This window comes from Sinomonas sp. ASV486 (assembly GCF_030908215.1).
GTDB classification, from domain to species: Bacteria; Actinomycetota; Actinomycetes; order Actinomycetales; family Micrococcaceae; genus Sinomonas; species Sinomonas puerhi.
In genome coordinates, this window is the sequence record NZ_JAVFJK010000014.1 from 55,373 (window position 1) to 112,873 (window position 57,501).

Below are 57,501 nucleotides of genomic sequence, written 5' to 3' on the forward strand. Positions count from 1 at the left end.
CCGTCAACCACGAGCCGCCTCAGCCCGGCCGGGAACGCCTCCGCGATGCGCGGGGTGAGCATCACGCCACCGCGATGGGACGAGGCCTCGATGGCCAGCGCTGTCCCGAACCCTGCCTCCGCGGGCACCAGGACGAGCCCGGGCTTGGTGCAGAACTGCCCGACGCCGAGTGTGAAAGACGCCGCGAGCCCGGCAGCGATCTCTGCCGTCCGGGCCTTGGCCGCCGCCGGCGTCACGACCACGGGGTTGATCGAGCCGAGCTCGCCGTAGAAGGGGATCGGATCGGGCCGCGCGCACGCGAGGTCGAACAGGGCGCGTCCTCCGGACAGCGAACCGGTGAACCCGACGGCCCTAATGCCCGGAGCCTGGACAAGTGCGTTCCCGGCTGGCCGGCCGAGCACGAGCCCGAACACGCCTTCGGGCGCACCGGCCGAGGCGAGCGCATCGGCGACGACCTGCGCCGTCCGCACCGACAGCTCGGGGTGACCCGAGTGCCCCTTGACGACGACGGGGCACCCCACTGCGAGGGCGCTCGCCGTGTCGCCGCCGGCCACGGAGAACGCGAACGGGAAGTTGCTCGCGGAGAACACGGCGACGGGCCCGAGCGGACGCAGGATGCGGCGCTGGTCGGGCTGCGGCGGCGTCGCACCGGGACGCGCGCGGTCGATGACGGCCTCGAGGTATGCGCCGTCCCGGACGACGGCGGCGAAGAGCCGCAGCTGGCCGGTGGTCCGTGCCACTTCCCCGGTGAGCCGCAGGGTGGGCAGGTGCGACTCCCGCTCCGCGATCGCGACGAGCTCGTCGCGGGCCGCATCGAGCGCGTCGGCGACGGCCTCGAGCCACGCGGCCCGTGCGTCGTCCGACGCCGCTGCGGACGGCCCGGCGGCCCTGACCGCGGCGGCCACGACGGCATCGAGCTCCTCTGGCGTAGTGTCGGCGGTCGTCTCGGGGATGAGCAGGGCGGCGGCGGTCATGCGGGAACTCCTGAGGTGTGGGCGGCATGGGGCAAGTGCGGTTCGTCAGCTGCGAGCCGCTCGACGAACTCGAGGCCGAGGCCAGGAGCCGGCTCGAGGTGGATGGTTGCGCCCTTCCGAACGACGGGCGACGGCGCAGCGAGCAGGCCGAGTGTCTCGAACGAGGTGTCCTCGACCTCCTCAATGTGCACCGCGCCGGGCAGGGTCGCGGCGAGCTGTGCCGAGAGGTCGGTGAGCAGGTGGGGCGCAAGTTCCACGGAGCCCGACTGGGCGAGGGCCGCGATACGCAGGAACGGCGTGATGCCGCCGACGCGGATGATGTTGGGCTGGATGACGTCGCACGCGCCGGCCGCGACATACTCGCGGAAGCGCTGGAGCGTGTGGAGGTTCTCCCCCACCGCGATGGGCACCGACACGGATCGGCGGAGCTGCACGTGCCCGTCCAGATCCTCGGCACGCAGCGGTTCCTCGAGCCAGTGCAGCCCGTACGGCTCGAGCGCGGCGACGGCACGCCGGGCGGTGGGCAGGTCCCAGCGCTGGTTCGCGTCCACCATGAGGCGCCGGCCCGGGCCGAGGGCCTTCCGCACGGCGGCGACCCGCTCGACGTCCTCCTCGATCTCCGGCTTCCCGACCTTGATCTTGACGGCGCCGTACCCGGCCACGATCCATCGCTGCACCTGCTCGAGGAGCTCCTCGAGGCTGTAGTGCAGGTTGACGCCGCTCCCGTACGCGGGCATCGACGCACGACGCCGCCCCAACAGCCCCGCGATCGGCTCGCCGAGGCGCCGGGCCGTCAGATCCCAGAGAGCCAGGTCGAGGCCCGCGAGCGCGATGGTGGTCAGGCCTCCCCCGCCGGCCTCGTGGAGGTGGCGCCAGAGCACCTCCCACACGGCCTCGGGGTGCGTGGGGCCCCCGAGGGCTGCCCGCGAGATGTCCGCGTCGAGGAGGCTCTGCACCGCCCCCGCGCCAATCGTCGGGGTCCAGGAGAAGCCGGTTCCGCGGTTCCCGTGGGAGTCCTCGACCTCCACGACGATCACATGCACCTCGGGGACGTCCGGTCCCCAGGGCCGCGGGAGCCTCGGAACGAGCAGCCTGGTCCGGAGCGAGGCGAGCACCGGCTCACGCGCGGCGCTCATGAGGCCGCGAACGCGTCGGCCGCCAGCTCAGCACCGGCGAGGTCACCACCGGCCAACTCAGCACCGGCCAACTCAGCACTGGCGGGGTCGCCACCCGTGCGCCGCGCGCCGTCGTGCGCGAGGTCGGCGAAGGCGACGGGCTCGCCGGCCGCCAGCTCAGCACCGATGGCGAGAATGCGCTCGAGCTCGGCGAGATGCTCGGCGGACGGGTCGAGGAGCGGTGCCCGCACGCCGCCGACGGGCAGGCCGCCGAGCCGGACGCCGGCCTTGACGAGCGAGACCCCATAGCCGGGGACCGTGTCCCGCAGCGCGACGAGCGGCCGGTAGAAACGCGTGAGGATCTCGTGCCGCCGTTCCTCGTCGCCGGCAGCGTACGCGCGGTAGTACGCGTTCGCGACCTCCGGCGCCATCGCGAACGCCGCCGAGGAGTACAGCGGCATGCCGATCCCCCGGTACGCGCCCTGGGTGAGCTCGGCGGTGAGCAGGCCGTTGAAGAACTGGAAGTCGGTCCGACCGGTGGCCTCAACCGCAAGGACCACCTCCTGCGTCACGCCGATGTCCCCCACTCCGTCCTTGAACCCCACGACCTGGGGGTTCCCGGCGAGCCGGGCCGCCGCCTCGGGCGTGAACCTCGCGTTGCCGCGGTGGTAGACGACGAGCTCGAGCGAGGTCGACGCCGCGATGGCTTCGACGTACCGCTCAAGCCCCGCGACGGGTGCGTTGACGAGGTACGGCGGCAGGACGAGAAGACCGTCCGCGCCTGCATCCTCGGCGGCCTTCGCCGCCTCGATCGCATGGCCGAGCGGTCCACCCGTCCCTCCGATCACGGGGACGCGATGCCCAGCCTCGGGACCGCCGTCCGCGGTGTGCTCGCCCACCGCCTGGACGGCGGCACGCACGACGGCGCCCGCCTCCTTCGCGGTGAGGGCGTGGTATTCGCCGGTGCCGCACGCGGCGAACACGCCGCCGGGTCCGTGGGAGAGGCGCGACGCGATGTGGTCGCGCGTGAGCCCGGGATCCACGGCGCCGGACGAGCCGAAGGCCGTGATGGGGAAGAAGAGGATGCCGTCGAAGTGCATGGGTGCTCCTTGGGTCGGTGGAGGGGCCGGGCGGGGTGGGCGGGATGGGGGCCTGATGGGATGGGTGGAAAGCCCTGCGGCCCAGGTCAGGAGAGGTGCGCGGCGGTGGCCGCGAGGGGCTCGCCGGCGAGCTCGGTGCGCCACGACCGCTGGGGCCGCCAGCCGAGCAGGCGCCGGGCCTTGGCCGAGCTGAAGGCCGCCTGCGTTCCGGTGAGGTGCTTCGCGATGCGCTCGGTGCCCGGGAAGTACCGGGGCACGAGCTCGGCGAGCGAGTCGCGGGCCATGGCGTCGTCGGCGCTGACGAAGAACACGTCCCCGTTGCGCACCTCGTCCGCGGCCTCGAGCCAGCGCTCGGCGAAGCCCGCGGCGTCGCGGGCGTCGACGTAGTTGAAGAGGGACACGGCGGCGAGCTCGGGCCGGGCGAGCCGCTCGGCCACGGTGTGGCCTTGCTGCGTCGGGGTGCCGTTCCATTCCTGCGGGCTGATGACGAAGCACGGCCGGAACGCGCCGACCCGGAAGGAGTCGCCCCGCGCCGCGACGAACATGCGGACCGTGGCCTCCATGGTGGCCTTCGAGAGCGCGTAGGCGTTCCACGGCGCGATGGGGTGCTCCTCGTCGATCGGGAGGTACTGCGGGGCCCAGCCCTGCGGCGTCCCATAGCCGAGCACCGTGGGACTCGACGCAACAAGCGCGCGGCCGGCCCCGGCGTCGGCCGCCGCGGACAGCACCGAGAGGCACAGCTGGGCGTTGGTCCTCAGGATCACATCCTCGGGCGCGCTGAACGGGACGGCGATCGCCGCGAGGTGCACGACGCCGTCCGGCCGCAGCCGCTCGAACTCCCCACGGGTGGCGGACGCGTCGGCGAGGTCGACGGTGAGCTGCCGCACGCCGTCGTGCACGAGGTCCGACGGCGCGCGGTCGAGCGAGATGACCTCGTGGCCGCGGGAGGCGAGGTGGTTGACGACGCTCACGCCGAGCCGGCCCGAGCCACCCGTCACCACGACGCGCGAAGCGCTGCGCCAGGTCATCGCGCACCTGCCTTCTCGGCGGTGTGCGCCTCGCCCTCGACGAGCGGGAGGCCGAAGTCCGCGAGGCGGACGGCCTGGCCGGTGCGGAGGGACTCGTTCCCCGCGATCCCGACGAGGACGCTGCGCACGCCGTCGCCCCAGCCAGCCTGGCGGTGGAGCGGATCGACGCCCGGGCCGCGGAAGACGTCGTCGAGCAGGATGGCGTCGCCGCCGCCGTGGCCGCCCTCTCCCTCGTGGATCTCGACGATCCGCGCCGGCTCCCAGAGTCGCTGGACGCGCACGAGGGTTCCTTCGGGCCGTGCGGCCGCGCCGGCGAGGTGCGGGTCCACGGCTGCGGATGGGTCGAGCGTGTGCCGGTCCGGGGCCACAGAGCCGCGCTCCACGACCTCGATCTCGAGGCGCCCTTCGGTGCCGTTGATGGCCACGCGATAGCCCTCCCACGGGGAGTGTGCCACCAGCGTGTACGCCATCGACGCGCCACCGCGGTAGCCGACCACGAGGCTCAGGTTGTCCTCGATGTCGATGCCCTCTGTGAACACGTCGCGGTCGCGGAGGTAGCCGTCGTCGGACTCGCCTTCGAGGTAGAGCGCACGGAGCTTCGGATCCGCCGCGAGGTCGAGGTTGAACGGGTCGGCGCGGTCCGGGTTGTCGCGGCTCAGCTGCGGGCGTGGGCCCCCGCCGCGTTCTGCGGCGTTGACCGCGCCGTAGAAGCGCAGGCCGCCCTGGGCGTAGACGGTCTCGGGGACATCCCCGAGCCACCAGTTCACGAGGTCGAAATGGTGCGTCGACTTGTGGACGAGCAGTCCGCCCGAGTTGGCCTTGTTGCGGTGCCAGCGGCGGAAGTAGTCGGCGCCGTGGACCGTGTCGAGGCACCACTCGAAGTGGACCGACGTGACCTTGCCGATCTGGCCCGAGGCGATGATCTCCCTGATCGCGGCATTGCGCGGCGAGTAGCGGTAGTTGAACGTGACGACGAGCTTCGCGCCGGAGGTCCGCGCCGCGGCGTCGGCCGCGTCCACGATGCTCCGGAGGCCCTCGACGCTCGTGGTGAGCGGCTTCTCGCACACGACGTCGACGCCGCGGGCCAGTGCCTCGGTCACGTAGTGCGCGTGGGTGAAGTCCGGGGACGTGACGACCAGAGCGTCAGGCCGCTCGACGTCGAACATCTCGCCGAGCCGGTCCGGAGTGTAGTGGAGCGGCGCGGTGCCCGAGGCGAGCGCCGCATGGGAGTCGTAGTGGGCCATGCGGTGCTCGTTCGTGTCGACGAACGCGACCACGCGGCCAGCATCCCTGTGGCTGCCTGACAGGGCATCGATGTACATCTGCGCGCGCGAGCCGGTGCCGGCGAGGGCGTACTTCTTGGGGGCTTGCATGTGGCGAGGTCTCCTTGCAAAGGCTTCGGCCGGCGCCTCCTTCGACGCCCAGTAACCGGTTTCTCACCACGGTACTCCGGCGGAGGGCTTCTGCCAAGGGATATGGGAAAACGCTTGCCCAGCGAGAAGGGGATCGGCAACCCCGTGCGGGGCTGCCGATCCTCTTCTTCGTTGGCCCGCAGTCAGACCGCGGCGGGAACGTACTCCCGCAACTCCACGCTGGCCCGGACGGCCGCGCGGAGGGCGGCGAGGCCGCCGTCGAGAGCCCCGGCCGCGCGGGCCTGGACCAGCACGTTGCCGAGTGCGGTGGCCTCGACGGGCCCGGCGATCACCGGCAGCCCGGTCGCGTCGGCGGTCAGGCGGCAGAGGAGCTCGTTCTGGGACCCGCCGCCGACCACGTGGACCACCTGCGGGCGCCGCCCGGACAGGAGCGCGGCCTGGGCGATGGTGCGGGCGTAAGCTGCGGCGAGGCTGTCGAGGATGCAGCGCACGACGGCGCCGGGCTCGTCCGCGAGCACGTCGCCGCCGCTGGGATGGGAACCGCCCGAGGCGCCGGCACGCGCGGCGGCCGCATGGATCCGCTCGGGCATGCCGCCCGGAGCGATGAACTCCTCGGAGTCCACGTCGATCTGCGGACCGCCAGCCGGCAGTGCCGCGGCGGCGGCGAGCAGGACCTCGAGGGAGGACTCCCGCCCCTCGGCGGCCCACTGCCGCTGCGACTCGGACAGGAGCCACAGACCTCCCACGTTGCGCAGGTACCGGATGGTGCCGTCGACGCCGCGCTCGTTGGTGAAGTTCGCGGCACGGCTGGCATCCGTGAGCACGGGGGCGTCCAGCTCGACGCCCACGAGCGACCACGTGCCCGAGGAGATGTACGCGACCTCCTCCCCTTCGCTGTCCCCTCGCGGTGCCGCGGGGACCGCGGCCACAGCGGAGGCGGTGTCGTGGGAGCCGACCGCGACGACAGGCGTGCCCGCGGGCAGCCCGGTGCGCTCGGCCACGGCCGGCAGGAGGGTCCCGTAGGTCTCCCCCGGGGCGATGAGCTCAGGGAAGAGCGCCTCGGGGAACCCAAGGGCCTCGAACAGCTCCTGTGACCAGTTGCCCGTGCGCGCGTCGAGGAGCCCGGTGGTTGACGCGTTGGTCTCCTCGGTCCGGCGGGCGCCGGTGAGCCAGAACGCGAGCAGGTCCGGGATGAGGAGCGCCTCGTACCCGTCCAGGCGCGGCTCGGCGGCGAGCTGGTAGAGCGTGGTGAACGGCAGGAACTGCAGCCCGTTCACCCCGTAGAGCCTCTCCGGCGCGGCCTTCGCGTGGACCACCGGGATCGCGGCCTCGGTGCGCCCGTCGCGGTACGAGAACACGGGCTCCTTGAGCCGGCCCGCGCCGTCGACGAGGCCGTAGTCAACGGCCCACGTGTCGATCCCGATGCTCTCGATCCGCAGTCCGCGCGCCGCAGCCGCCTCGCGGGCCTTCGTCAGGCCGGTCTGGACCTCGGCGAAGATGCCGGGCAGGTCCCAGCGGAGCACGCGGGCTCCATCGCCGGTCACGCCGTCGTCGATCACGCCGTTCGGGAAGCGGTGGACGACGTCGAGCGCGACCTTCGCGGCGCCGTCGTGCGGTGCGCCGTCGTGCATCCCGCCCGGCCCCCCGCCGTCGTGCATCCCGCCCGGCCCCCCGCCGGCTGGCTGAGGAGCGCCCACCGTGGCGAGGATGACGCGCCCGGAGGAGGCCCCGACATCGACCGCTGCGAAGCAATGGCGGCCAGGGCCGGGCGCGCCGGGCTCGTTCACCGGAGGAAGGCGGCGGCGACGCCGGCGTCGACGGGGATGTGGAGGCCTGTGGTGTGGGAGAGCTCGTTGCTGGTCAGGACGGCAGCGGCGTTCGCGACGTGCTCGGGGAGGACCTCGCGCTTGAGAAGGGTGCGCTGGGCGTAGTACTCGCCGAGCTTCTCCTCCTCGACTCCGTAGACGGCGGCGCGTTTGGCGCCCCAGCCGCCGGCGAAGATCCCGGAGCCGCGGACCACGCCGTCGGGGTTGATGCCGTTGACGCGGATGCCGTGCTCGCCGAGCTCTGCCGCGAGAAGGCGCACCTGATGGGCCTGGTCGGCCTTGACTGCGGAGTAGGCGATGTTGTTGGGGCCCGCGAAGACGGAGTTCTTCGAGGAGATGTACACGATGTCCCCGCCCATGCCCTGGGCGACCATGGCGCGCGCGGCGGCCTGCGAGACGAGGAACGAGCCCTTGGCCATGACGTCGTGCTGGAGGTCCCAGTCCTTCTCGCTCGTCTCGAGCAACGGCTTGGAGATGGACAGGCCTGCGTTGTTCACCACGAGGTCGATGCCGCCGAACGCCAGGACCGTCGCATCAACGGCCGCTGCGACCTGGGTGGCGTCGGTGACGTCCGCGCGGACGCCCACCGCGACGTCGGCGTTGCCGAGCTCCGCGGCGGCCGCCCGGGCCTTGTCCACGTCGAGGTCCGCGATGACGACGCACGCGCCCTCCGCGGCCAGGCGGGTCGCGATGGCCTTGCCGATGCCCGACGCGGCGCCGGTCACGAGGGCGATGCGGGTCGCGTGGGACTTGGGCTGGGGCAGGCGCGCGAGCTTGGCCTCCTCGAGCGCCCAGTACTCGATGCGGAACTTCTCGCCCTCCTCGATCGGGGCATAGGTGGAGATCGCCTCCGCGCCGCGCATGACGTTGATCGCGTTGAGGAAGAACTCCCCGGCGACCCTGGCAGTCTGCTTGTCCTTGCCGTAGGAGAACATGCCCACGCCCGGGATCAGGACGATCGCAGGGTCGGCCCCGCGCATGGCCGGCGAGTCGGGCTCGGCGTGGCGCTCGTAATAGGCCGCGTACTCCTCGCGGTAGGCCGTGTGGAGCTCCTTGAGCCGCGCGATGCTCTCCTCGATCGAGGCATCCGCGGGCAGGTCCAGGACGAGCGGGGCGACCTTGGTGCGCAGGAAGTGGTCCGGGCAGGACGTGCCCAGGGCTGCCAGGCGCGGGTGCTCGGCGGAGGCCAGGAACTCCAGGACCCGGGGGTCGTCGTCGAAGTGGCCCACCTGCGGCCGGTCGGTCGAGGCGAGGCCGCGGATCACTGGGGCCAGGGTAGCGGCCTTCGCACGGCCCTCTTCCCTGGGTAGGGCACCGTAGCCCGGGAGTGCGGGGCCGAAGGGTTCGGGGCGGCCGTTCTCTGCGATGTACTTCTCGGCCTGGGCGATGATCCACAGCGAGTTGGCCTCGGCCTCTTCGCTCGTCGCCCCCCACGCGGTGATGCCGTGCCCGCCCAGGATCGTGCCGATGGCCTCGGGGTTGGCGGCCTTGATCGCCGCGATGTCGAGGCCGAGTTGGAAGCCCGGACGCCGCCACGGGACCCACACGACTCTGGCGCCGAAGACCTTCTCGGTGAGCGCCTCGCCGTCGGCCGCGGTGGCAATCGCGATGCCCGCGTCCGGGTGGAGGTGGTCCACATGCGCGGCGTCGACGAGCGCGTGCATCGCGGTGTCGATCGAGGGAGCCGCCCCGCCCTTGCCGTGGAGGCAGTAGTCGAACGCGGCGACCATCTCGTCCTCCCGCTCCACCCCCGGGTATACGCCGGCCAACGCGCGGAGTCGATCCAGGCGCAGGACGGCGAGGTTCTTCTCGGTCAGGGTGCCCAGGTCACCGCCGGAGCCCTTGACCCACAGGAGCTCGACCGGCTCGCCCGTCACGGGGTCCGTCTCGGTGCCCTTGGCCGAGGTGTTGCCGCCGGCATAGTTGGTGGTGCGCTTGTCCGCGCCGAGGCGGTTCGACCGGGCGATCAGCTCGGTCACAGTCTGGTTCTGTGTCATGTCTTGAGGGTCCTCTCAGGCGCCCCAGCCGGCCTGGGTGCCGCCGACTCGGGTGTCATTGATGAGCTTCTGGTAGCCGGAGGCGGCGTAGGCGGCCATCGGGTCCGCCGGGAGGCCGCGTTCCTCGCGCCACGCGGCCAGGGCCGGTCGGACGTCGGTGTAGAAGGCGTCCATGAAGACGGCGTTCGCGGCCAGGACGTCGCGGCAGGCCTGGGCCTCCTGGAGCGCTGCCCGGTCCAGGAGCATCGCGCGCGCCGTCATCTCCTGGACGTTGAGCACCGAGCGGATCTGGCCCGGGATCTTCTCCTCGAGGTTGTGGCACTGGTCGAGCATGAGGGCCACACCCGAGTCCGGCTCGAGGCCGCCGCCGCGGACCACTTCGACCATGATGCGGAACAGCTGGAACGGGTCCGCGGCGCCCACGATCAGGTCGTCGTCCGCGTAGAAACGCGAGTTGAAGTCGAACGAGCCGAGCTTCCCCAGGCGCAGCAGCTGGGCGACGATGAACTCGATGTTCGTCCCCGGGGCGTGGTGGCCCGTGTCCAGACATACGAGGGCCTTCTCGCCCAGCGCCAGCGTCTGCGCGTAGGAGGTGCCCCAGTCCGGGACGTCTGTGTGGTAGAAGGCCGGCTCGAAGAACTTGTACTCGAGCACGAGCCGCTGGTCCGCCCCGAGGCGCGCGTAGACCTCCTGGAGCGAGTCCGCGAGACGGTCCTGACGGGCCCGGATGTCGTCCTGGCCCGGGTAGTTCGTGCCGTCGGCGAGCCAGACCTTCAGGTCTCGCGAGCCCGTCTCGTCCATGATGGCGATGCACTCGAGGTGGTGCTCAATCGCACGGCGGCGCACGGCGTCGTCGGACGAGGTCAGGGAGCCGAACTTGTAGATGTCGTCCTGGAACGTGTTCGAGTTGATCGTCCCGAGCTTCACCCCGAGGCCCTCGGCGTGGGAGCGCAGCGCCGCGTAGTCCTCGACCTTGTCCCACGGGATGTGGAGCGCGACGCTCGAGGCGAGGCCCGTGAGCTCGTTGACCTTGGCAGCGTCCTGGATCTTCTCCTCGACGGTCCGAGGCGTGCCCGGCGTGCCGAAGACCTTGAAGCGCGTGCCGGAGTTGCCGTACGCCCACGAAGGAACCTCGATCGCAAGGCCCTCAAGGAGCGAGAGTGCGGTGAGGGGGATGGTCATGGTCGTTCTCCTGCCGTGTGTGGTTCGGTGCCGGACGATGGCGCGTGGCGGGGTTCCGCGGCGGCACGGGCCGCGGCGAGCTGCGATTCGAGGTTGAAAACCTCCTCGAGGGGGACGAAGGCCGCGTCCGGGGGCGCGTCGACGCCGTCGAAGAGGCCCGCCATCTCGGCCTGCCAGCGAGCATTGACCTCGTAGGCGCCCATACGGGCGGTCGCGGCGTCGATGCTGTCCGTCTCGACGTATCCGATGAGCAGCCCATCCGGACGGAGGAAGAGCGAGTAGTTGTGCCAGCCGGCGGTTTCGAGGGCCTCGAGCATCTCGGGCCAGACGGCGGCGTGGCGCCGCCTGTACTCCTCGATACGCTCGGGCTGGATCCACTGCTGGAAGCAGATCCGCTGCGCTGCGGTGGGGGCCACGTTGCTCCTTTTCTGAATCGATTCAAGAAGTGTTTCCACCAGCATAGAGATCCACTCGGGACTGGGTCAATAGGCCGGGCGGGCATTTTGAAACGCTTCACTTACGCCCCTTTGGGTAGAGGGGCGGGTGGGCGGGGTCAATACCACGTGGGGTATCTTCGCGCGCGAGGATGGGTGTCCGCAGGTGCTGGGCCTGTACGGCCGGCCCGGCTCTTCAGACTCTGGCGAGGCCCTCTTCGGCCTTGGGACTCATGGTGGAGCCCAGCGTGCTCTCGCGTGGGACCAGCCTGGGCTCGAGGGTCAGTACCCGGTGCTCGTGGCGCTCGGGATTCCTGATCTCATCCAGCAGCAGCCTCATGGCGGCGGCTCCCATCTCGTGGCCGTGCTGGGTGACCGTCGACATCGGGATCGCTGCCTCTGTCGCGAACTGGTTGTCATCGTAGCCGATCACGGCCACGTCCTCGGGAACGCGCAGGCCGCGGGCCATGAGCTCGTGGATGATCCCGGCCGCGATCCGGTCGGATGGCGCGAAGATGCCGTCCGGGCGTTCGCCGCGGGCCCGGGCGGCGACGAGGGCCGCGATCCTGCGGCCCTCGTCGCTCTTGAGCCGGTGGCTGCCGATGACTTCGAGCGTGACATTCCCTGCTTCTGTCACGGCACGCCGTGCCCCGTTCAGGCGGGCTCTGATCGCGTGGAACTCCTCGGGGCCGCCGGCGAAGAGCAGCCTCCGCCGGCCGAGCCCGATCAGATGCCCGGTCGCGATGTAGCCGCCGAGCTCCTCGTCGGAGATGACCGCGCAGCAGTCCTCGCGGCCGCCGGCGTAGTTGACCAGGACGATCCTCCGTCCGTGGCGGCGGACTCGATCGATGCCCTCGAGGGTCGCGTTCATCGGCGCGAAGAGGATGCCGGCGACCCGGGCCTCGTCGAAGATGTCCAGGTACGACTCCTGGCGCTCCAGGTCCACGTCGCTGTTGGCCAGGAGGAGGTTGTGCTTCGACCTGCGTGCCTCGTCCTCGGCACCGCGGGCGATGTCGACGAACAGCGAGTTGTCGATGTCTGTCAGGACGAGGCCGACGGTGCTGCTTACGCCTGCCGCGAGCGAGCGCGCTGCGCTGTTGCGCACGAAGCCCAGCTGCTCGATCGCCGTGTGCACCTTCTGCAGCGATTCCGGGGAGACCCGCTCGGGCTTGTTGAGCGCGTGCGAGACGGTGCCGAGCGAGACTCCGGCGAGACGGGCGACCTCCTTCATGCTCGGCGGTCGGTCCGCGGCCTTGGTCGTCCTCGTCATCTTCGTTCCCTCGCTTGGCTGCCTCATCGGAGTCCACACCGTCCCGGCCCTGCAGCGACAGCCGCCCGACGGCAGCGCGCCAGTGAAACGCTTCAGGTGATGTTCGGAACAGGATAGGGCGCCGCTCGACAGCAGGTCAATGGGGAGGAGACGCGAAATTTATCGTTTCAAATTCTGTTGACGTAGGTCACACCGCCTCCTAACCTTGAACCCAGTGAAGCGTTTCAATCACTGTTTCCCCGACTCAATGGAGAGGTTCCGATGACTCGATCGAACAGCGCCCGCAGACGGGTGCACTGCTGGTTCGGGAGGGCACGATGAGCTCGGCAGAGGGCCAGTCGCTGGCTGTGGCCGAGGCTGCGGCGCCGCTGTCGCCGTTGCGGCACAGGGCAGGCAGATCGCCGGCAGTCCGACGGATCGGCGCGGTGCCGTGGTGGTTCGTGGTTCCCGCGCTCGTGTTCTACCTGTTCGTGGTCCTGTGGCCCAGCGTGCAGGGCGGGGCGTACGCGTTCACGAACTGGGACGGGCTCTCGGCGACGAAGGACTTCGTAGGGCTGGCCCAGTTCGAGCGGATCCTCAAGGACCCCTCGGGGGTCGGTGCGGTCGTGCACACGCTTCTGATCGCGGTGGCCATCACGCTCGTGCAGAACCTCGTCGGCCTGCTCCTGGCCCTGGGCGTGAACACGAAGATCAAGAGCCGCAACATCCTGCGGGTGGCCCTGTTCACCCCCGCGGTCATCACTCCCGTGGCGACCGGCTACCTGTGGAAGTACCTCATGACCCCGGACGGGGCGATCAACCAGCTCCTGGGCTTCTTCGGCCTCACGGCGCTCCAGCACGACTGGCTGGGCGATGCCGACATCGCTCTGTGGTCCATCGTGGCGACGGTGGTCTGGCAGTTCGCCGGGTACTCCATGGTCATCTTCCTTGCGGGCCTCCAGGGGGTCCCCGAGGACGTCCTCGAGGCTTCCAGGATCGACGGCGCGGGACCCTTCCGGCGCTTCTGGTACGTCGTCCGGCCGGAGCTCGCGCCGGCGATCACGATCAACCTGATGCTCTCGATCATCGGCGGCCTCAAGCTCTTCGACCAGGTCTGGGTGATGACCTCGGGCGGCCCAGGCACCTCGACGGACACCATGTCGACCCTGATCTACAAGAACGCCTTCCAGTTCGGCGACTTCAGCTACGGCATCGCCATGGCACTCGTCCTGACATTCTTCGTGGCCATCCTCTCAACGGCCCAGTACAAGCTCCTCGGCAAGCAGGGAGGCACCAAGTGAACCGCTACACGTGGCGGACGTTCATCCTCGAGGCCGTCATGGTCCTCGTCGGCGTCCTCTTCTTCCTCCCGGTCTACATCCTTGTCAACCTGGCCCTGAAGAGCCCGGACGACCAGTCCTCCCCGCTCGCGCCCGTGACCAGCGCGACGTTCCAGAACTTCGCCGACGCGTGGAGCCAGGCCAACCTCGGCCAGGCGCTCCTGACCAGCGCCTTCGTCACGGTCTTCAGCGTGGCGGTCATCGTGGCCGTCTCGGCCGTTGCCGCCTACCCGCTGGCCCGGGTCACGAAGCGCTGGTCGCGGTGGATGTTCTTCGTGTTCATGGTCGGCCTGCTCCTGCCCTTCCAGCTGGCGCTCATCCCGCTCTACACGACCATCCGCGACCTCGGACTGCTCGGGAACCCCCTCTCGCTCGTCCTGTACTACGCGGGCCTCCAGGTGCCGTTCTCGGTCTTCCTCTACACGGGCTTCATCCGCGCGGTGCCACTTGACTACGAGGAGGCCGCCTCGATTGACGGCGCCGGGCCGATCCGCAGCTTCTTCTCGGTGATCTTCCCGCTCGTGCGTCCGATCACCGGCACGGTGATCATCCTGAACGTCCTGCACGTGTGGAACGACTTCCTCACCCCCCTGCTGTACCTCAGCGGCAGCAGCCAGCAGACCGTGCCGGTGGCGCTGTTCTCCTTCGTGAGCCAGTACGTCTCCCAGTGGAACCTCGTCTTCGCTGGCCTCGTGATCACGGTCGCCCCGATCCTATTGGCCTACTTCGCAATGCAGAAGACCATCATCAAGGGCTTTGCCAGCGGCCTCAAAGGCTAGCCCGCCGCAACACCCGGCAGGGCCCCGTCCCGGGCCCTGCGCCAACACCCATGCAGCCCAAAGGGCGGCACTTCAAAGGAGAGCAAGACACATGCACAAGAAGAGCCTTCTGGCCCTCTCGGTAGCGGTCGCCGTGGCCGTCGGCCTGAGCGCCTGCAGCGGCGGCAGCTCCAGCAGCGCCTCGGGGGACGGCAAGACCCTCACCATCGCCGCCACCACGAACGAGAAGCCCGCCCTGGATGCGGTCGTTGCGAAGTTCAAGGAGCAGAACCCCGGCGTGGACGTCAAGTACACGACCTCTGCGCTCGACCAGTATCAGACCACCACCAGGACCCAGCTCTCCTCCGGCACCGCCCCCGACGTCGTGTTCGTCTGGCCCGGCGACGGCAACCCGATGGCGACCCGGGTCGTGGCCAAGGCCGGCTACCTCGAGGACCTCTCCGGCCAGTCCTGGGCCAACAGCTTCCCCGCAGGCATCAAGCCCGTCACCCAGTACAATGGCAAGACCTACAGCGCCTCCGTCACGTTCTCCGGCATCGGCGCCGTCTACAACATGACCGCCATGAACCAGGCCGGTCTGACCCCGCCGACCACCTGGAGCGGGCTGCTGCAGTTCTGCACCCAGGCCAAGGACAAGGGCAAGACAGCGTTCGAGCTCGGCGCCCAGACCAACTGGGTCACCCAGCTCGTCCCCTACTCGCTCACCCCCACCCTGGTCTACGGGCCCAACCCGAACTTCCCCCAGGACATGGCAGACAAGAAGGCCACCTTCGCGGACTCGAAGTGGACCGACGCGATGAACAAGTACCTCGAGATGCAGAAGGCCGGCTGCTTCCAGGCCAACCCCCTCGGCACCGACTACAACGCAAGCCTCGCCGCCGTCGCCAAGGGGGACGCCCTCAGCGTCGTCCAGGTCAACTCCGCCGTCGCGGCCATCAGCCAGCAGGCCCCCCAGGGCACCCAGCTGAACATGCTCCCCGTCCCGGCCACGGACAGCGCCTCCGACACCCGCATGGCAGGTGCCGCCGGCTCCACCTACGGCGTGAACGCCAAGGCCAAGAACAAGGACCTCGCGATCAAGTTCGTCAACTTCCTCGAGAGCCCCGACGGGATGAACCTCTACGCCCAGACCAACAAGGCACTGCCGGCAGTGCCGAATGACAGCTTCAAGGTCGACCCGGCCCTGAGCACCCTGCAGCAGCACCAGAAGGACGGCAAGACGGACGCGTTCATGGACCAGAACTGGCCCAACGCCCGCGTCCAGCAGACCCTGTTCCAGGTCGTACAGGACCTGCTCGCCGGCAAGACCGACGTCGCCACGGGCCTGAAGCAGATGGACTCGGCCTACAGCCAGGGCTCCTAGCCCCACCCGGGCGAGGCGCCCGGCCAACAATAGGCGGTGGCGGCCCCCCGGGGCCGCCCCCGCCCGCCGTCACCCCACAGAGTGCCAGGGGGCCCCCCCCCGGGGGGGGGGCCCCCGCCCCCCCGGGGGGGGGGGCGCCCGGGGGCCCCCCCCCACCGCCCGCATTCACCCCTCAGAGAGCACGTGGGAAGAAGGACATGACAGTCCCGGCAGCAGCCACACCGACAGAGAAGACCCCAGCTCCAACCACCGCCCGGGTGGCCCGGGTGCAGGCCGAACACCGCCGGGACGCCCTCGGCATCGGCGAATCCCGCCCCCGGCTCACCTGGCACACGGACGCCCCAGCCGGCTGGAGGCAGGAGAAGTACGAGATCGAGGTGGTCCGACGCGGTAACCGGTGCCAAGCGCAGGAGGTCACATCCTCCGACTCCGTCCTCGTGGAATGGCCGTTCGAGCCGCTGCAATCCCGTGAGCGCGCCCAGGTCCGGGTGCGTCTCTGGGGGGCGGACGGCGAGCCGAGCGGGTGGAGCGAGCCGCTGGGCGTGGAGGCTGGGCTCCTGGACGCGGACGACTGGACGGCCTCTGCCATCTCACCCGACTGGGACGAGGACCGCGAGGCGGACAACCCACCCGCCCTGCTGCGCCGCTCCTTTACGGCTGGGGCCGCCGTCTCCTCGGCCAGGCTCTACGTCACCGCCCACGGCGTGTACGAAGTCGAGATCAACGGCACCCGGGTCGGAGATGAAGTCCTCGCCCCCGGATGGACCAGCTACGACCACCGTCTGCTGTACTCGACCTTCGATGTCACCGACCTCCTCGCCAAGGGCGAGAACGTTATCGGAGCCTGGCTGGCCGACGGCTGGTTCCGCGGCCGCATCGGCTTCAAGGGCGGCACCCGCAACGTCTACGGCGAGCGGACCTCCCTGCTCGCCCAGCTCGAGGTCACCTACACGGACGGCCGACGTGCCGTTATCACTACCGACGACAGGTGGAAGGCCTCCCGCGGCCCCGTCACCGCGGCCAGCTTCTACGACGGCGAAACCCACGACGCCCGCCTCGAGCAGCCGGGCTGGTCGCAGCCGGGCTTCGACGGCACGGGATGGTCCAGCGTGCGCATCGCGCAGGTCGACAAGGCCACTCTCGAAGCCCCGGTGGGCCCCCCGGTCCGGTGCACCGAGGAGATCGCCACCCAGCGGATCTGGACCTCCCCCTCGGGCAAGACCCTGGTCGACTTCGGCCAGAACCTCGTCGGCCGGCTCCGCCTCTCTCTCCAAGGCAAAGGCGGCCAGGCGGTCACGCTCCGCCACGCCGAGGTCCTCCAGGACGGCGAGCTCTACACCCGCCCACTCCGGCTGGCCGCCTCCACAGACCAGTACACGCTCGCCGACGACTCCCGTCACACCTGGGAGCCCAGGTTCGCCATGCACGGCTTCCGCTACGCCGAGATCACCGGCGACATCGACGCCGTCGACCTCGAAGCCCTCACTGCCCGCGTGCACCACACCGATATGGAACGCACCGGCTGGTTCGAATGCTCAGACCCCCTCGTAAACCGCCTCCACGAGAACGTGCGGTGGAGCATGCGGGGCAACTTCGTCAGCATCCCCACCGACTGCCCCCAGCGCGACGAGCGCCTCGGCTGGACCGGCGACATCCAGGTCTTCGCCCCCACTGCCTCCTTCCTATACGACTGCTCGGGAATGCTCGCCGGCTGGCTCAAGGACGTCGCCGACGAACAGCTCCCCGACGGCACCGTCCCCTGGTACGTCCCCTGGGTCCAGGCCGGCTCATGGGACAAGACCATCCCCGGTGCCGTGTGGGGAGACGTGGCCGTGCTAACCCCGTGGACCCTCTTCGAGCGCTTCGAGGACAGGGGCGTGCTCGCAGACCAGTACGCCAGCGCCAAGGCCTGGGTCGACCTCATGGCCGAACGCGCCGGCGAGTCCCGCCTCTGGGACGAGGGCTTCCAGCTCGGCGACTGGCTCGACCCCGCCGCGCCCCCGCACGACCCCGCCGATGCCCGCACGGACCGCTACCTCGTCGCCACCGCCTACTTCGCCTGGTCCGCCCGTCACCTCTCCCGCATCGCCGAGGTCCTCGGCATGGCCGAGGACGAAGCCCGGTACGCGGAACTAGCCGAGGAGGTCAGAGAGGCGTTTGCCCGGCGGTACGTCCATGAGGACGGCACCATGGCCAGCGACGCGCAGACGGCCTACGCCCTCGCTCTCGTCTTCGACCTCCTCCCTGAGGAATGGCAGAGGTGCCGGGCGGCCGACCGGCTGGCCGAGCTCGTCGCGGAGGCGGGGAACCGCATCGCCACCGGCTTCGCCGGCACCCCGGTCATCAGTGACGCCCTCACCCTCGGTGGCCACGTCGAGGCCGCCTACGACCTCCTCCGGGAAAAGGAATGCCCCTCCTGGCTGTACGCGGTTAAGCAGGGCGGAACGACCATCTGGGAGCGCTGGGACTCCATGCTCCCCGATGGGACCGTCAATCCCGGGGAGATGACCTCCTTCAACCACTACGCCCTGGGGGCCGTGGCCGACTGGATGCACCGGGTCATCGGCGGCCTCGCGCCGCTCGAACCGGGCTACCGGAAGATCGGCATCAAACCCCGCCCCGGCGGAGGGATCACCCACGCGACCACGCGCCACCTCACCCCCTACGGGGTGGCTGAGGTAGCATGGCGAATCGTCGATGGGACCCTGCACGTTTACGCCACCGTCCCAGCCGGCACGACCGCCACGGCAGACCTGCCCGGGCAGCCACCGAGGGAACTCGGCCCGGGCACGCACGCCCTGAGCGCCTCTATCGGCTGAAACCACCCCTGTGCCGGAAGGCAGCCATCCGCCCTTGGTCTCGGCCGCCTCTCCTTGCGTGGGCAGACAAGGAGAAGCGGCGGGCGCGGCAATGCGCTCTCTGCCGAAGGCAGCGCCCCAAGGCTCTGGACGTCCGCCCGCGGCTCGTGCCAAACTGGATCCGGAAAACGCTTTCCCAAGGCCTGAACCGGTCGCAAAGGAGCCAGATGATCACGCACGTCTCCCACCCCACCGCCTCGGCCTCAGGAACCGAAGATACGGGAGGGCAGGAGCACGCCCCGGCCCGCGTCGCCCTCGTGGGCGCCCACGGCTTCGGCCTTGTGCACCTGCGGAACCTCGCGCGCCTGGCCGGGAGCGGCGCCGTGGTCCTCGACGCCGTGGCCGACCCCCGCGAGCCGGAACCCGGAAGCGTGCCGGACGGCACGCCGTCGTACGCGTCCCTCGAGGATCTCCTCGCCGGCCGCCCCGCCCCGGACATCGCGATCGTGGCGACGCCCATCCAGACGCACGGTCCGCTCGCCGCGGCGGCACTCGCCGCCGGCGCCCGGCTCTACCTCGAGAAGCCGCCCGTGCCCTCGATCGCCGCCTACCGCGAGCTGCTCGCAGACGCCGAGAGCCGCGGCGCCGCAGTCCAGGTGGGGTTCCAGAGCCTCGGATCCCACGCGCTGCCCGCAATCGAGCAACTCCTTGCCTCGGGAGAGATCGGCGCCCTGCGGGCGGTCGGGGCGATCGGGGTCTGGACCCGCGACCTCGCATACTATGCGCGTTCGCGCTGGGCCGGGAAGCGCCTCATGGACGGCGTCGAGGTCGTGGACGGCGTCGTGACCAACCCGCTGGCCCATGCGGTCGCGACGGCGCTGCGTATCGCCGGGGCGCGGCGGGAGGAGGATGTCGCGAGCGTCGACGTCGACCTCTACCACGCCCACGGTATCGACGCCGACGACACGTCGGTCGTGCGCCTCGTCACCGCCGGGGGAATCCCTGTCACGTGCGCACTGACGCTCTGCGCGACCGAAACCGCGGAGCCGTGGGTCACGGTCTACGGCACCGAGGGCGAGGCCCAGCTCTTCTACACGCAGGACAGGCTGATCGTCCGCACCGAGGCCGGCGAGCGCGAGGAGCGCTACGGCCGCACGGACCTGACCGAGAACCTCCTCGACCACCTCTCCCACGGGACCGGGCTCCTGAGCTCGCTCGCGAACACGGGTGCGTTCATGCGGGTCCTCGAGGCTGTGCGCACCGCGCCGGAGGTCCGGGCCATCGCACCCGGGTACGTCGACTGGGTCGGCGAGGGGCAGGCCGCCCGGCCGATCGTGCGAGGCATCGAGGCCACGCTCGAGCGGGCCGTCAAGGCGCAGGCAACGTTCGCCGAACTCGGCGTCCCCTGGGCCGCCGCCGTAGGGCCGGCAGGGTTGCTCACCCTCCCTGACGGGCAGCCGGTGGCCGAGCTGTGCGACGGCGCCCACCTCGCTCCGGCACTCTCGCCCCGGCCGTACCTGCACCCGGTCCGCACCCTGGCGGGGACCACGGTCACTGACCACCTGCCCCTCGACCATGTGTGGCACCTCGGCCTCGGGCTGGCGCTCCAGGACGTGTCCGGGACCAACCTGTGGGGCGGCCGCACGTACACACGCGAGGCGGGGCGGTACGTGTGGCGTGCCGACCACGGCCGTGTCGCGACGGAGTCCATGGACGGTCCACGGGGCCGAATCCTGCAGCGGCTGCGCTGGGAAGCGCACGACGGCGCCGCCCTCCTCGCGGAGGCGCGAACCCTCACCGCCGAGCGGGCCTTGGGACCGGCGGACGACGGCGCATGGCGCCTCACGCTGCACTCGCGCCTCACCGCTGCGCGGGATGTGATCCTCGGGGGCCCCGGCTCGAACGGCAACGCCGGCGGTGGCTACGGCGGCTTCTTCCTGCGCCTCGCCTCGTGCACGGGGGCCCGTGTGTTCACCGCCGACGCCGAGGGCGAGACCGCCGTGCATGGGCATGCCGCCCCCTGGATCGCCTGGAGCGCGCGCTTCGACGGCGGGCCCGCCGGTCGGGACGGCCAGGGCGCCGAGGCCGGCGTCGTCATCGCGGCGGCGCCCGAGGCACCCGACGATCCGTGGTTCGTCCGTCTCGCGGGGTACCCCGGCATTGGCTCGGCCCTCGCATGGGAGCGGGCTGTGGAGCTCCCCGCCGGCGAGGCGCTCGAGCGGACGTTCCGAGTGTGGTTCGTGGACGGTCCCGTCGACCCTGAGCGCGCAGCGGCCCTGGTCGCTGCCCCGGACGCGACGGCCCCGGACTCAGCAGCCCCGGAAGCGGGCGCCTGAGGGCATGGCGACCACCGGTACCGAAACGTCCAACGACTCCCAGGCGACCGCCCGCGAGGCCCTGGGCCCGCTCGTCCCCGTCCGGCTTCGCGTCGAGGGCGCCGAGCGATGCCTCACCGCGGGTCCGACTCCGCGGTTGTCGTGGCAGGCCGAGGCCCGCGCGGGCGCCGGGGATCCCTCGAGCGCCGGGACCCGCACTGGGGCCGAGGTGCCGGACGGACGGCTCACGCCCGTCGCCGCCGAGGCGAGGATCCTCGCCGTGGACGGGCGTGTCCTCTGGGCCCCGGGTCCTCTCGCGCTGCCGGCTCACGCCACGACGCGCGTGGTCGTTCCGGCCGCGTCCGCCCTCCCCCCGGACACGGAATGCTCCTGGACCGTGCGGCTCCGCTCGGCCGACGGCGCGTGGGGACCGTGGAGCGCAGAGCATGCCTTCGGCACGGGGCTCGGGGACGCTGACTGGACCGCCCAGTGGATCACGCGCGCGCCTGGAGGCCGCGCACCGATCCGAATTGTGCACGGGCTCGGAGGCAGGCCCGAGCTGCGTTGGCACGGGATCCCGTTCGTGCCCGCGCCGGCCGAGGCCGAGTTCGACTTCACCCTCGAGGCCGAGCTGCGACCCGTGCTCGGCGCGTGTGGGATCGTATTCCACAGCGGCGGCCCGGGCACCGGTCTCCTCCTCGAGCTCGGACCGGGGGACCGCATCACGCTCCGGCCGCTCGCGGCGTGGGGGCAACCGTGCGGACCCGAGGACTGGGCCAGCGCGCCACTGGCCGAGGCCGCGCTCCCCGCGCCCTCCCCCGCCTCGACCGACCGGCACCCGGACGGTCGCGTGCGGCCGGGCGAGACCCCCTGGCGACACCTCCGGGCGGAGGCCCGCGGCGGGAGGCTCGCGGTCGCCGTCGACGGCACGCCGGTTCTCGATACCGCGCTGCCCGCGCCCGCGGGGACGCTGCTCGGGCTGCACGCCACGCCCCGGGCCGAGGGCGCCCTGCGCGGTCTGACCTTGAGCAACGGCACAGAACCCTTCCGGTACAGCACCGCGGCCGACGGCCTCGCAGGCTGGCCCGCTGACACGCCCTTCCGCCAGCCCGACGAGTGGTCGCTCCTGCGCACCGAGGTACGGCTCGCAGGCCCCGTGCGCCGCGCCGTCCTCTACGCCGCGGCCCGGCATCAGGCCTGGGCATCCGTGGGCGGGCGTGAGGTCCTGGCCCTCTCCTCGTTCGGGTATCCGGGCGAGGACTACTACGATGCCGCGGACGTCACCGGCGCCGTCCGCGCGGCCGCCGCCGACAGCGGCCGCATGGCCCTCGCCGCCCTCGCGCACTGGTACGGCCCGGGTCAGGGACGCGCGTCGGGCCATCCCGGCCTCATCGCGCAGCTGCACCTCGAGTACGCCGACGGGCGCCGCGAGGTGTTCGACACCGGTCCGGGCTGGCGTGCAGCCGAGGCGCCCTACGCGCAGGCCGGCTATCGCAACGACGAGGGCGACCCGATCGAGCACGCCCTCGCTCCCCTCCCGGCGGGCTGGGACTCGCCCGGGTTCGCGGAGGGGTCGGGGTGGGGGCCCGGCGTCGTCCTCGGGACCCACCCACGGGAGGAGTTCCCGTCACTGCACCCCCGCCGCGCGCACACGGCCGAGGAGCAGGTCGACCCGGTGCGCTGGCTCACCGCCGCGGACGGGACACGCGTCGCGGACTTCGGCGCGGTCCGGGCGCTGCGGCCACACGCGGCGTTCGACGGCGCGTCGGGGCCAGGCGGGACCGTGCGGCTCCGCGCGGGGTACAGCCTGAGGGCCGACGGGCGCGTGGATGAGGCAAAGACCCCGAGCCAGAACACGGACATGGGCTTCCTCGCCGGGCCAGGGTTCGCGGACACTAACACGGACACGGACACGGGCGCGGCCGACGGCGCGGCTCCGGGCGCTCCGTTCGAAGCCCGCGTCCACCTCGGCTTCCGCTACCTCGAGATCGAGGCCCGCGGAGCGCAGGAGGGCGTGCCCGCGGGGGTGAGCGCCGCCGTCGTGCGTGCCACGCACCCTGACGCACCGGCCGCCGTCGAGACATCGGATCCCCGCCTCAACCGCGTGCTGGCACTGCTGCAGGATTCGGCACTGCACGGAGTGCAGGAGCGTTTCATGGATACGCCGACCCGGGAGAAGGGACAGTTCCTCGCGGACGCCGTGAACATCTCACTCGCGACCATGGCCGCGTTCGGCGAGCGCGAGTTCACGCGACAGGCACTGCGGGAGTTCGTGTGGTCCGGCACACGGTACTGGAACGCACCCGAGGAGCGCGGCCGCCTCAACGCTGTCTACCCGAACGGGGACGGCAAGCGGGACATCCCCGACTTCTCGCTCATGCTGCCCGAGTGGGCCGAGGCCTACTGGCTGAACTCGGGCGACGACACGTTCGCCGCCGAGCTGTTGCCCGCGCTCGAGGCGACGTGCGGCTACGTGCGCCGCGCCATCCCTGACGCCGGCCCGTGCACGGGACTCGTCACGGACCTGCCGGGCGGCGGGGGGCCGTACCTGCACGGGATCGTGGACTGGCCCGCTCCGAACCGGCACGGCTACGACATGGCGGCTGCCGCCCGGACCGCAGTGAACGCGCAGGCGTACGCCGCGCTCACGTCGACGTCACGGCTCGCTGGCGCGCTCGGGCGCGAGGCACTCGCGGCCTCCCTGCGCGACTCCGCCGCCGCCCTGGCCGCGGCGATGGAGGCCAAGCTGCGGGTCGACGGGGTTCTCGTAGACGGCCTGCACGCGGACGGGGTGCCGAGCCGGCATGCATCCCAGCACGCGTCGGCGATGCCGCTCGCCGTCCGCGCGACGGACCCCCAGCACCGCAGTGCGGATGCGCGGCGTGCCGCGTCCCTCGGCCTGCGGATGGGGCCTATGACGTGGCACCGGCTGCTCGCCGCGCTCGTCGGCGAGGGGCTCGTGGAGGAGGCGCTCGGCGTCGTGCTCGACGACCCGTCACGCGGACCCCTCGCCTGGCTCGACGCCGGCGCGACGTTCGCGTGGGAATCGTGGGAGATCGTCGAGGGGACCGACTACAGCCAGTCCCACGCGTGGGCGGCCGCCGCGTGGCCCGTGCTCGTGGACGGGATCCTCGGGCTGCGGCGCGTGGCGCCCGGCCGGTTCGAGGTCAGACCGCCCGCGTGCCGCCTCGAGTGGGCTCGTGCGGAGCTCCCCGTCGAGCAGGGCAGGCTGGGGATCTCGTGGCGCCGTTCCGACGCCGGGGTGGAGCTCGAGTGCGAACTGCCTCCGGGGACCGAGGCGCTGGTCACCGTTCCGGACACGACGCACGACGCCGCGCCCCGCCTCCTCGGGCCGGGTCGCCACACGCTGGGGCCGGCTCGCGGGGCCGCCCAGTGACCGTTACGTCCGCGGCTCGGGGGCGTGCCGCCGTCGTGCGCGAGGAACCGAGGCTCGCCCGGAAGCCCCGGAGCGCCTGCGGGGAAGGCGGTAGTCTCCCAGCATGAGCCGTTCCCGAACCGCGTCCGCCCCCGCGTCCGGCACCGCGAGCATCCGGGACGTCGCGGAGCTCGCGGGCGTGTCCGTGGGCACGGTGTCCAACGTGCTCAACCGGCCTGACATCGTCCGCCCCGCGACCGTCGAGCGCGTGCACACGGCTATCAAGGAGCTCGGGTTCGTGCGCAACGACGCCGCGCGGCAGCTGCGCGCGGGCCGCTCGACGACGATCGGGCTCGTGGTGCTCGACGTCCGGAACCCGTTCTTCACCGACGTGGCCCGCGGCGCCGAGGACGAGGCCGCGCACGACGGGCTCTCCGTGGTCATGGCGAACAGCGACGAATCGGCGGAGCGCGAGGCCTCGCATCTGGACTACTTCGAGACGCAGCGCGTGCTCGGAATGCTCATCTCGCCGATCGGTGACCTCGGAGACCGGCTCGAGCGCCTCCGGGCCGCGGGCACCCCGGTGGTGCTCGTGGACCGGACGGCGGGCAACCGCAGCCTGAGCTCGGTGGCCGTCGACGACGTCGAGGGCGGCCGCCTCGCCGCCCAGCACGTGCTCGGGCTCGGTCGGCGACGCCTCGCGTTCGTGGGCGGCCCGCACGATCTCGACCAGATGCGCGACCGCCTCGCCGGGGCCCGGGCCGCAGCCGACGGCGTCAAGGGAGCGAGCGTCGAGGGGATCGCGACGGCGGGACTCGGCTTCGAGGATGGTCGACGCGCCGCCAAGGCCCTCCTCGGGCGGCCAGCTTCCGAACGCCCGGATGCCCTCCTGGCGGGCAACGACCTCGTGGCGATCGGCGCGCTCCAGGTGCTGATGGGGGAGGGCGGACTCCGCGTCCCCGAGGATGTCGCGATCGTGGGCTACGACGACATCGACTTCGCGAGCGCCGCAGTGGTGCCCCTCTCGTCCGTGCGCCAGCCCCGTGAGCTGATCGGCGAGACCGCGGTGCAGATCCTGCGAGAGGAGGCCGAGGATCCGTCCCTTGAACCCCGGCAGGTGGTGTTCAAGCCCGAGCTCGTGGTGCGGGACTCGACCGTGGGGCGCGGCGCGCAGGGATGACCCCGGTGAGGACATAGGCCGTTGGTCCGTATCCTGCTCACGGGCCGGGGTTGTAGGTTCGCCGGTGGAGGCGCCATGCCCTCCTGAGCTGTGGCTGCAGCACACCCCGTGTCGAGGAGGTTCCACCATGAAAGCACTCGTCTACCACGGCCCCGGCCAGAAGGCCTGGGAGGACGTCCCAGACCCGGTCATCCAGGACGCCACGGACGCGATCGTCAAGATCGAGACCACAACGATCTGCGGCACCGACCTGCACATCCTCAAGGGCGACGTCCCCGCCGTGACCGATGGCCGCATCCTCGGGCACGAGGGCGTGGGAGTAGTCACCGAGGTGGGCCCGGACTGCACGAAGGTCAAAGTGGGCGACCGCGTGATCGTCTCGTGCATCACCAAGTGCATGGACTGCGACTTCTGCCGCGCCGGGCTCACGTCACACTGCCAGACCGTGGGCGGCATCGGCTGGATCTTCGGCCACCTCATCGACGGGACCCAGGCCGAGTACGTGCGCGTTCCGTTCGCGGACAACGGGCTCATCCCGCTCCCCGAGGGCGTCACGGCCGAGCAGGGTGCCATGCTCAGCGACATCCTGCCCACGGGCTACGAGATGGGCGTCCTGTATGGCGCGGTCAAGGAGGGCGACGTCGTCGCCGTCGTGGGATCGGGACCGGTGGGCCTCGCGGCGATCATGACGGCGGGGCCCGCCGGCGCGTCGAAGGTCATCGCCGTGGATGGCAACGAGTACCGACTCGAGGAAGCGCGGAAGTTCGGCGCAACGGATACCGTGCTGGTGGCCGACGGCGTGGACGTCGCCGCCGAGCTGAAGAAGCTCAGCCGCGATGGGCTCGGCGTCGACGTCGCGATCGAGGCCGTGGGCATACCCGCGACGTTCACCACGGCGCTCGACTCGATCCGTCCCGGCGGCCGCGTGGCCAACGTGGGCGTGCACGGCAAGCCCGTCGAGTTCCCGATCGACCGCGACTGGATCAACAACATCACGATCACCACGGGCCTCGTGAATGCGACGACGGCGCCGGAGCTCCTCGACAAGATCAGCTCCGGCGCGATCGACCCCGCCAAGTTCGTGACCCACCGGTTCACGTTCGGGCAGATCACCGAGGCCTATGACACCTTCGCCAACGCCGCGACGGAGAAGGCGCTCAAGGTCATCATCACCGCGGAGTAGGGTCAGACGGCCTCGAGCACGCTCACGTAGTTCGCGATCGCGAGGCCGCCCATGTTGTGCACGGCCGCCCGGCGCGCGCCGGGGAGCTGCATCTCCCCGGCGCTCCCGGTGAGATGCATGGCCGCGACCACGTGCTGCGACACGCCCGTGGCTCCCACAGGATGGCCCTTGGCCTTGAGCCCGCCGGACAGGTTGACCGGCAGCCGACCGCCCCGGTACACGGACCCGTCCTCGATCGCCACGCTCCCCTTGCCCCGCTCCGCGAGCCCCATCACCTCGTACATGAGGAGCTCGGCGATCGTGAAGCAGTCGTGGACCTCGGCGAGGTCGAGGTCCACGAGGTCCGCGCCGGCCATGGACAGGGCCCGGGCCCACGCGGCCCGGCTGCCGGCGAACTCGAGCGGGTCGCGCTTCGCTGCGGGCAGGAAGTCGTTCGCGTGCCCGAACCCCGCGAGGCGCACGGGATCCGCGGCGGCGCCCGACGGCGCGTGGTCGGCCGAGAGCACGAGGGCGGCGGCGCCGTCGGACACCGGGGAGCAGTCGGTGCGCCGCAGCGGCGCGTCCACGATGGGGTTCTTCTCCGAGACGGTGCGGCAGAACTCCTCGCCGAAGTCGCGGTGCATGTGCGCGTACGGGTTGGCCATGCCGTTGCGGTGGTTCTTCGCGGCGATCGATCCGAGCACGTCCGAGACCTGGCCGTAGCGGTCCTCATACGCCCGGGCCACCTCCGCGAAGAGCCCGGTGAAGCCCGTGGTCGAGGGCCTCCCGGCCGACTCGTACCCCGCGCCCAGGAGTGCCGCGCCCACGGTGTCGGGCCCGGCTGCGGTCATCTTCTCGGCCCCTATCACGAGCACATTCCGAGCCGTCCCGGCCAGGAGCGCCCTGACGCCCTGCTGGAACGCTCCCGAGCCGGAAGCGCACGCATTCTCGACGCGGGTCGCGGGCACATTGGCGAGGTCGTCGGAGACCTGCAGCGCGAGCGAGGACGCGAACGCGAGCGGCACCATGCCCGCGTTGTAGTTGCCGAGGTAGATCTCGTCGATCTGACCCGGCTCGAGGCCCGAGTTCTCGATGGCCTCGCGAGCGGCGGTCACGACGAGCGACTCGAGCGTCTCCCCCTCGAGCTTCCCGAACCGGGTGTGGCCCCATCCCGTGAGCAGGACGTCGGTCCCGAACTGGTCCTTGAGCGACATCAGCGCGCCACCTCCGCGAGGGCGTCGGCCCGCGCGGCCTGGGGGGCTACGTCGAATTCCGCGCCCGTCTTGTCCCGCAACTCGTCGAGCCCCACGCCGGGGGCGAGCTTTACGAGCGTGAGCCGCCGCGCGCCGTCGTGCGCATCGCCTTGCCTGAGCACGTCGAACACCGCCAGGTCGGTGATGATCCGGTCCACGACCCCGACTCCGGTGAGCGGCAGGGTGCACTCTGCGACGATCTTGGGCGTGCCGTCCTTGGCGACGTGCTCGGTGAGCACGACGACGCGCGGCGTCCCCGCCACGAGGTCCATGGCCCCGCCCATCCCCTTGACCATCTTGCCGGGAATCTGCCAGTTGGCGAGGTCACCGCTGCCGGAAACCTGCATGGCCCCGAGGATCGCCACCTTGACGTGGCCGCCGCGGATCATGCCGAAGCTCGTGGCGGAGTCGAAGATCGAGCCGCCGGGCACGACCGTCACGGTCTGCTTGCCGGCGTTGATGAGGTCGGCGTCTTCGTCGCCCTCGTAGGGGAACGGGCCCATGCCGAGCAGCCCGTTCTCGCTCTGCAGGTGCACGGTCACGCCGTCGGGAAGGTTGTTGGCAACGAGGGTCGGGATGCCGATCCCGAGGTTCACGTAGTCGCCGTCGCTCAGCTCGGTGGCGGCGATCGCCGCCATCTCATCGCGGGTCCAAGCCATGGAAAGGGTCTCCTTTGGAAGTCAGGTTCTGGGAGTCAGGTTCTGAGAGTCAGGTTCTTGGGGGTCAGCCGGCGACGGCGGAGGGCTGGGTCTGCAGCTGCTGGTCCTGCCGGTGCTGGTCCTGCCGATGCTCGGCCTGAGGGCGCGGGCGCGTCGTGGTCTGCTCGATGTGCTTCACGCGGTCTGTGGCCTGCACGAGCCGCTGGACATAGACGCCGGGTGTGACGATGTGGTTGGGATCGAGCTCGCCCGCTGGCACGACGTGCTCGGCCTCGGCGACCGTGATCCGCCCGGCGGTCGCAACGATCGGGTTGAAGTTCCGGGCGGTGTAGCGGTAGACGAGGTTGCCCGCGGTGTCCGCCGTGTGGGCATGGACGAGTGCGACGTCGGCCACGATCCCGCGCTCCCGGACGTAGAGCTCGCCGTCGAACGTCTCGTGCGGCTTCCCCTCGGCGACGAGCGTGCCCACGCCTGTCTTGGTGTAGAACGCGGGGATCCCGGCACCTCCGGCCCGGAGCCGCTCGGCGAGCGTACCCTGGGGCGTGAACTCGACCTCGAGTCTCCCGGCGAGGTACTGCTCCGCGAACAGCCTGTTCTCGCCCACGTAGCTCGCAATGACCTTCGCTACCTGGCCGGCCTCGATGAGGACGCCGAGGCCCTTGCCGTCGATACCCATGTTGTTGGAGGCGACGGTGAGGCCCGTGACCCCGGAGTCCCGCACGGCGTCGATGAGGTCGGCCGGGATTCCGCTCAGGCCGAACCCGCCCACCGCCAGCGTCATCCCGTCCGTGAGCGTGCCGGCCAGCGCCTCGGCGGCATCTGTGTACATCGTGAGCATGGGCTCCTCCTCGAGCTCGGTGGCGTCCCTGATTCAGCCACGTTGTGGACTGTTCTGGTGAGGAGCCTAGGGCCGCTGTTCCTTGGGTCACAAGGGAGAAGGACTCCGACTGTTCACGTGATGGTCGGTGCGACCTAGAATGTCCACATTGTGGCGTGTTTGTTGTGAGGAGGCCGATGGCAGACGTCCAGGGTACGCAGGTCGTGGGGCGGGTTGCACTCCTGCTGCGGATCGTCGCGAAGGCGGGCGGGACGGGGCTATCCCTCCCGGGGATCGTGCGCGCCTCGGCCCTGACCCGACCCACGGTCCACCGGCTCCTCAAAGCCCTCGCAGCCGAGGGCCTCCTCGACCTCGACGAGCCGACCGGCCGATGGCACCTCGGCCCCGAGCTGTACGTCTTGGGCACGGTTGCGGGAGGCCGGTTCGCCGTCGAGCACGTGGCGCGGCCGGCCCTTCGTCGCCTCGCCGAGGCGACGGGCGAGTCGGCGTTCCTCTCGATCCGGCGCGGCAACGAGACCGTGTGCCTCGCGCGCGAAGAGGGGAGCTTCCCTGTACGCTCGTTCGTGCTCTACGAGGGCAAACGGTTCCCGCTGGGCGTGGCCTCGGCGGGCATCGCAATCCTCGCCTTCCTGCCGGAGGAGGAGTCTGAGGCCATCATCGCCGACGACGGCGAGCGCTCCGCCGAGTACGGCCCCGCCCACGCGTCCGGGCCGCTCCGCGACAAGGTCGCCGAGACGCGCGAACTCGGGTACTCAGTCAACCCGGGCCTCATCGTAGAGGGCTCCTACGGGCTCGGCGCGGCGGTCTTCGACCCCGCGGGCCGGCCAGCATGGGCTCTCTCGCTCACGGGCATCGAGCCGCGATTCCGGCCCGGGCGCCGCGAGGAGCTAGGCGAGCTGCTGATGGCCGAGGCACACAGGCTCTCGACGGCGATCGCCTGACGAATCAGCCGCCCCAGACGTCCCCTGCTGCAAGACGCGCCAGATGGGCTCTGGCCTCCTGCTCGCTGACGCCGATCCGGACCAGGCTCTCGATGCTGGCCCGCTCATCGACATACGGAGCCGAGGTTCTGGGAGTCGCGGGTGTGTGTTCTGCGGGGTGAGGGGCGAGCGGACGGCGTCCACCGACCCGTCCAAGTGCGGTCGAGGTGGTGCGGTCGGTGGTGCTGGTGTGCATGAGCGGTCAACCTTGTCTCGAAGGTGCCCATCGCCGTGACGCCATCGTCGCGGCCTGTGGGCTGCTGCGGATACCAAGAAAGCTGTGGAGCCGGAAAGGTCTGCCACACTGTGGTGCCGAGGTGCTGGCCTCATTCGTCACAAGAGGCGCGTCCTCCCTAGGATGCAGCGAAAACCACAGACAACAACAGAGGACAAAGTCCCTGCCCTGCCGCAGTTCCGGGGCGCAGGGCTAGGGTAGGACCATGCCGGACACGGTGACCGGGTGGCTTTTGGACTCCGACCCAGCGCTCCGCTGGCAGGTCGAGCGCGATCTGGCCCACGCGCCGTCGGACGCGTGGGAGGCCTCACGAGCCCGGGTCGCGACCGAGGGGTTCGGCGCGGGGCTCCTCGCGTGTCAGGATCCCGACGGGCAGTGGGCCGGGGGCGCATACTTCCCCGCGGACTTCGACTTCCACGGTCCCGACGCCGCCGAGGGCGCCGGCCAACCTTGGACGGCCACCACATGGAGCCTGAGCACGCTTCGGGAATGGGGCTTCGAGGCGTCCGCCCTCGAGGGAACAGTCAGGAAGCTCGCCGCCAACAGCCACTGGGAGTACGACCCCACGCTCCCCTACTGGGGCGGCGAGGTCGATGCGTGCATCAACGCCGCCACGCTCGCCAATGGCGCCTGGCTCGGCGCCGATGTCACCAGGCTCGCCCAGTGGTTCGTCGACCACCAGACGGCTGAGGGCGGCTGGAACTGCGAATGGGTCAACGGCTCCGTCCGCTCATCGTTCCACTCCACGATCAACGCGCTGCGCGGGATCCTCTCCTACGAGAAGGCCGCCGACCGGCCCGAAGGGCCCGAGGAACCCGGCGATCAACTCCGGACCGCCCGCAAGGCAGGCGAGGAGTACCTTCTCGACCGCCGCCTGATGCATCGAAGGACCACCGGCGAGTTCGTCCCGCAGGGCGCCACGGTCTTTGCGTACCCGTTCCGGTGGCAGCACACTGTGCTCCGCGCCGTGGACTACTTCCGCGAGGCCTCGATCCACGACGGCGCCAGCCCGGACCCGCGCCTCGGTGAGGCGATCGAGGTGATCCGCTCGAAGCGGCGGGACGACGGGACCTGGCTCCAGGAGCACCGCTACCCGGGCCGCGTGTGGTTCGACGTCGACGTACTGCCCGGCGAGCCGTCGAAGTGGCTCACGTTCTACGCGACGCGCGCCCTCAGTTGGTGGGACGAGGCGCGCACCTGAAGGCGCCGGCCCGGGCTACTTCCGGCGGCCGAACTTCGGCAGGTTGGCCATGAGCTCCGTCGCTCGGGCGGCGGCCCGCTCGACCGTGCGCTCCACGGACCGCTGGATCTGCGCGGGACGGCTCGCTTCGGTGCCGCCTTCGTGGGTGTGGGGCTCGTGGGTGTGGGGCTCGTGGGTGTGGGACTCGTGCGTGTGGGACTCGCCCGGGTGGGGCACGACGGCGGCCGGCACCAGGGCGGCCTCCTCCCCGGATACGGTGGTCTCCTCAGGCTCGGCCACAGCGCCCGGCGGGACAGCCGCGGCGGCCGGGGACCCCGGCGTCGTGCGCAGCGCGGCGATCCAGCCGCCAACCTCGCCGAGTGGCTCGACGCGGAGGGCGTAGAAGCGCTTCTGGCCCTGGGCGCGCGTGGTGACGAGACCCGCGTCGCGCAGGACCTTGAGGTGCTTGGACACCGTGGGCTGGCTCGCGGAGAGGGCCTCCACGAGTTCGCCGACCGCCTTGTCCCCCGTCCGCAGGGTGTCGAGGATGTCCCGGCGCGTGCGGTCAGCGATGACGGCGAAGATGTCTGTCACCATGCCCCCAGCCTACCCACCTCAGTCGAACCACGGGTCGAGCCCATGGAGGGGGAAGACCTCCCTGCGCGTGGCCATGACGGCCCGGTCCACGGGATCGTTCGGGTTGAAGCCGATCTCCCACGACCGCCACCACAGGTCTGCGCCCTCGCCCATGAGGGCGGGCGCATCCTTGCCGTACTCGTCGCGCACGTAGTCGCGCCAGGACTGGGGAGTGGGGGTCTGCAGGTTCACGGGATGCCCGGCGGCGATGCCCACGAGATGCGCCCAGGCCCGTGGCACGACCTGCACCACCTCGTACCCCCCGCCGCCGGTGGCAATCCAGCGCCCCTCGCAGAAGCGCCGGGCCAGCGCCGACACGCTCAGCGCCACCTCGCGCTGCGCGTCAACGGTGACCTGGAGGTTGGTGAGGGGATCCAGGTGGTGGGCGTCGCAGCCGTGCTGGCTCACGATCACCTCGGGCCGGAACGCCTCGACCAGCTGCGGGACCACGGCGTGGAAGGCCCGCAGCCAGCCCGCGTCCCGTGTGCCGGCGGGGAGGGCCACGTTGACGGCCGTGCCCTCCGCGTCGGCCCCGCCCGTCTCGGTGGGGAAGCCCGTCCCGGGGAAGAGGGTGAGGCCGCTCTCGTGGAGGGAGATGGTCATGACGCGGGGCTCGTCCCAGAAGATCCGCTCGGTGCCGTCGCCGTGGTGCGCGTCCGTGTCGATGTACACGACGCGGCCGACGCCGCGGTCCAGCAACCGCTGGATGGCTGCGGCAGCGTCGTTGTAGATGCAGAAGCCGGAGCCGCGGTCAGCGGCCGCGTGGTGCATGCCGCCGGCAAAGTTCACCGCGTGGACGGCAGACCCGTCGAGGATCGCCTCCGCGGCCACGAGGGAACCGCCCACGAGGCGTGCGCTGGCTTCGTGCATCCCGGCGAACGCCGGATCGTCCTCTGTGCCCAGGCCCAGGGTCGGTTCGGGCTGGTCGGGGTTCTCGCTCACCCGGTGGACCGCGGCGATGTACTCGCGCGTGTGCACCGTGGCGAGCTCGTCGTCGGTGGCCACGTGGGGCTCGACAAGCGTCACGGTCGGCAGCGAGAAGAGGCCGAGCGCCTCGCACAGCCGGGCCGTGAGGTCGAGCCGCGCGGGGCTCATGGGGTGCTGGTCACCGAAGTTGTAGCTCAGGACCGACTCGCTCCAGGCCACGGCCGTGGGGTACTCGATGCGCCGGATTGCGCTTGGGGAGCCGCCAGCAATGCTGTGCACAGGGCCGGTGGCCCGCTGCTGCGCTGCGCCCTCGGACATGGGGCTAGGCTACCGGACCTCCACTGCGGTGCAGGCCACAAGGCGCCGCAGGTGGTTTACTGTGACACGAAGCCGCCGCCCGGGTCCTCTGGGCGACCAGTACACCCACAGGACACGCTTTCCATGGCCCAGACCAAGCCGACGTGGCAGCCCGCGCCCCAGCGCGAGGGCCTCGGTCCGCTCACCGGACTCCGCGACGTCGTCGACCGGTTCGCCGCCTCGTCCCCGGCACGGCTCGCGGTGCTGACCTTCTCGGTCGCCATCATCCTGTTCACCCTGCTCCTCGCGCTCCCGATCTCGTCCACTGACGGCAGGGTCACGCCGCTCCACGAGGCCCTGTTCACCGCCGCATCCGCGGTCTGTGTGACGGGCCTGACGGTCGTCTCGACGGCGGCGCACTGGACGTTCTTCGGGCAGCTCGTCATCCTGCTCGGCATCTTCGTGGGCGGCCTCGGGACGCTCACCATCGCGTCGCTGCTCACGCTCATGGTGAGCAGACGGCTCGGCCTGCGCAGCAGGCTCATCGCCCAGGAGGGACTCAACACGAGCCGTCTGGGCGAGGTCGGGGAGCTCCTGCGCGTCGTCATCATGACGTCGGTCCTGATCGAGGGCTCGCTCGCCGTCGTCCTCACGGCGCGATTCGTGACGCTCGGCGAGGACTGGTGGCAGTCCCTGTGGCACGGGATCTTCTACTCGATCTCATCCTTCAACAACGCGGGCTTCACTCCCCACTCGGACGGGATCGTCCCCTACCAGCAGGATCTCTGGATCCTCGTGCCGATCGCGCTCGGGGCCTTCGTGGGCTCGCTCGGATTCCCCGTGATCCTCGGCCTGCGGCAGGGCGGATTCCGGTGGAAGAGGTGGAGCCTGCACGTCAAGCTCACGATCCAGGTCTCCGCAATCCTCGTGGCCCTCGGCAGCGCGCTGTGGGGCTGGATGGAGTGGGACAACCCGCGCACGATCGGCGCGATGAACGTGGGCAACAAGGTCATCCACTCCGTGTTCGCGTCCATCATGACCCGCTCCTGCGGGTTCAACCTCGTTGACCAGAACAGCCTGGAGGGCACCACACGGATCCTCACGGACGCACTCATGTTCGTGGGAGGCGGATCGGCCTCGACCGCGGGCGGCATCAAGGTCACTACCCTCGCGGTGCTGTTCCTCGCGATCCTCGCCGAGGGGCGCGGCGACCCAGACGTCAAGGCGTACGGGCGCACGATCCCCCACAGTGCACTGCGGGTGGCGATCTCGGTGATCGTCGCCGGGGCGACGCTCGTGCTCGTGGGCTGCTTCCTCATGGCGGCGATCACGGGGCAGTCGCTCGACCGGGTCCTGTTCGAGGTCCTCTCGGCCTTCGCGACCGTGGGACTGAGCACGGGCCTCAGCGCCGAGTCCCCGCCAGCCGGCATGTACGTCCTGACGGTGCTCATGTTCGCCGGCCGCGTCGGGACGATCACGCTCGCGTCCGGGCTGTCCGTCCGCCAGCGCATCCAGCTGTACCACTACCCGGAAGAGAGGCCGATCATTGGCTAATCCCACCACCAGCACGGCGGCCGCCAGCCGGCGCCCCAACCCCTCGGCGCCCGTCCTCGTGATCGGGCTCGGCCGCTTCGGCGCCGCCACGGCCGAGCAGCTCGTGAAGCAGGGCCGCGAGGTCCTCGCGATCGAGCGGGACGTCAACCTCGTCCAGAAATGGTCCGGGACCCTCACTCATGTGGTGCAGGCGGATGCGACGAACATCGACGCGCTGCGCCAGCTCGGCGCCCAGGAGTTCCAGTCCGCCGTGGTCGGCGTGGGGACCTCGATCGAATCGTCGGTGCTCATCACCGCGAACCTCGTGGACCTCGGGATCGAGCAGATGTGGGTCAAGGCGATCACCCCCTCGCACGGCAAGATCCTCGCCCGCATCGGCGCGAACCACGTGATCTACCCCGAGGCGGACGCCGGCGTCCGCGCCGCGCACCTCGTGAGCGGGCGCATGCTGGACTTCATCGAGTTCGACGACGACTTCGCGATCGTCAAGATGTACCCGCCCAAGGAGACCCAGGGCTTCACTCTGGCCGAGTCCGGTGTGCGGTCGAAGTACGGCGTGACCATCGTGGGCGTCAAGAGCCCGGGCGAGGACTTCACGTATGCCCAGCCCAACACGAAGGTCACGGGCAGGGACATGCTCATCGTCTCGGGACACGTCGACCTGCTCGAGCGGTTCGCAGCGCGGCCGTAGGACGCGCTGCACGGCGAGGCGCAGCCAAAATTCGCGCGACGCGGCGCAGCCAGAAGACGCGTGTCGCGGCGCGGCCACGCGTCACGCCCGGGGCGCGCACGACGGCGCGTGGCGGCGAGCGCTCAGAGGCGGCGCAGCGCGGCGTCGAGCATCTCCTCGGTGAGCCTTCCGGTGGAGGTGTTGTGCGGGCTGACGTGGTAGCAGCCCCGCAGCCGAACAACCTCTGCGCCGCCCGGGAGGCGCAGGAGCACCTCTGCGCCGTGCCCGAAGGCTGGTTTGGGCCGCGGCGCACCCCAGCCGAGTCGTCGGGCGGCCGCGAGGACTGCGTTCCAGCCGACCGCGCCGAGGGCGAGGATGGCTGAGAGCCCTTGGGGCGAGGCGGCGCTCAGGGCCAGATCGCGGTCGAGCCAGTGCCCGCACGTGGCGAGTTCGTCCGGCGTCGGCCGATTCGCGGGCGGCGCGCAGCGCACGGAGGCGACCATGCGGATCCCGGTGAGGGCCATGCCGTCTCCCGCGGCGACCGACGTGGCCTGATTGGCGTAGCCGGTGCGGTGCAGGGCGGCGTAGAGCCAGTCGCCGGAGCGGTCGCCGGTGAACATGCGCCCCGTCCGGTTCGTGCCGTTGGCCGCGGGCGCGAGGCCCACGATGAGCTTCGACGCCCTCGGGTCTCCGAATGACGGCCCGGGCCGGCCCCAGTAGGGCTGGTCCGCGAATGCTGCCCTCCGGCCGCCGATTGCGACCGATTCCCGCCATTCGACGAGGCGTGGGCACGCGCGGCACACCGAACTCATCGCGTCCACGTCCTGGACCGAGCCCGCCGAGGAGGCGAGCCGCGCGACGTCGTGCGCGGTGCGCGCGACCGGAGTCTGGGCCGTTGCGGGGTCGTCGGGCCACCCGGTCCCGGGCGGAACAGGCGAGGCGAACGGCTGGCCCGTGACGGGGTGCGGATCTGCGCGCATGGGACTACGGTATGTCGCACCCCACGGCGGGTGGCCCCCCGGCGGGAATACGCCACCCCGGGCGATGGGTTGGCGCAGACATGACAACGATCGGAATCATCGGAGCAGGACACATCGGCAGCCAGATTGCGCGCAAGGCGGTGGGGCTCGGCTACGACGTCGTGATCAGCAACTCCCGAGGACCGGAGACGCTCGCTGATCTCGTCGCGGAGCTCGGTCCGCGTGCGAAGGCTGCGGTTGCAGCGGAGGCCGCCGAGGCGGGCGACTTCGCGGTCGTCACCGTGCCGTTCAAGAACCTCGAGCAGGTGCCGGTCCAGCCGCTCGCCGGCAAGGTCGTCATCGACACGAACAACTACTACTGGGAGCGCGACGGCCACATTGCCGTCCTCGACGAGGGGCAGGCCACGGTCTCGGGGCTCCTCCAGGAGCACCTTCCGACGTCCAAGGTCGCCAAGGGCTTCAACCACATCCGCTACACAGACATCACGACCGATGGCACGCCCGCTGGCACCCCCGACCGCCGTGCCCTCGCTACCGCGAGCGATTCGCCCGAGGCCGCGGAGCTCGTGACGAGGCTCTACGACGAGTTCGGCTTCGACACCGTCAACGTCGGGCCGCTTGCGGGCAGCTGGCGCGTGGAACGGGACCGCCCCGCGTACGCCGCTGGACGTCAGACCGCAGCCGAGCTCGAGGCCAACCTCGCCAAGGCACCGCGCACCATCTGAGGCGCCCTGCTCTGGGGCGCCTGCAGCGGAGGTTAGGGGCGCACGACGGCGAGGGCTCGCCGTCGTGCGCCTCTCGCCCTCTCACGACGCGGACTGCACCGCTGCGCGGTCGAGGAATTCGAGGAGGGCGCTGGCCAGGAGGTCGGGGGCGGTCATGTTTGCCGCGTGGCCTTGGCCCGCCAAGACTGCGATGCGAGCGTCCGCGAACCTCGCGGCAACGGACTCATACCATGAGCGGCGCTGCGGTTCGGTGGCTTCGCCGACCACGATCAGTACCGGCGCGGCAACTCTATCGGTCTCCAACGGGTCGGCAGCGTGCTCGTTGACCGCGCGCAGTTCACGCGGGATCGTGTACGCCGAACGGAGCATCGCGTGCCAGATGGACTGCGACTTGAGGGCTTCAATCTGCGCAGGTTCCATCCGGGCTGCCGCGGGCAGGAAGAGGTCGAGTGCCTCTTCCGGCAGGCCCGAGGTGACTAGCCGGTCGAGCTCGTCGATGAACGCACGGGGGATGATCTCCACTCCAGAGGGAGCGGTGCTGCCCTCATAGAGTGTGAGACTGCCAAGGTTCGGGATTCGGGGCGCAGCATGGACGGCGACGAGTCCTCCAAACGAATGGCCGTACACATGTACTGGGCCCGGGAGCGCGGCGGCGACCGCGACGGCGTCCTCCACCTCGCGCTTGGTGTCGTACGCCTCGGCGTCCCCGCTCGCGGGGCGTCCGCGCCGGTCGAGGGCTGCGACCGTCATGTGAGGCGCAAGCAGCGGAATCATCCGGTCCCACGCTGTGTGGTCGCACGCCGCCCCGTGGATCGCGAGGAGGGTCGGTCCGGATCCTGTGATCCACACCGCGATCGGGGTCCCGTCCGCCGAGGGCACCGTCTTGCACTGGGTCTCGGTCATGGTTCTTCTCCTGTCAGTGTTGGTTCGGTCATCCCGGAGGCGCGCGGACAGCCTGCCCAGAGTCTGGCGAGTGAGGCCGCGACGTGGTCCGGCTCGGTGCGGTGCGGCGGGTCGAAGTGGTGCCGACCGGGGAACACTTCCAGGCGGAACCGGGGGAACACCCCGGAGAGCCGGTCCGCGATCTCACCGTAGTCGTCCGGGTTGGACAGGGCGCCGAGGGCGAAGTAGACGGGCTTGTCGAAGCGCGTGAGTACATCCCGATCGAGGTCGTAGGTCGCGAAGGTCGTCAGGAACGCGCGGATGCCTGCCGGTCGCAGCGCCATCCACGGAGGCTGCTCCCCGCCCGGAACGGGCAGGCCGGCGGTCACGCCAGGGCGGACGCCGAGCCGGACGAACCGGGCCATGAACTCGTCGGGCTCAAGGCCCTCGAGCTCCTGGTACTGCTCCCACAGGGCCCGGTGCGCCGGACTCCAGCCCCAGTTCCCGGCCCACGCGGGCTCGAGGAGCGCCAGCGATTCGAGCCGCTCGGGGTGCTTTGCCGCGAACGCGAGGACAGAGGCTCCACCGCCCGAATACCCCACGAGGTGGAACGTCTCCCACCCGAGCGCGTCCGCCATGCGCGCGACGCCGGCCGCTTCCGTGTCGAGGGAATAGTCAGGTGGCGGCGTGGGGCTGGCATACACCTCGAGATCCTTGGATACCGCGTGGACGGATTCGCCCAGTCTGTCGTGCAGAGACGAGATGAGCGCCCCGTAGGCGGGCGTGGCAGGCAGGACGCTGCCCGGGAGGAGAATCGCGCGGTGGGCGGGGGACGTGTTCATGACCCAAGAATCCCGCACCGGGGAGTGGAGCAACATCGCGTGATCGCGCTATCTCGTCCATGCGGCAGGCACCCCCGCGTGGCCGGAGGCCGGCCGGACACGGGCCGGACACGAGGCTTGCCTCTGGTCGAGCCGCAATCTGGGGTCCATGATCAACCCATGACGCGCCCGCTTCGGCTCGCGGAGTTCATCGCGGCCATCTCCCTCGCTACAGACCTCGGCATGGGCCAACCGCTCGAGCAGTGCCTGCGGACGTGCCTCACGGCCCTCGAGCTCGCGGAGGCGGCGGGCGTGGAGCGGGACACGCTGCCTGAGGTCTACTACACCGCGCTCCTGCGCTTCCTTGGCTGCACGGCGGATGCCCACGAGACCGCGGACCTCGCCGGGGGAGACGACATTGCGCTCCGCGCGGCCATCGCGCCAGTCCTCGGCGCCCCGCCCCGGGAGTTCCTCGGAGCTGTGCTGCCCTCCCTCGCGGCCGGCCGAGGGGCGCCCGCGCGCGTCGCAGCCGCGGCGGGATTCCTCGCGCACGGAGCGGCCCGGCTGCGCGAGGGCGTGCGGGCACACTGCGAGGCCGCGGAGATGCTCGCGGTCCGGCTCGGGCTCCCGGACGGCACGCGGGCCGCGCTCGGGGCGGCGTTCGAGATGTGGGACGGGCACGGCTTCCCGAACGGGCTCTCGGGTGAGGCCATCCCGCCCGCGGCTCGAATCGTCATTCTCGCCCGCCACGTCGAGGTGATCGCCCGGCTGCAGGGGCCCGACGCCGTCCGCACCGCTCTGCGGGGCCGCGCGGGCCACTCACTCGACCCTGCGCTCGCCGCCCTGGCAGTGCGGAACCTCGACGGGCTCCTGGATGCCGCGCGGGCCGAGATGCCGTGGGACGAGGCGCTGCGCCGCGAACCCAGCCCGCGCGCGGAAGTCCCCGCAGAGCGGCTCGAGGAGGTCCTCGCAGTGTTCGGGGACTTCTCCGATCTGAAGGAACCGGCGCGCGCCGGGTTCTCGCGGGACGTGGCCGCCCTCGCGGCGTTCGCCGTCCCCGACAGCGCCGAGACCGTGCGCCAGACGGCGCTTGTCCAGGACATCGGGCGCGTCGCGGTGCCCTCAGGGGGACGCACGTCCCCCGCCAACGATGAGCGGCTGCGCCTCCACCCGTACTACAGCGAGCGCATCCTGGCCCGCACACCCGCAACAGCCCCGCTAGCCCGGCTCGCGGGAATGCACCACGAGCGGCTCGACGGCTCAGGCTACTACCGGGGCGCGAGCGCCTCGGAGCTTCCCTGGGCCGCGCGGGTCCTCGCCGCAGCCGATGCATTCCGGGAGCTGCTCGTGCCCGCGGCGGGGCACACGCGCACCGTAGCGCAGGCCGCGGACGCCCTTGCGCGGGAGGCCCCTGGCAAGCTCGACCCCGATGCGGTGGACGCGGTCCTCGCGGCTGCAGGCCTGCATGGGCGGCGTGCTCGCACTGCCGCACCTGCAGGGCTCACGGATCGCGAAGTCGAGGTGCTGCGGCACCTCTGCCACGGTGCCACCAAGAAGGAGATCGCCTCAGCCCTGATCATCTCTCCGAGCACCGCCGACCACCACGTGCGGCACATCTACGCCAAAGTCGGTGTCTCTTCCCGCGCTGCAGCGACGCTCTTCGCGGTCGAGCACGACCTCCTCTGACGCAAGCCTCCTCTCGGCCGCGGCCCCAACGCACCCCGAGCGGGCGGCGGGATACGCGCTGCGGCGACCGCTCGCCGTCGCGCGCCCGTCGCGTCAGGCGCGAGGCGCCCAACTGTGAGCCGCGCGATCAGGCCTGCTCTCGGGCGGCGTCGAGCTCACGGGTGATCTCCTCGGACCGGGCGAGCGCCGCACGCGCGCCGTCGGCGATGATTCCCGGGAGCCCCCGCTCGTCGAAAACGCGAATGGCCTGCTCGGTGGTCCCCCTGGGGCTCGTGACAGCCCTGCGGAGCGCGGCCGGGTCGGCGCCCGGCTCGTCGAGCATGTACCCGGCGCCAACCACGGTCTCGCGGGCCAGACGCAGGGCGAGCCCGGCATCGAGCCCGAGTGCCTCGCCGGCCTTGGCCATCGCCTCGGCCAGGTAGAACGCGTAAGCGGGCCCGGAGCCGCTGATGGCACTCGCTGCGGCGATCTGGGCCTCGGGAACCTCGACCACGAGGCCGAGCCCTGAGAAGAGCTTCACGACCTTCTCGACGTGCTCCCGCGTGGCGTGCGTCCCCGCGGACAGGGCCACCACGCCCTTGCCGAGCCGCGCGGGCGTGTTCGGCATGGTGCGGATCACCGGCTGGCCGTCGGGGAGGTCACGTTCGAGCTGCTCCACCGACACGGCAGCCGCGACGCTCACCACAACGGCGCCGGGCGCGAGGACGGGCGCGATCTCGCGTGCTACGGCCGCTACCCCCACGGGCTTCACGCCGATGATCACGACCGATGCGCCACGGGCCGCCTGGGCGTTGGAATCGCTCTCCTCTTCCGACGCGATCACGGTCACCCCATAGCGCTCGGCGAGCTCGGAGGCGCTCTCCCTGCGGCGGACGGTCGCGATGATGTCCGTCTTGGGGTACCCCGCTGCGAGCAGGCCGCCCATGATGGCCCCGTTCATGGAGCCCGTACCGAGGAATGCGATCAGGTTGCTCATGACCCCATCCTGCCAGTCGATGCCGACAGTTCGGCATTCCCAGCCTTTTCCCATGCTGGACCCGGGGTTCTCCCAAAGTCAGTCCCTACAGTAGGGACTACCTCACAGGGTGCGAGTGATGGGGCGGTCAGTCTCCCCCCAAGACTGACCGCCAGGCACTGGCAGTTCGGATGCATGGTCCCCTAACCTTCCCCGAACTGCCAGTGCCGAACTCATTTAACGTCAGGTTTCCAGGGCGCAGCGGGGTGGCACCAGCCGCAGAATCCACTCGGGGCACGCGGATCCGCTCGGGGCACGGAGGCGCATGAGCGCGACGCCCCGGGTCCGCGCGAGGGGCTCCCGCCTGTACCCGCCCGCCTCTACCCAGATGGCGAACCTAGATGCCGCCTCCGGCATCGAGCCGCGCACGCTGGCCCAGATGGGTCCGCGCGAACGCGAGCGTCTCGGCCAGCATCCGCTCCCGCTCTCCGGCAACCTTGGCCTTGCGGGTGCTGATCTCCGCGACGATGACGCCGTCGAACTCGCTCTGCGCCAGATGCGCGAGGCAATCGGCGACGCGCTGGGTCCCCTGCCCGGGGAGCAGGTGCTCGTCCCGGAAGGTGCGGCCGGAGCCGTCGGTGAGGTGAACGTGCCTGAGAGTGCTCCCGAGCGCCTTGATGGCCGCGAGGCTGTCCTCGCGGGCGGTGGCTGCGTGGGAGAAGTCCCACGTCACGTCCGTGTAACCCTGTCCCACGGGATCCCAGTGCGGGAGGTAGGCGAGCGTCTCGCGCCCGCGGACGCGCCACGGGTACATGTTCTCGACGGCGATCCGGACGCCGAACGCGTTGGAGAGATCCCGCACCCCATGGGCGAACGTCTCCGCATAGTTGCCCTGCCAACGGAACGGCGGATGCACCACCACCGTGTCACAGCCCACCTCGACCGCCATCTTGCAGGACTGGCTGATCTTGTTCCATGCAGAGCCCCACACCTGCTGGGTCAGCAGGAGCGTCGGGGCGTGGATGGAGACGATCGGCTGGTCGTAGCGCAGGGCCAGGTGGATGAGCTCGTCGGCCTTCTGGCTCGTCGAGTTGTTCGTCACCATGACCTCCACCCCGTCGTAGCCGAGGTCGGCGGCGACGGCGAATGCGTCGTGGACGCTCAGGGGGTAGACGGATGCGCTCGAGAGCGCGACGGGGATCCGGTCATTGGGGTCGGTGGAGCCCGAAGGCACAGAGGTTTCGATGGCTGTCTCCATTTCGGAGCTGTCGACGCTGGTCATATCCGGTTCATCCGCATCCGGTTCATACCCTTGCCCTCGCGGGATGTGTGCGCTCGGCGCGGAGCCGCTCGCTCTGGATCGGCCCGATGTGGGCCGGCGGCTCGAGGGGCCCCTCGAAGACGAGCTGGTCGAGCCGCCGGAGGATGAGCCCCTCGCGCAGGGCCCACGGGCAGATCTCGAGCTCGTCGACGTCGAACAGCTCCATCGCGGCCTCGGCGGCGAGCGCGCCCGCGAGCAGCTGCCGTGCGCGTGCCTCCGAGACACCCGGAAGATGCACGCGGTCCGAGGCCGCCATCGCCGACATCCGCTGGGCCCACAGGCCCAGATCGGTCCTCAAGAGGACGCGCCGCACGTAAGGTCCCGCGGCCGACGGCGCGGCGCCGGCGATGCGGGCGAGCGAACGGAATGTCTTGGACGTCCCCGTGACGAGGTTGGGCCTGCCGAGCTTCTCAAAGCCCTTGACCGCGGGCCGGAGGGTATCGCGGATGTACTTCCGCAGGTCCTTGATGCTCTTGGCGGTCGGCGGGTCCTGCGGGAGCCAGTCGCGGGTGAGGCGCTGGGCACCGAGTGGCACCGACGTCGCTAGGGCGGGGAGGGAGTCGTGCCCCATGGCCATCTCGAAGGATCCGCCGCCGATGTCGAGATCGAGGATGGTGCCCGCACCCCAGCCGTACCAGCGGCGCACTGCGAAGAACGTCATCGTGGCCTCTTCTGGGCCCGTGAGCTCCTGGAGGGTCACGTTGGCCTCGCGCTGCACGCGGTCGAGGACCGCCTCTCCGTTCGCTGCCTCGCGGATCGCGGACGTGCAGAACGCGAGGAGGTCCTCGGCGTTGTGGCGTCCCGCGAACGCCCAGGCCTCCTTGACGAAGTCGATGAGCTCGGTCTGGCCGCGCTCGCTGATGCTGCCGTCCCGCTCGAGGAACTTCACGAGCGAAAGCGGGCGCTTGTGCGAAGCGTAGGCCACGGGCTGCGCGCCGGGATGGGCGTCCACCAGCAGCAGGTGCACGGTGTTCGAACCGATGTCGAGGACGCCTAGACGCATGAGCCTATTATTCCCCGGCCTGCCCGGACTGCAGGTCCGGGTGCTCGGCGGGCACTGTCTCCTCCGGCGCCAGCTCGCCGGAATCCGCCGGGCGGAAGTCCCGCAGCACGGCGGCAATGTGCTCGGTGCTCAGCTCGAATCCGTAGGCGCTCCCAGGGTTGAGGACGAGGCCGAGCTCCGTCCCGAGATTCTGCAGGAGCATGGCTCCCTGCGTCTCGACGATGGTCGGAGCGTGCTCGAGGAAGTCCGGCCGGATCCGCTGCCGGTGGGTGAAGGCCGCGACCACGGGCTTCCCCTCGCCGTTGTTCAGCACGAGGGGCTCCACGTAGTGGGTCTCCCCCGGCACCGGCTCGGGCACCAGGAGGCACACAAGGCTGTTGAGGAACACGAGGATCGACTGCTGGCCGTCGTCCTCCGTCCCCGACTCGCTGGCCGCCGCGAGGGATTCCTCGAGCTCGGTCAGGGGTGCCGGGTCGAGGTGCAGGGGCACCGCCCCGTTGGCCGCCCGGACACCCTCGCCGGAGGCTGCCGCGTGGTCGCCGCTGCTGCTCGCTGACACGTGGTCGGAGCTCATGCCGCGCCCGCTGTCGGCGGCCGTCACTTCGCGCCCGCCGTCGTGCGGCCGCCGGTACGCCGGACAGGCTTCTTCACGGGCCCCTTGGCCCGCTTCTCGGCCAGGAGCTCGATGGCCCGCTCGCGCGTGAGTTCCTCGATCGCGGTGGCCCGCGGCACGGTGATGTTGGTGACGCCGTCCGTGATGTATGGGCCGAAGCGGCCCTCCTTGACCACGATCGGCTTGTTCGACGTCGGGTCCTCGCCGAATTCTGCGAGAGGCGCCGCTGCGGTGCGCCCGCCACGGGTCTTGGGCTGCGAGTAGATCTCGAGGGCCTGTTCGAGGGTGATCGTGAAGATCTCCTCCTCACTCCCGATGGACCGGGAGTCCGTGCCCTTCTTCAAGTACGGGCCGAAGCGACCGTTCTGGGCCGTGATCGCATTGCCCTCCGCGTCCTCGCCGAGCCTGCGGGGAAGCGTGAGCAGCTGGAGCGCCTGCTCGAGCGTGACCGTGTCCAGACTCATCGACTTGAAGAGCGATCCTGTGCGGGGCTTGACCTTGACGGGCTTCTTCGGCGGCTTGGGCTTGCCGTTCTTGTAGTACTCGACCGGCTGCGCCGCGATCTGCTCGGGCGTCAGCTCGGGAATGACCTCCGTGACGTAGGCGCCGTACCGGCCGTTCTTGGCCACGATCGTGTGGCCCGTGTGCGGGTCCTGCCCCAGGACCTGTTCCTCGGGCCCCGAGCTCTCCATGAGCTCGAGCGCCTTCTCGGCGGTCAGCTCGTCAGGTGCGAGGTCCTCGGGCACGTTGGCGCGCTCGGGGGCGGTGCCCTCCGGCGCGTCTGCGGGAAGGGGCTTCTCGAGGTAGGGGCCGTACTTGCCCACGCGCAGCACGATCCCCGGCGCGATCTCCACGGAATTCACCTCACGGGCGTCGATCTCGCCGAGGCCGTTGACGATCGTTGTGAGACCGGGGGTCGTCCCGTCGCCGAAGTAGAAGTGGCTCAGCCAGTCGGAGCCCGCAGCCTGTCCCGCAGCGATCCGGTCGAGGTCCTCCTCCATCGCGGCGGTGAAGTCGTAGTCGACGTAGTTGCCGAAGTACTCCTCGAGGAGGCGCACCACGGAGAACGCGATCCAGCTCGGCACGAGCGCCGTGCCCCGTGCCCGGACGTAGCCGCGGTCCATGATCGTGGAGATGGTCGCCGCGTACGTCGACGGGCGGCCGATCCCCCGCTCTTCGAGCGTCTTGACGAGCGAGGCTTCGGTGTAGCGCGGAGGCGGTGACGTCTGGTGCCCGTTCGAGGAGATCTCGAGGGCCTCGAGCGGCTGGCCCTTGGCCATCAGGGGCAGGCGCCCGCCGTCGCCGGCCGCGGACCCGCCCTTCGTGCCGCCTGTACCGTTCTCAGTGTCTTCACGAACCTCGTCGCGGCCCTCCTCGTATGCAGCGAGGAAGCCGCGGAAGGTGATGACCGTGCCGGAGGCGGCAAACTCCGCGTCCCTGCCGGCGGCGTCGCCCGAGACAGCGGTGGCCCCGAGTCGGACGGTCGCCGTCGAACCCTTCGCGTCCTCCATCTGGGACGCGACGGTCCGCTTCCAGATGAGCTCGTAGAGCCGGAACGCGTCGCCCGAGAGTTCCTTCGCCACCTGTGCCGGGGTGCGGAACGAGTCGCCGGCGGGGCGGATGGCCTCGTGGGCTTCCTGCGCGTTCTTGGACTTGGACGCGTACACACGGGGGCGGGACGGGATGTACTCGGACCCGTAGAGCTCCGAGGCCTGCCGCCGCGCGGCTGTGACGGCCTGGTCTGAGAGCGCGGTGGAGTCGGTACGCATGTAGGTGATGTAGCCGTTCTCGTACAGGCGCTGGGCAACCTGCATGGTCACGCGCGCCGAGAACCGCAGCTTGCGGGCGGCCTCCTGCTGCAGCGTCGACGTGGTGAACGGGGCCGCGGGGCGGCGCGTGTACGGCTTCTCCTCGACCGAGCGGACGGCAAACGCCGCGCCCTCGAGTCCGTTCGCAAGCGCCGTGGCCGTGGCCTCGGTCAGCAGCTCAGCGTTCTTCGCCGTGAGCTGGCCACGGTCGTTGAAGTCGCGGCCGGTAGCCACCTTCTTCCCGTCCACCGACGCGAGGCGGGCCTGGAAGCTCTGGCGAGCGTCATCGTGTGCGCCGTCCTCGGCGGCCGGGGCGACCGTCGCAACGAGATCCCAGTAGTCCGCGGCGCGGAACGCCATGCGCTCCCGCTCGCGCTCGACCACGAGGCGCGTCGCGACGGACTGCACACGGCCGGCCGAGAGGCCGCCAGCCACCTTGCGCCACAGCACTGGGGAGATCTCATAGCCGTAGAGGCGGTCGAGGACTCGGCGGGTTTCCTGCGCATCCACGAGCGACTCGTCGACGTCACGCAGCTCGGCCATCGCGCGCTGGATGGCCTCCTTGGTGATCTCGGGGAACGTCAGGCGGTGCACGGGCACCTTGGGCTTGAGCACCTCGAGCAGGTGCCACGCGATGGCCTCGCCTTCGCGGTCACCGTCAGTGGCGAGGTAGAGCTCGTCGGCGTCCTTGAGCTTCGCCTTGAGCTCGGCGACCTTCTTCTTCTTGTCCGGGGAGACGACGTAGTAAGGCTCGAAGCCGTTGTCGATGTCGACGGCGAACTTGCCCACCGAGGTCTTCTTGAGCTCCGCAGGCAGGTCGGAGGGCTGAGGGAGGTCGCGGATGTGGCCCATCGACGCGTCGACCTCGAAGCCCTCGCCCAGGTACTGGGCGATCGTCTTGCTCTTGGCCGGCGACTCCACAATCACGAGCTTCTTGCCGGTTTTAGCCTTCGTGGCCACGGTACTCCTCGCCAAACTGCACATTCACCTCAGCCAACCCCGCCCCGGGCAGGCCTCGACGCTGGATCACAGGGGCGCGGCGGGGCGCCGCGCAAGTCCCTAGTTCACCATACGACGCCCCGAGGCGTGCAAGTGCCGCCCGGTCTGTGTGGATACCGGCGGCGCCAGCCCGGCGTCGGGCCGGTCAAGCGCAGGGCCGGTCAAGCATCGGGCCAGTCAGGCGTCGACAGCCTTGACGCGCTGCGGCCTGCGCACCGAGGGCTTCGGCTTCGCGGCGTCGCGGACTTCGGGGAGCATCGACCACAGCAGGTACATACGCTCGGTTTCCCCCGAGTCACCGCCGGGGAGGTCCTCGTGCTCGAACTCGTCGAGGAGTTCGAGCATGCGCTGCTTGAACCTCGCACGCTGTTCGAGGGTGAGGTTGATGACGTTGCCCGAGACCATCATGACGGGCGAATCGTCCGGCTCGCCCTGCCGGCGCGCGGCCTCGCGATGCTTCGCGTGGCTCGCGATGCGGGACCGGAGCGACTCGATCTCCATGTCGATGATCGCGAGGCCCGGCGTCTGGCCCGTGCTCGCCGTGTCGATGTTGAGGTCGGTGCCCGCGGCCATCCACCGCCGCTCGCGACCGTCGCCGTCGCTCGGGGCGTCCACGACGATGCCCCACTTCTTGAGCGCCCGGAGGTGATAGCTCATTGCGCTCGGAGTGAGGCCCGTGAACGCCGCGAGCTCCGTGGCGGTACGGCTCTGCTGGCTCGAGTACAGCTCGTTGATGGCCTCGAGGCGGGCGGCATGGGCCAGCGCCCTCATAGCCTTGGGGTCAGTGATCCGGACCGGGTTGTCGGTGCGGGAGCTGCGCTTCTTCTCAGTCATGGTGCTTTTTCTTCGTGGTGATATTGCTGTGTAATAAACGCCACATTCAGGCACGATGTCAAGCTGATTTTTCACGATTCCGTGTCGCGTCGTCATGAGGGCCCAAGAAGCCGTCCGCCACAAGGTTCGCGGCATCCGCGAGGAGGCCCTCGCGGAACCCATCGTCGTCCCGCTCGAGCAGTGCCGCGAGAGCCGAGGCGATCTGCCCAGCCGTGAGCTCGCCGTCGCACGCAGAGACGAATCCCGCGAGCTCGGTGCTCATGAGGTTCGTTCGGCGGAAGCCCGCGCCCTGGCGCAGAAGGATGACGCCAGGGTGCTCGGCCCCCGGGCGCTGGTGCCGCTCCTCGGTCACGTCCTCGGCCACGACGAGCCGCTCCGCGCCGAGGTCGGGGTGCGCCGCAAGCCAGTCCGCGCGTTCAACGGCTGCGAGCCAATGCGGTCCGATCGGCTGCTCGAGAGGATGGGTCAGCTGCTCGAAGCGGTCCAGCCGCGCCTGCCCCGCGGCAGGGCGGCGGAGCCAGATGGCACCGAAGCCGATCGCGGCGGTGTCCCGGGCTGCGAAGTCTACCAGGTACGCGGCGTAGGCGTCGTGGTAGGCGCGGGGATCCCGCTGCTGCGACGCGTCGGCCAGCCACGTCTCCGCGTACTGGCCCGGGCCGACCTCTTCTCGCTCCAGTACCCAGGCGTCGATGCCCTCGGGGACCCATGAGCGCACGCGCTCGTGCCAGGCGTGGCCCCGGCGGACCTCCCAGTTGCCGAGCATCTGGGCCGTCCCGCCCTCCGCGAGCACGCCACCGATGCCCGCCGCGAGGCGCGCGACGAGCTCGTCCCCGGGCAGCCCCCCGTCGCGGTAGGTGAACTGGCCGTCGGGGCTCTCCCCCTCGGTCCGGGGTGTAATGACGAACGGTGGGTTGGAGACCACGAGGTCGAACGTCTCCCCCGCCACGGGATCGAGGAGGGAGCCCTTGCGCAGCTCGAAGCGGTCCTCGGGGTGGGCCGGATCGATCCCGAGGGTGGCAGCGTTCAGCAGCAGGTTGAAGCGGGTGAACGCGAGCGCACGGTCCGAGATGTCGGTCGCGACCACGTGCCGAGCGTGCCCGAGGAGGTGGAAGATCTGGATCCCGCAGCCGGTGCCGAGGTCGAGCGCCCGCTCCACCGGCCTGCGCGCGGTGGTCTGGACGAGCGTCGCCGAGGCGTGGCCGATGCCGAGCACATGATCGGTCCGCAGCACACCCGCGCGCTGATGGGCCGCGAGGTCCGACGCGACCCAGATCCCGATCTCGCCGTCCCCAGCGTCCCACGCGTAGGGCCGCAGGTCCACGGAGGCGGCGAGGCCCGCGCCGTCGTGCGTCTCCTCAGCGAGCCCCAGCGCGACGAGCCCGCCCGAGCGGATCCCGGGCAGGACGGCGTCGAGCGCAGCGGCCTGGAGCGGCTGAGCCAGGAGGAAGAAGCGCACGACGGCGCCGAGCGGCTCCCGCACGGGATCCTCGCCTGCCGTTCGGGTCGTCACAAGGGCTGGCACGGGCTGGTCTCGGGAGAGGGCCGCATGCGCCTCGGGTCCGAGGAGCCGGGCGACGGCGTCGACCGTGTACCCGACGGCTGCGAGGTCCTGGGCCAGGGCGCGCAGGAGGTCCGGCCATTCGGAGACGGGCGTATCCGGGCCGGGCGTATCCGAGGCGGACGCCTCTGCCGGCGTGGTTGAGCTGGTCACCTGAGAAGTCTAGGCGGGTGTCATCGCCAGGGCCTGGCTGGTCAGGAGTGCCTGGCAGGTCAGAATGGAGGCATGGGTCCGCACGCGCCCGAGGGACGCAATGCTGCAGGGCGCCGAGGAGCACCGCCCGTCGCGGCGGCCCTCGGGATGTCCGTCGCGCTGTGCATCGCCGGCTGTGCCTACCAGTACGACGACGGCCTCGCCCCTCTGGGACGGCGAGACGCGTCCGCGCAGGCATCGGCCTCTGCCTCTGCCGCCGCGGACGCCTCTGCCTCGGCTTCAGCCGCTGCCCGGGACCTCGCGGGGCGCACGCGTTCCCAGCGTGGAGCGGCGACGGAGGCTCCGTTCGGGCAGCTCCTCGGCGGAACGGCCCTGCAGGCGTGGGCGGACACGGTGCTCCCAGACGACTCCGGCCTCTCGGCGGGCTCCGACGCGAGCGCAGTGTGGCCGGACAAAGCCCCGTACACCATGGGGATCGACACGGATCCGGGCCCGGCGACGCTGCGTTTCGCGTGCCGCGGCATCGGCCTCGCGTCCGTGCGGGTCACCGCCGACGAGGCCCCGCTCCTGGACATCACGTTTGCCTGCAACCGCGCATGGTCCCGCGCCGTCGTCGTTCCCAGTTCCGGGCACCTTGAGGTGCAGTTCAGCGCGGCGGGGGATGCGGCGTCGGACGTCGCCTACCGGCTCACCCGCCCCTGATCAGCTCTGATCAGCCCTGCGAGCATCAGACCGCACAGCCCTCCGGACACCGCAGCGTCTCGGGGGATGCCGCGCATTCGGCGCAGTAGAGGGTGAGCTGTCGGCAGGCCGAGTTCGAGCAGTTGTGGAAGTCGCTCGTGGGCGCGTCGCAACGGGTGCAGCGTCCGATCGTGGCCGCCTCCTCGCTGAACTCGAGGCGCATGCGCCGGTCGAACACGTACAGCGAGCCCTCCCACAGCCCCGCATCCTTGAAGGCCTCTCCATAGCGGACGATCCCGCCGTCCAGCTGGTACACCTCCTGGAAGCCACGCCGGCGCATGTGCGCGCTGAGCACCTCGCAGCGGATGCCGCCCGTGCAGTAGGTGACCACGGGTCTGTCCTTGAGGTCGTCATACTTGCCCGAGTCGAGCTCGGCCAGGAAATCGTGGGTCGTGGAGGTGTCGGGGACGACGGCGTCCTTGAAACGGCCGATCTCGGCCTCGAAGGCGTTGCGGCCGTCGAAGAACACGACCTCTCGCCGCGGGTCGTCGCTGGCCTTGCCCGCACCGACGAGCTCATGGACCTGTTCGGGTGACAGGTGGGCTCCGCCCCCGACCACCCCGCCGGCGTCGACCTCGAGCTCTTCCGGAGCACCGAAGGAGACCAGCTCCGGGCGCACCTTGACCGAGAGCCTCGGGAAGTCCTCGGCACTCCCCTCCGACCACTTGACGTCGAGCTCATGGAACCCGGGATGCTCCTTCGTGACGCGAAGGTAGCGCTTGACGGCGTCCAGCTCGCCCCCGACAGTGGCGTTGATCCCGTCCTTGGAGACGATGATGCGGCCCCGGAGGCCAAGCGACTCGCACAGGGTGCGCTGCCACAGCCTGACCGACTCCGGGTCGGGCAATGGGGTGAAGCAGTAGAAGAGGACGATACGGTGCAGGGCCACCCATCAAGGGTACTGGGGCGGGCGGGTGACGGCCGGGTGACAGTTGTGTCACACCTCTTATCAGGGACTGGCGGGACCGGTTATCGTCATGGCTATGGGAGAGGCATCGCTGGGCGAACTTCTGGGCATCTGGGTCGAAGGCTGGGCCTCCACGCGACGTTATCCGGTGCGGGACGTGGGCGCATTCAAGGCGGTGGAGCTGACCGACAAGACCGGCGACTGGGAGGCCTTTGCCGTCCATCCGACGGCGCGCGAGTTTGCCGACCTCGCCTCGTTCGTGACCGAGTCCCAGCCGAGGATCGTCACCATCCTGACGGATGACGTCGCAGCATACCGTGCCCTTGCGCAGGAGCATGGCCTCATCGAGCTCGGCGCCGACCAGGAGCTCATGATCATGGACTTCGAGGGCAAGGACGTCGAGGCCCCCTGGCTGAACGACGACGAGCTCAAGCTGACCACGGAGTACGAAGACCACAGCGCCACGGTCACGGTCAGGACCACCGACGGCGTCCTCGCCGCCCAGGGCCATGTGGCGGTAACCCAGGGCTATGCGGTCTTCGATCGGATCATCACCGAGCCGGCCTTCCGACGCCGCGGCCTCGGAAGCTTCGTGATGCGCGCACTGACGGCCGCGATGAGCGAGCACCGTCTGGACCAGGGCCTGCTCATCGCGTCAGTCGATGGCCAGCACCTCTACCACCACCTGGGCTGGTCCGACGTCTCGGCCGTTGTGATCTTCGCGAATCCCGGCGCATCGAAGGGCGCCTCCCTCTCCGACTGAGCACACCCCGTCCACACCCGGCGGGGACCACGTTCGCTTGCAGGTGATCCACCAGCACCCGGCAGCTGCGGGCACGCGGCGGCTGGCAGAATGCTGAGGTGGCCGCGCATCATTCCCTCGTCTCCCTTCTGGGCCGGTCTACGGCCCCCGAGGAGCTGCGGCACCTGCGCACCATCCCCGCACGGGCCGCCCGCAACGCACCCTGGCCACGCTGGGTCCATCCCGATCTGATCGAGGCGTACGCCCGTCGGGGAATCCACGAACCGTATACGCATCAGGCAGCGGCCGCCGATCTGGCGCACAGTGGGCGCAACGTCGTCCTCGCCACGGGGACCGCCTCGGGCAAGTCGCTCGCCTACCAAATGCCTGCCCTCGACGCCGTCCACCGCTCTGAGCTGCGGGTCGCCGCGGAACCGGGACGGATCCACGACGACGGCGCGGTGGTCCTGTACCTGTCGCCCACCAAGGCTCTCGCGGCCGATCAGCTGACCGCGATCCGCGCGCTCGGTCTCCCCACGCTGCGCGCGGAAACGTATGACGGCGACACGGAACAGTCTGCGCGCCGCTGGATCCGAGACCACGCCAACGTCATCCTCGCCAATCCCGACATGCTGCATTTCGGTATCCTGCCGAACCACGCGTGGTGGTCCTCGTTCTTCCGGCGGCTCCGGTTCGTGGTCATCGACGAAGCCCACTCGTACCGCGGGGTCTTCGGGTCGCACGTCGCCAACCTCCTGCGCCGCCTCCGGCGGGTGTGCGCCCACTACGGGTCTACCCCGGTGTTCATCGCGGCGTCGGCGACATCCGGGGATCCCGAAGGATCGGTGGGGCGTCTCATTGGCGACGGCGTCACGGCGGTCACGGAAGACGGCTCGCCTCATGGCGCCACTGAGGTGGCGTTCTGGGAGCCGGCGCTGACGGAGGCGCGCGGAGAGAACGGCGCCCCGCGGAGGCGCACGGCGATCGCCGAGACGGCGGGTCTCCTCGCCAACCTCGTCTCGGCGCGCGTGCGGACCATCGCCTTCATCAAGTCCCGCCGGGGCGCGGAGACGATCTCCTCGATCACGCAGCGGCTCCTCGACGAGGTCGACCCGAGCCTGCCCCTGCGGGTCGCCGCCTACCGCTCGGGGTACCTGCCGGAGGAACGACGCGAACTCGAGCGCCGTCTGCGCTCGGGCGAACTGCTGGGCGTCGCGAGCACCTCCGCGCTCGAACTGGGCATCGACATCTCCGGACTCGATGCCGTCCTCATCGCAGGATGGCCCGGAACACGGGCGTCCCTGTTCCAGGAGATCGGCAGGGCCGGCCGCTCCGGCCAAGATGCTCTGGCTGCGTTCGTCGCGAGCGACGACCCTCTCGACACCTACCTCGTGAACCATCCCGAAGCGATCTTCGACACCTCGGTCGAGGCAACCGTCCTCGACCCCTCGAATCCCTACGTGCTTGGCCCGCACCTGTGTGCCGCCGCGGCCGAGAAGCCCCTGACGGCCTCGGACCTCGAGCTGTTCGGTCCGTCGACCGCGGGCCTCCTCGACCAGCTCGAGGCTCAGGGCTACCTGAGGAAGCGGCCGTCCGGCTGGTTCTGGACCCATCCCCAGAGCGCTGCCGGCATGGTGAACCTGCGGGCTGATGGCGGGGGGCCGGTGAACATCATCGAGTCGGAAACCGGCCAGCTGCTGGGCTCGATGGACTCCCCCCAGACGCATTATCAGGCCCATCAGGGCGCGATCTACGTCCACCAGGGCGCGAGCTACCTGGTCGAGGACCTCAACGAGGCCGAGCACTGCGTCGTGGTGCGCCGAGTGAACCCCGACTACTACACGAGCGCGCGGGACATCACGACCGTCGAGGTGCTCACCGAGATCCGCTCGCAGCAGTGGGGGCCGGTGGGCGTCCACTTCGGCGAAGTGCGGGTGACCACTCAGGTCGTGTCCTTCCAGCGCAAGGCGCTCATCTCCAACGAGGTCCTGGGCGAGGAGCCTCTCGACTTGGGCGCCCGTGACCTGTTCACGAAGGCCGTGTGGCTCACGATCCCCGAGCCCACCCTCGCCGCGGGGGGTCTCCTCACCGCGCAGTTCCCCGGAGCCCTGCACGCGGCCGAACACGCATCAATCGGGCTCCTTCCGCTCGTGGCGTCGAGCGACCGTTGGGATATCGGCGGCGTGTCGACAGCGCTGCACGCAGACACCGCGCAGCCCACGATCTTCGTGTACGACGGGCATCCAGGCGGCGCCGGCTTCGCGGAGCGGGGGTACGACCGGATCCAGGTCTGGCTCCGAGCGACGCAGGAGGCCATTGAGGCCTGCGAATGCGAGGCCGGGTGCCCCTCCTGCGTACAGAGCCCCAAGTGCGGCAACAAGAACAACCCGCTCGACAAGGCCGGCGCTGTTGCACTCCTCTCAACGGTCCTCCGGCAGGCCCGGCTTGCCACTGAAACAGACTCGGCGCACACCCCCAGGGACTGAAGGCCCGGGGACTGACCCCCGGGCCTCACCCTCGGGGACTGAACCCCACTGCGTGAATCTCGGGGACTGAACCCCGGGGTAGGGGCATCACCCTCCTGCGTCCTCGGCTGGCGGCCCTGCCCTGGCTCTGCCCGGGGCAGGGCCCCACGGCGCGCCGGTGTCGATCTCGACGACGACCCGCACCGTGCTGCCGGGGCCCTCGATGGTGCACGAGACGAGCGCGGCGCCGTTGAGTTCGGCTACCGTCCGTGCCAGATCGCAGGTTGCGCCGCTGCGGAGGCCGCGTTCGGCGTCCGCGGCGGCTAGGGCCGCGAGGTCGGCGGCCGACGCCGCACGGGCCGAGGCAGCGAGGGCTTGGCCCATCAGCGCGACGGCAGCGCAGGCCAGGATGAGCAGCAGGCCCAGTCCGAGAGCGAGAAGCGTCCCGGAACCGCACTCGCCCCGGCGGGCCGGGCCGCCTGGTTGGGAATCGGAAGACTGGCGATCCCGCCCTTGGTGACCGTCCTCGGCTCTTCGGGAGGTCATGGGACGCCCTCGCTGCTCAGGCTGGCCGCGGCATGGGCCTGGAGTCCTGCAGCTGCAGCAATAGGCCCCGGAACGGGGGCGCTCACGCGCACTGTGACCACTCCTGCAGACGCTTCGACCGTGTGCCGCGCATCGGGTCCCGCGACCCGCGCCACTTCCTCCGCAACGGCCGCCGGACCCTCCCCTCGGGCAATGGTCCGCGCCGCGGCGCGCGCCGCCTCCTCGGTCCGGATCTGGCACACGGCCGCGGTTCCGGCGCTGAGGAGGAAGCCCAGCAGCACGATCACGGCGGGCAGCGCCACGGCGAACTCCGCAGTGACGGAGCCCCGCAGGGACGCCGAGCTCGGCCGCTCCTCGGCGCCCCCACGGCGCGGCCTCACGGAAGCGCGAGCGCTGCGCGGATGATTCCGAGGAGGAAGCCTCGTACCTCATCGCTGCGCATGATCACCACGAGGAGCCCCGCGAACGCGACCGCACCGAGGGTCGCGATCGCATACTCGGCGGTCGCCATCCCGTGCTGGCCTGCCGCCCGGCCCTCGAACCAGAGCCTCAGGAGCTGCAGTCGAACGGCCGCACGACGGTGCACCGTGCGAAGGGACAGGAGCGGACCGCGCCGCGGGGCCGTCTGCACCGGCAGCCAGCGAGTGTCAGTGCGCGCCACAGCTTCGCTGTCGGGGTCGCCGTCGCGGTCGCCATCGGTGGTGGGCCGCCCAATGTTCGGCCCGTCGACAGCCGATCCGCGCGCCGTCGAAGCGCGTGTGCCGGGCCTGCCATCGTCGCCTTCACGCCGGGCGTCGGGAAAGAGTTCAATGACCTGGCACGGCCCTCCGGTCGAAGGGACTGCATGCGGACCCGGCCCCGGCGTGGGTGCGAGTTCGAGGTACGCGGGATCGGGGCTGGGAGCAGTTCGACCCGTGCGGGCCGCTGGCTGAACCATGGCGGACATGTGATTCTCCTTTCGAGTGGGGACGGACCACTTCCACAGCGAGAAGTGCCCGGGCCCGTGGAGTCCCGTGCCGGATGGCCGGAACCGGTGGCGCCTGTGCGCCGCCTGCCGTGAGGGCAGGAGTCATCGGGGGCGGGAGATCATCCGCCCGGAATCATGGCCAGGAGGACTGGAACCACCCCAAGGCACAGGAACGCTGGGAGGGAGCAGACGCCGAGGGGTATGACGAGCCTCACGCCGAGAGCCGCAGCACGCCTCTCGAGGTCGCGATGCCTGCTGCGGCGCAGCTGCCGCGCGCGGGCATAGAGCAGTTCGGCCGACGGCGCACCGGTTGCCGCCGCGAAATCCAGGGCCTCGCGGAGCTGCCATACGTCGGAGGACGGCGGCGCGTCAGGCCATGCATGAGCCCAGTCGGTGCCGAGCTGGAGCGCCGCGGCCGCTCGCGTGAGGGCATCCGCCGGCCCGTCGGCCACGCGGGCCGCGACCTCGAGCGCCCGTGGGAGGCCGAGACCGGCCTGGAGCATGACTCCGAGAAGCTCGAGCAGGAGGGGAACGTCGTCCGCGGTGGGGCTTCTTCTGTTCACGAGGCTTGGTGCGCGGTCGGGACGATCTGTGCGATCCGGGGAGCCTCCTTGCTGCCTCGGCACGTCGCCGGAACGGTACCGAGGGCCACCGTCCTCGAGCACCCGGCGGACCCTCTGGGCACCGTCTGACCATCCCAGGGCCAACCCGGCCACGATCGTCACGAGCGCGCCCACGATGATTCCGCTCATCGTGACTCCGAGGCGGAGCGCAGGAGCCGAGCCGACCACCAGCGACCCGCGAGGGTGAGTGCGAAGCCGAGCCCTAGGCAGAGCGATCCCAGCGGCGTGGAGAGCAGCATCCCGACGGGATCGGCTCCCATGAGGATTCCAAGACCGAGACCCGCGAGAGGAAGCACGCCGAGGACCTGTGAGGTAGCCCGTGGGCCGGCAAGGGCAACAGCCCGTGCCGCGG

48 protein-coding genes and 1 pseudogene (2 of these 49 only partly in view) are annotated in these 57,501 nt (G+C 70.7%); 17 read left to right on the plus strand and 32 right to left on the minus strand.

All coding sequences use genetic code 11. From position 1 onward, the window contains the following. The 10 genes and pseudogenes from RBS60_RS17780 to RBS60_RS17825 form a co-directional block, all read right to left on the minus strand. Positions 1-974, minus strand: the 5' portion of a protein-coding gene (locus RBS60_RS17780; RefSeq protein WP_307958874.1) for an aldehyde dehydrogenase (NADP(+)). Its footprint begins 526 nt before the window's first position; only the first 974 of its 1,500 coding nucleotides appear in the window; its start codon is at positions 972-974; the stop codon falls past the left edge of the window. Then, on the minus strand, positions 971-2,110 hold the full coding sequence (locus RBS60_RS17785; RefSeq protein ID WP_307958875.1) for a mandelate racemase/muconate lactonizing enzyme family protein: 1,140 nt from the start codon (positions 2,108-2,110) through the stop codon (positions 971-973). The genes RBS60_RS17780 and RBS60_RS17785 overlap by 4 nt, the downstream gene beginning before the upstream one ends. A 149-nt stretch (positions 2,111-2,259) precedes the next feature. Continuing rightward, positions 2,260-3,189: pseudogene (locus RBS60_RS17790) on the minus strand (5-dehydro-4-deoxyglucarate dehydratase); the annotation flags it as partial. Between the two features lie 86 nt (positions 3,190-3,275). Next, positions 3,276-4,217 carry an NAD(P)-dependent oxidoreductase gene (locus RBS60_RS17795; RefSeq protein ID WP_307958876.1) on the minus strand — a complete coding sequence of 314 codons (942 nt, stop codon included), beginning with the start codon at positions 4,215-4,217 and terminating at the stop codon, positions 3,276-3,278. Further along, positions 4,214-5,590 (minus strand): Gfo/Idh/MocA family oxidoreductase, encoded by a 1,377-nt coding sequence (locus RBS60_RS17800; RefSeq protein WP_307958877.1) that lies wholly within the window; start codon positions 5,588-5,590, stop codon positions 4,214-4,216. Before RBS60_RS17800 ends, RBS60_RS17795 begins: the two co-directional genes overlap by 4 nt. 182 nt (positions 5,591-5,772) lie before the next feature. Next, positions 5,773-7,377 carry a rhamnulokinase family protein gene (locus RBS60_RS17805; protein ID WP_307958878.1) on the minus strand — a complete coding sequence of 535 codons (1,605 nt, stop codon included), beginning with the start codon at positions 7,375-7,377 and terminating at the stop codon, positions 5,773-5,775. Continuing rightward, the gene (locus RBS60_RS17810; protein ID WP_307958879.1) at positions 7,374-9,413 is read right to left on the minus strand and encodes a bifunctional aldolase/short-chain dehydrogenase; all 2,040 of its coding nucleotides are present in this window, start codon (positions 9,411-9,413) and stop codon (positions 7,374-7,376) included. The genes RBS60_RS17805 and RBS60_RS17810 overlap by 4 nt, the downstream gene beginning before the upstream one ends. A gap of 15 nt (positions 9,414-9,428) precedes the next feature. Further along, positions 9,429-10,595 carry an L-rhamnose isomerase gene (gene rhaI, locus RBS60_RS17815; RefSeq protein ID WP_307958880.1) on the minus strand — a complete coding sequence of 389 codons (1,167 nt, stop codon included), beginning with the start codon at positions 10,593-10,595 and terminating at the stop codon, positions 9,429-9,431. After that, the gene (locus RBS60_RS17820; RefSeq protein WP_307958881.1) at positions 10,592-11,011 is read right to left on the minus strand and encodes an L-rhamnose mutarotase; all 420 of its coding nucleotides are present in this window, start codon (positions 11,009-11,011) and stop codon (positions 10,592-10,594) included. The genes rhaI and RBS60_RS17820 overlap by 4 nt, the downstream gene beginning before the upstream one ends. Before the next feature lie 214 nt (positions 11,012-11,225). Continuing rightward, positions 11,226-12,299: a LacI family DNA-binding transcriptional regulator gene (locus tag RBS60_RS17825; RefSeq protein ID WP_307958882.1), complete on the minus strand. Its 1,074-nt coding sequence runs from the start codon at positions 12,297-12,299 to the stop codon at positions 11,226-11,228. A gap of 317 nt (positions 12,300-12,616) precedes the next feature. Here RBS60_RS17825 and RBS60_RS17830 point away from each other — a divergent pair, with 317 nt between their 5' ends. From RBS60_RS17830 to RBS60_RS17865, 8 genes are all read left to right on the plus strand, one after another. Beyond that, the gene (locus tag RBS60_RS17830; protein WP_307958883.1) at positions 12,617-13,579 is read left to right on the plus strand and encodes a sugar ABC transporter permease; all 963 of its coding nucleotides are present in this window, start codon (positions 12,617-12,619) and stop codon (positions 13,577-13,579) included. Further along, positions 13,576-14,397 carry a carbohydrate ABC transporter permease gene (locus RBS60_RS17835; protein WP_307958884.1) on the plus strand — a complete coding sequence of 274 codons (822 nt, stop codon included), beginning with the start codon at positions 13,576-13,578 and terminating at the stop codon, positions 14,395-14,397. Before RBS60_RS17830 ends, RBS60_RS17835 begins: the two co-directional genes overlap by 4 nt. 91 nt (positions 14,398-14,488) lie before the next feature. Next, positions 14,489-15,760, plus strand: a complete 1,272-nt coding sequence (locus tag RBS60_RS17840; RefSeq protein ID WP_307958885.1) for an extracellular solute-binding protein — start codon at positions 14,489-14,491, stop codon at positions 15,758-15,760. Between the two features lie 197 nt (positions 15,761-15,957). Then, positions 15,958-18,579, plus strand: a complete 2,622-nt coding sequence (locus RBS60_RS17845; RefSeq protein ID WP_307958886.1) for a glycoside hydrolase family 78 protein — start codon at positions 15,958-15,960, stop codon at positions 18,577-18,579. 206 nt (positions 18,580-18,785) lie between these two features. Then, entirely contained in the window at positions 18,786-20,894 is a 2,109-nt protein-coding gene (locus tag RBS60_RS17850; protein WP_307958887.1) for a DUF6807 family protein, read from the plus strand. A gap of 4 nt (positions 20,895-20,898) precedes the next feature. Further along, positions 20,899-24,270, plus strand: coding sequence for an alpha-L-rhamnosidase C-terminal domain-containing protein (locus RBS60_RS17855; protein ID WP_307958888.1), 3,372 nt, complete (start codon positions 20,899-20,901; stop codon positions 24,268-24,270). Positions 24,271-24,373: 103 nt separating this feature from the next. Beyond that, entirely contained in the window at positions 24,374-25,429 is a 1,056-nt protein-coding gene (locus RBS60_RS17860; protein WP_307958889.1) for a LacI family DNA-binding transcriptional regulator, read from the plus strand. A gap of 127 nt (positions 25,430-25,556) precedes the next feature. Then, positions 25,557-26,612, plus strand: coding sequence for a zinc-dependent alcohol dehydrogenase family protein (locus RBS60_RS17865; protein ID WP_307958890.1), 1,056 nt, complete (start codon positions 25,557-25,559; stop codon positions 26,610-26,612). A gap of 2 nt (positions 26,613-26,614) precedes the next feature. Here the strand turns inward: RBS60_RS17865 and RBS60_RS17870 are convergent, their stop codons facing one another. The 3 genes from RBS60_RS17870 to RBS60_RS17880 form a co-directional block, all read right to left on the minus strand. Further along, positions 26,615-27,805, minus strand: coding sequence for an acetyl-CoA acetyltransferase (locus tag RBS60_RS17870; protein ID WP_307958891.1), 1,191 nt, complete (start codon positions 27,803-27,805; stop codon positions 26,615-26,617). Next, entirely contained in the window at positions 27,805-28,503 is a 699-nt protein-coding gene (locus tag RBS60_RS17875; RefSeq protein ID WP_307958892.1) for a 3-oxoacid CoA-transferase subunit B, read from the minus strand. The genes RBS60_RS17870 and RBS60_RS17875 overlap by 1 nt, the downstream gene beginning before the upstream one ends. A gap of 64 nt (positions 28,504-28,567) precedes the next feature. Beyond that, positions 28,568-29,341, minus strand: coding sequence for a CoA transferase subunit A (locus RBS60_RS17880; protein WP_307958893.1), 774 nt, complete (start codon positions 29,339-29,341; stop codon positions 28,568-28,570). 176 nt (positions 29,342-29,517) lie between these two features. On the opposite strand from RBS60_RS17880, the gene RBS60_RS17885 reads away from it, so the two are divergent. Further along, a complete protein-coding gene (locus RBS60_RS17885; protein ID WP_307958894.1) occupies positions 29,518-30,282 on the plus strand; it encodes an IclR family transcriptional regulator in 765 nt (254 codons plus the stop codon). A gap of 4 nt (positions 30,283-30,286) precedes the next feature. Here RBS60_RS17885 and RBS60_RS17890 read toward each other — a convergent pair whose 3' ends face one another. Continuing rightward, positions 30,287-30,517 carry a hypothetical protein gene (locus RBS60_RS17890; RefSeq protein ID WP_307958895.1) on the minus strand — a complete coding sequence of 77 codons (231 nt, stop codon included), beginning with the start codon at positions 30,515-30,517 and terminating at the stop codon, positions 30,287-30,289. 244 nt (positions 30,518-30,761) lie between these two features. Here RBS60_RS17890 and RBS60_RS17895 point away from each other — a divergent pair, with 244 nt between their 5' ends. Beyond that, positions 30,762-31,757 (plus strand): squalene cyclase, encoded by a 996-nt coding sequence (locus tag RBS60_RS17895; protein WP_307958896.1) that lies wholly within the window; start codon positions 30,762-30,764, stop codon positions 31,755-31,757. 15 nt (positions 31,758-31,772) lie between these two features. Here the strand turns inward: RBS60_RS17895 and RBS60_RS17900 are convergent, their stop codons facing one another. Both RBS60_RS17900 and RBS60_RS17905 read right to left on the minus strand, forming a co-directional pair. Then, positions 31,773-32,333 (minus strand): metalloregulator ArsR/SmtB family transcription factor, encoded by a 561-nt coding sequence (locus RBS60_RS17900; protein ID WP_307958897.1) that lies wholly within the window; start codon positions 32,331-32,333, stop codon positions 31,773-31,775. An 18-nt stretch (positions 32,334-32,351) separates the two neighbouring features. Next, complete coding sequence (locus tag RBS60_RS17905; RefSeq protein ID WP_307958940.1) at positions 32,352-33,578, minus strand: acetoin utilization protein AcuC; 1,227 nt, start codon at positions 33,576-33,578, stop codon at positions 32,352-32,354. Positions 33,579-33,740: 162 nt separating this feature from the next. Here RBS60_RS17905 and RBS60_RS17910 point away from each other — a divergent pair, with 162 nt between their 5' ends. Next, on the plus strand, positions 33,741-35,150 hold the full coding sequence (locus tag RBS60_RS17910) for a potassium transporter TrkG (protein WP_307958898.1): 1,410 nt from the start codon (positions 33,741-33,743) through the stop codon (positions 35,148-35,150). Then, positions 35,143-35,841 (plus strand): TrkA family potassium uptake protein, encoded by a 699-nt coding sequence (locus RBS60_RS17915; RefSeq protein WP_307958899.1) that lies wholly within the window; start codon positions 35,143-35,145, stop codon positions 35,839-35,841. The genes RBS60_RS17910 and RBS60_RS17915 overlap by 8 nt, the downstream gene beginning before the upstream one ends. 122 nt (positions 35,842-35,963) lie before the next feature. Here the strand turns inward: RBS60_RS17915 and RBS60_RS17920 are convergent, their stop codons facing one another. Then, positions 35,964-36,800: a uracil-DNA glycosylase gene (locus RBS60_RS17920; protein ID WP_307958900.1), complete on the minus strand. Its 837-nt coding sequence runs from the start codon at positions 36,798-36,800 to the stop codon at positions 35,964-35,966. An 80-nt stretch (positions 36,801-36,880) separates the two neighbouring features. On the opposite strand from RBS60_RS17920, the gene RBS60_RS17925 reads away from it, so the two are divergent. Next, entirely contained in the window at positions 36,881-37,525 is a 645-nt protein-coding gene (locus RBS60_RS17925) for an NAD(P)-binding domain-containing protein (protein ID WP_307958901.1), read from the plus strand. An 81-nt stretch (positions 37,526-37,606) separates the two neighbouring features. Here the strand turns inward: RBS60_RS17925 and RBS60_RS17930 are convergent, their stop codons facing one another. Next, positions 37,607-38,428 (minus strand): alpha/beta hydrolase, encoded by an 822-nt coding sequence (locus RBS60_RS17930; protein ID WP_307958902.1) that lies wholly within the window; start codon positions 38,426-38,428, stop codon positions 37,607-37,609. Beyond that, on the minus strand, positions 38,425-39,249 hold the full coding sequence (locus RBS60_RS17935) for an alpha/beta hydrolase (RefSeq protein ID WP_307958903.1): 825 nt from the start codon (positions 39,247-39,249) through the stop codon (positions 38,425-38,427). The genes RBS60_RS17930 and RBS60_RS17935 overlap by 4 nt, the downstream gene beginning before the upstream one ends. Before the next feature lie 159 nt (positions 39,250-39,408). Between RBS60_RS17935 and RBS60_RS17940 the strand changes: the two genes are divergently transcribed. Continuing rightward, positions 39,409-40,914, plus strand: a complete 1,506-nt coding sequence (locus RBS60_RS17940) for an HD domain-containing phosphohydrolase (protein ID WP_307958904.1) — start codon at positions 39,409-39,411, stop codon at positions 40,912-40,914. A gap of 127 nt (positions 40,915-41,041) precedes the next feature. Here RBS60_RS17940 and proC read toward each other — a convergent pair whose 3' ends face one another. The 7 genes from proC to RBS60_RS17975 all read right to left on the minus strand — a co-directional run bounded on the left by proC (position 41,042) and on the right by RBS60_RS17975 (position 50,158). After that, complete coding sequence (gene proC, locus RBS60_RS17945; RefSeq protein ID WP_307958905.1) at positions 41,042-41,890, minus strand: pyrroline-5-carboxylate reductase; 849 nt, start codon at positions 41,888-41,890, stop codon at positions 41,042-41,044. A gap of 376 nt (positions 41,891-42,266) precedes the next feature. Further along, positions 42,267-43,127: a sugar phosphate isomerase/epimerase gene (locus RBS60_RS17950; protein WP_307958941.1), complete on the minus strand. Its 861-nt coding sequence runs from the start codon at positions 43,125-43,127 to the stop codon at positions 42,267-42,269. A gap of 46 nt (positions 43,128-43,173) precedes the next feature. Further along, positions 43,174-44,193, minus strand: coding sequence for a Ppx/GppA family phosphatase (locus tag RBS60_RS17955; RefSeq protein WP_307958906.1), 1,020 nt, complete (start codon positions 44,191-44,193; stop codon positions 43,174-43,176). A 7-nt stretch (positions 44,194-44,200) separates the two neighbouring features. Continuing rightward, positions 44,201-44,767: an SseB family protein gene (locus RBS60_RS17960; protein WP_307958907.1), complete on the minus strand. Its 567-nt coding sequence runs from the start codon at positions 44,765-44,767 to the stop codon at positions 44,201-44,203. A gap of 23 nt (positions 44,768-44,790) precedes the next feature. Then, complete coding sequence (topA, locus tag RBS60_RS17965; RefSeq protein ID WP_307958908.1) at positions 44,791-47,574, minus strand: type I DNA topoisomerase; 2,784 nt, start codon at positions 47,572-47,574, stop codon at positions 44,791-44,793. Between the two features lie 216 nt (positions 47,575-47,790). Beyond that, entirely contained in the window at positions 47,791-48,447 is a 657-nt protein-coding gene (locus RBS60_RS17970; RefSeq protein ID WP_307958909.1) for a winged helix-turn-helix domain-containing protein, read from the minus strand. 58 nt (positions 48,448-48,505) lie between these two features. Further along, a complete protein-coding gene (locus RBS60_RS17975) occupies positions 48,506-50,158 on the minus strand; it encodes a methyltransferase (protein WP_307958910.1) in 1,653 nt (550 codons plus the stop codon). 72 nt (positions 50,159-50,230) lie between these two features. Here RBS60_RS17975 and RBS60_RS17980 point away from each other — a divergent pair, with 72 nt between their 5' ends. Beyond that, complete coding sequence (locus tag RBS60_RS17980; RefSeq protein ID WP_307958911.1) at positions 50,231-50,860, plus strand: hypothetical protein; 630 nt, start codon at positions 50,231-50,233, stop codon at positions 50,858-50,860. 25 nt (positions 50,861-50,885) lie between these two features. Here the strand turns inward: RBS60_RS17980 and RBS60_RS17985 are convergent, their stop codons facing one another. Next, positions 50,886-51,788, minus strand: coding sequence for a rhodanese-related sulfurtransferase (locus RBS60_RS17985; protein WP_307958912.1), 903 nt, complete (start codon positions 51,786-51,788; stop codon positions 50,886-50,888). A 94-nt stretch (positions 51,789-51,882) separates the two neighbouring features. Here RBS60_RS17985 and RBS60_RS17990 point away from each other — a divergent pair, with 94 nt between their 5' ends. Continuing rightward, complete coding sequence (locus RBS60_RS17990) at positions 51,883-52,569, plus strand: GNAT family N-acetyltransferase (protein WP_307958913.1); 687 nt, start codon at positions 51,883-51,885, stop codon at positions 52,567-52,569. 98 nt (positions 52,570-52,667) lie between these two features. Then, positions 52,668-55,034, plus strand: coding sequence for a DEAD/DEAH box helicase (locus RBS60_RS17995; RefSeq protein ID WP_307958914.1), 2,367 nt, complete (start codon positions 52,668-52,670; stop codon positions 55,032-55,034). Positions 55,035-55,121: 87 nt separating this feature from the next. Here RBS60_RS17995 and RBS60_RS18000 read toward each other — a convergent pair whose 3' ends face one another. The 5 genes from RBS60_RS18000 to RBS60_RS18020 form a co-directional block, all read right to left on the minus strand. Further along, entirely contained in the window at positions 55,122-55,559 is a 438-nt protein-coding gene (locus RBS60_RS18000; RefSeq protein WP_307958915.1) for an Rv3654c family TadE-like protein, read from the minus strand. Then, entirely contained in the window at positions 55,556-55,939 is a 384-nt protein-coding gene (locus tag RBS60_RS18005; RefSeq protein WP_307958916.1) for a TadE family type IV pilus minor pilin, read from the minus strand. The genes RBS60_RS18000 and RBS60_RS18005 overlap by 4 nt, the downstream gene beginning before the upstream one ends. Next, on the minus strand, positions 55,936-56,274 hold the full coding sequence (locus RBS60_RS19655; RefSeq protein ID WP_374049308.1) for a DUF4244 domain-containing protein: 339 nt from the start codon (positions 56,272-56,274) through the stop codon (positions 55,936-55,938). Before RBS60_RS19655 ends, RBS60_RS18005 begins: the two co-directional genes overlap by 4 nt. A gap of 371 nt (positions 56,275-56,645) precedes the next feature. Further along, the gene (locus RBS60_RS18015; RefSeq protein WP_307958918.1) at positions 56,646-57,278 is read right to left on the minus strand and encodes a type II secretion system F family protein; all 633 of its coding nucleotides are present in this window, start codon (positions 57,276-57,278) and stop codon (positions 56,646-56,648) included. Beyond that, positions 57,275-57,501 carry the final stretch of a type II secretion system F family protein gene (locus tag RBS60_RS18020; RefSeq protein WP_307958919.1) on the minus strand. It continues 259 nt past the right edge of the window, so the window shows 227 of its 486 coding nt (coding positions 260-486); its start codon lies beyond the right edge, outside the window — the gene reads right to left on this strand; its stop codon occupies positions 57,275-57,277. The genes RBS60_RS18015 and RBS60_RS18020 overlap by 4 nt, the downstream gene beginning before the upstream one ends.

Bases quoted from the DNA above. Each gene is read 5' to 3' on its own strand.
- RBS60_RS17785 (WP_307958875.1), bottom strand. From the start codon at position 2,110: ATGAGCGCCGCGCGTGAGCCGGTGCTCGCCTCGCTCCGGACCAGGCTG.
- RBS60_RS17795 (WP_307958876.1), bottom strand. From the start codon at position 4,217: ATGACCTGGCGCAGCGCTTCGCGCGTCGTGGTGACGGGTGGCTCGGGC.
- RBS60_RS17800 (WP_307958877.1), bottom strand. From the start codon at position 5,590: ATGCAAGCCCCCAAGAAGTACGCCCTCGCCGGCACCGGCTCGCGCGCG.
- RBS60_RS17810 (WP_307958879.1), bottom strand. From the start codon at position 9,413: ATGACACAGAACCAGACTGTGACCGAGCTGATCGCCCGGTCGAACCGC.
- rhaI (WP_307958880.1), bottom strand. From the start codon at position 10,595: ATGACCATCCCCCTCACCGCACTCTCGCTCCTTGAGGGCCTTGCGATC.
- RBS60_RS17825 (WP_307958882.1), bottom strand. From the start codon at position 12,299: ATGACGAGGACGACCAAGGCCGCGGACCGACCGCCGAGCATGAAGGAG.
- RBS60_RS17830 (WP_307958883.1), top strand. From the start codon at position 12,617: ATGAGCTCGGCAGAGGGCCAGTCGCTGGCTGTGGCCGAGGCTGCGGCG.
- RBS60_RS17840 (WP_307958885.1), top strand. From the start codon at position 14,489: ATGCACAAGAAGAGCCTTCTGGCCCTCTCGGTAGCGGTCGCCGTGGCC.
- RBS60_RS17845 (WP_307958886.1), top strand. From the start codon at position 15,958: ATGACAGTCCCGGCAGCAGCCACACCGACAGAGAAGACCCCAGCTCCA.
- RBS60_RS17850 (WP_307958887.1), top strand. From the start codon at position 18,786: ATGATCACGCACGTCTCCCACCCCACCGCCTCGGCCTCAGGAACCGAA.
- RBS60_RS17855 (WP_307958888.1), top strand. From the start codon at position 20,899: ATGGCGACCACCGGTACCGAAACGTCCAACGACTCCCAGGCGACCGCC.
- RBS60_RS17860 (WP_307958889.1), top strand. From the start codon at position 24,374: ATGAGCCGTTCCCGAACCGCGTCCGCCCCCGCGTCCGGCACCGCGAGC.
- RBS60_RS17865 (WP_307958890.1), top strand. From the start codon at position 25,557: ATGAAAGCACTCGTCTACCACGGCCCCGGCCAGAAGGCCTGGGAGGAC.
- RBS60_RS17870 (WP_307958891.1), bottom strand. From the start codon at position 27,805: ATGTCGCTCAAGGACCAGTTCGGGACCGACGTCCTGCTCACGGGATGG.
- RBS60_RS17875 (WP_307958892.1), bottom strand. From the start codon at position 28,503: ATGGCTTGGACCCGCGATGAGATGGCGGCGATCGCCGCCACCGAGCTG.
- RBS60_RS17880 (WP_307958893.1), bottom strand. From the start codon at position 29,341: ATGCTCACGATGTACACAGATGCCGCCGAGGCGCTGGCCGGCACGCTC.
- RBS60_RS17885 (WP_307958894.1), top strand. From the start codon at position 29,518: ATGGCAGACGTCCAGGGTACGCAGGTCGTGGGGCGGGTTGCACTCCTG.
- RBS60_RS17890 (WP_307958895.1), bottom strand. From the start codon at position 30,517: ATGCACACCAGCACCACCGACCGCACCACCTCGACCGCACTTGGACGG.
- RBS60_RS17895 (WP_307958896.1), top strand. From the start codon at position 30,762: ATGCCGGACACGGTGACCGGGTGGCTTTTGGACTCCGACCCAGCGCTC.
- RBS60_RS17900 (WP_307958897.1), bottom strand. From the start codon at position 32,333: ATGGTGACAGACATCTTCGCCGTCATCGCTGACCGCACGCGCCGGGAC.
- RBS60_RS17910 (WP_307958898.1), top strand. From the start codon at position 33,741: ATGGCCCAGACCAAGCCGACGTGGCAGCCCGCGCCCCAGCGCGAGGGC.
- RBS60_RS17920 (WP_307958900.1), bottom strand. From the start codon at position 36,800: ATGCGCGCAGATCCGCACCCCGTCACGGGCCAGCCGTTCGCCTCGCCT.
- RBS60_RS17925 (WP_307958901.1), top strand. From the start codon at position 36,881: ATGACAACGATCGGAATCATCGGAGCAGGACACATCGGCAGCCAGATT.
- RBS60_RS17930 (WP_307958902.1), bottom strand. From the start codon at position 38,428: ATGACCGAGACCCAGTGCAAGACGGTGCCCTCGGCGGACGGGACCCCG.
- RBS60_RS17935 (WP_307958903.1), bottom strand. From the start codon at position 39,249: ATGAACACGTCCCCCGCCCACCGCGCGATTCTCCTCCCGGGCAGCGTC.
- RBS60_RS17940 (WP_307958904.1), top strand. From the start codon at position 39,409: ATGACGCGCCCGCTTCGGCTCGCGGAGTTCATCGCGGCCATCTCCCTC.
- proC (WP_307958905.1), bottom strand. From the start codon at position 41,890: ATGAGCAACCTGATCGCATTCCTCGGTACGGGCTCCATGAACGGGGCC.
- RBS60_RS17950 (WP_307958941.1), bottom strand. From the start codon at position 43,127: ATGGAGACAGCCATCGAAACCTCTGTGCCTTCGGGCTCCACCGACCCC.
- RBS60_RS17955 (WP_307958906.1), bottom strand. From the start codon at position 44,193: ATGCGTCTAGGCGTCCTCGACATCGGTTCGAACACCGTGCACCTGCTG.
- RBS60_RS17960 (WP_307958907.1), bottom strand. From the start codon at position 44,767: ATGAGCTCCGACCACGTGTCAGCGAGCAGCAGCGGCGACCACGCGGCA.
- RBS60_RS17970 (WP_307958909.1), bottom strand. From the start codon at position 48,447: ATGACTGAGAAGAAGCGCAGCTCCCGCACCGACAACCCGGTCCGGATC.
- RBS60_RS17980 (WP_307958911.1), top strand. From the start codon at position 50,231: ATGGGTCCGCACGCGCCCGAGGGACGCAATGCTGCAGGGCGCCGAGGA.
- RBS60_RS17990 (WP_307958913.1), top strand. From the start codon at position 51,883: ATGGGAGAGGCATCGCTGGGCGAACTTCTGGGCATCTGGGTCGAAGGC.
- RBS60_RS18000 (WP_307958915.1), bottom strand. From the start codon at position 55,559: ATGACCTCCCGAAGAGCCGAGGACGGTCACCAAGGGCGGGATCGCCAG.
- RBS60_RS18015 (WP_307958918.1), bottom strand. From the start codon at position 57,278: ATGAGCGGAATCATCGTGGGCGCGCTCGTGACGATCGTGGCCGGGTTG.